General features: G+C 67.3%; 42 protein-coding genes. 27 read left to right on the top strand and 15 right to left on the bottom strand.

The window, feature by feature from the left end; genetic code table 11:
* Positions 1-202: 202 nt before the first annotated feature.
* Both R1L06_RS14980 and R1L06_RS14975 read right to left on the bottom strand, forming a co-directional pair.
* Positions 203-682 carry a tRNA (cytidine(34)-2'-O)-methyltransferase gene (locus tag R1L06_RS14980; RefSeq protein ID WP_005407625.1) on the bottom strand — a complete coding sequence of 160 codons (480 nt, stop codon included), beginning with the start codon at positions 680-682 and terminating at the stop codon, positions 203-205.
* A 69-nt stretch (positions 683-751) separates the two neighbouring features.
* Positions 752-1,228 (bottom strand): XAC0231 family protein, encoded by a 477-nt coding sequence (locus R1L06_RS14975; protein WP_032130143.1) that lies wholly within the window; start codon positions 1,226-1,228, stop codon positions 752-754.
* 415 nt (positions 1,229-1,643) lie between these two features.
* Between R1L06_RS14975 and R1L06_RS14970 the strand changes: the two genes are divergently transcribed.
* The 4 genes from R1L06_RS14970 (at position 1,644) to R1L06_RS14955 (ending at position 7,147) form a co-directional block, all read left to right on the top strand.
* A complete protein-coding gene (locus R1L06_RS14970; RefSeq protein WP_317218100.1) occupies positions 1,644-4,493 on the top strand; it encodes a M16 family metallopeptidase in 2,850 nt (949 codons plus the stop codon).
* A 185-nt stretch (positions 4,494-4,678) separates the two neighbouring features.
* Positions 4,679-4,996: a DUF4156 domain-containing protein gene (locus R1L06_RS14965; protein ID WP_005407628.1), complete on the top strand. Its 318-nt coding sequence runs from the start codon at positions 4,679-4,681 to the stop codon at positions 4,994-4,996.
* A gap of 103 nt (positions 4,997-5,099) precedes the next feature.
* Positions 5,100-6,116 (top strand): 3-oxoacyl-ACP synthase III, encoded by a 1,017-nt coding sequence (locus tag R1L06_RS14960; RefSeq protein ID WP_107431623.1) that lies wholly within the window; start codon positions 5,100-5,102, stop codon positions 6,114-6,116.
* A 140-nt stretch (positions 6,117-6,256) separates the two neighbouring features.
* Positions 6,257-7,147: an alpha/beta fold hydrolase gene (locus R1L06_RS14955; protein ID WP_317218099.1), complete on the top strand. Its 891-nt coding sequence runs from the start codon at positions 6,257-6,259 to the stop codon at positions 7,145-7,147.
* Between the two features lie 113 nt (positions 7,148-7,260).
* On the opposite strand, the gene R1L06_RS14950 is transcribed toward R1L06_RS14955, so the two are convergent.
* Positions 7,261-7,686, bottom strand: coding sequence for a YkgJ family cysteine cluster protein (locus R1L06_RS14950; RefSeq protein ID WP_097048174.1), 426 nt, complete (start codon positions 7,684-7,686; stop codon positions 7,261-7,263).
* Between the two features lie 104 nt (positions 7,687-7,790).
* Here R1L06_RS14950 and oleC point away from each other — a divergent pair, with 104 nt between their 5' ends.
* From oleC to R1L06_RS14935, 3 genes are all read left to right on the top strand, one after another.
* Positions 7,791-9,449 (top strand): olefin beta-lactone synthetase, encoded by a 1,659-nt coding sequence (gene oleC / locus R1L06_RS14945; RefSeq protein ID WP_317218098.1) that lies wholly within the window; start codon positions 7,791-7,793, stop codon positions 9,447-9,449.
* Positions 9,446-10,438 carry a 2-alkyl-3-oxoalkanoate reductase gene (oleD, locus tag R1L06_RS14940; RefSeq protein WP_317218097.1) on the top strand — a complete coding sequence of 331 codons (993 nt, stop codon included), beginning with the start codon at positions 9,446-9,448 and terminating at the stop codon, positions 10,436-10,438. Before oleC ends, oleD begins: the two co-directional genes overlap by 4 nt.
* 82 nt (positions 10,439-10,520) lie before the next feature.
* On the top strand, positions 10,521-10,676 hold the full coding sequence (locus R1L06_RS14935; protein ID WP_004153593.1) for a DUF1328 domain-containing protein: 156 nt from the start codon (positions 10,521-10,523) through the stop codon (positions 10,674-10,676).
* 136 nt (positions 10,677-10,812) lie between these two features.
* Here R1L06_RS14935 and ddlA read toward each other — a convergent pair whose 3' ends face one another.
* A complete protein-coding gene (gene ddlA / locus R1L06_RS14930; protein WP_317218096.1) occupies positions 10,813-11,928 on the bottom strand; it encodes a D-alanine--D-alanine ligase in 1,116 nt (371 codons plus the stop codon).
* A gap of 417 nt (positions 11,929-12,345) precedes the next feature.
* On the opposite strand from ddlA, the gene R1L06_RS14925 reads away from it, so the two are divergent.
* The 4 genes from R1L06_RS14925 to R1L06_RS14910 all read left to right on the top strand — a co-directional run bounded on the left by R1L06_RS14925 (position 12,346) and on the right by R1L06_RS14910 (position 16,102).
* Positions 12,346-12,981, top strand: a complete 636-nt coding sequence (locus R1L06_RS14925) for a ubiquinone biosynthesis accessory factor UbiJ (RefSeq protein WP_049420999.1) — start codon at positions 12,346-12,348, stop codon at positions 12,979-12,981.
* Positions 12,978-14,633, top strand: a complete 1,656-nt coding sequence (gene ubiB / locus R1L06_RS14920) for a ubiquinone biosynthesis regulatory protein kinase UbiB (RefSeq protein ID WP_110710728.1) — start codon at positions 12,978-12,980, stop codon at positions 14,631-14,633. Before R1L06_RS14925 ends, ubiB begins: the two co-directional genes overlap by 4 nt.
* Positions 14,634-14,638: 5 nt before the next feature.
* Complete coding sequence (locus R1L06_RS14915; RefSeq protein ID WP_317218095.1) at positions 14,639-15,217, top strand: O-methyltransferase; 579 nt, start codon at positions 14,639-14,641, stop codon at positions 15,215-15,217.
* A gap of 141 nt (positions 15,218-15,358) precedes the next feature.
* On the top strand, positions 15,359-16,102 hold the full coding sequence (locus tag R1L06_RS14910) for a pseudouridine synthase (RefSeq protein WP_049421002.1): 744 nt from the start codon (positions 15,359-15,361) through the stop codon (positions 16,100-16,102).
* Positions 16,103-16,177: 75 nt separating this feature from the next.
* On the opposite strand, the gene R1L06_RS14905 is transcribed toward R1L06_RS14910, so the two are convergent.
* Positions 16,178-16,705 (bottom strand): DUF2059 domain-containing protein, encoded by a 528-nt coding sequence (locus tag R1L06_RS14905; RefSeq protein WP_125895907.1) that lies wholly within the window; start codon positions 16,703-16,705, stop codon positions 16,178-16,180.
* 134 nt (positions 16,706-16,839) lie between these two features.
* Between R1L06_RS14905 and arfB the strand changes: the two genes are divergently transcribed.
* The 3 genes from arfB to dcp all read left to right on the top strand — a co-directional run bounded on the left by arfB (position 16,840) and on the right by dcp (position 20,146).
* A complete protein-coding gene (arfB, locus tag R1L06_RS14900; RefSeq protein ID WP_032130467.1) occupies positions 16,840-17,271 on the top strand; it encodes an alternative ribosome rescue aminoacyl-tRNA hydrolase ArfB in 432 nt (143 codons plus the stop codon).
* A gap of 46 nt (positions 17,272-17,317) precedes the next feature.
* Positions 17,318-17,878 (top strand): lysophospholipid acyltransferase family protein, encoded by a 561-nt coding sequence (locus R1L06_RS14895; protein WP_223276957.1) that lies wholly within the window; start codon positions 17,318-17,320, stop codon positions 17,876-17,878.
* Positions 17,879-17,989: 111 nt separating this feature from the next.
* Positions 17,990-20,146 carry a peptidyl-dipeptidase Dcp gene (dcp, locus tag R1L06_RS14890; RefSeq protein ID WP_317218094.1) on the top strand — a complete coding sequence of 719 codons (2,157 nt, stop codon included), beginning with the start codon at positions 17,990-17,992 and terminating at the stop codon, positions 20,144-20,146.
* 144 nt (positions 20,147-20,290) lie between these two features.
* Here dcp and R1L06_RS14885 read toward each other — a convergent pair whose 3' ends face one another.
* Positions 20,291-20,737, bottom strand: a complete 447-nt coding sequence (locus R1L06_RS14885) for a 3-dehydroquinate dehydratase (RefSeq protein WP_004153636.1) — start codon at positions 20,735-20,737, stop codon at positions 20,291-20,293.
* 3 nt (positions 20,738-20,740) lie between these two features.
* Positions 20,741-21,142, bottom strand: a complete 402-nt coding sequence (locus R1L06_RS14880; protein ID WP_019661885.1) for a hypothetical protein — start codon at positions 21,140-21,142, stop codon at positions 20,741-20,743.
* Between the two features lie 250 nt (positions 21,143-21,392).
* Between R1L06_RS14880 and lepB the strand changes: the two genes are divergently transcribed.
* Together lepB and R1L06_RS14870 are read left to right on the top strand one after the other, a co-directional pair.
* A complete protein-coding gene (gene lepB, locus R1L06_RS14875; protein WP_317218093.1) occupies positions 21,393-22,019 on the top strand; it encodes a signal peptidase I in 627 nt (208 codons plus the stop codon).
* Positions 22,020-22,142: 123 nt separating this feature from the next.
* Positions 22,143-23,399 (top strand): MFS transporter, encoded by a 1,257-nt coding sequence (locus R1L06_RS14870; protein WP_317218092.1) that lies wholly within the window; start codon positions 22,143-22,145, stop codon positions 23,397-23,399.
* A gap of 83 nt (positions 23,400-23,482) precedes the next feature.
* Here the strand turns inward: R1L06_RS14870 and R1L06_RS14865 are convergent, their stop codons facing one another.
* Positions 23,483-24,391, bottom strand: a complete 909-nt coding sequence (locus R1L06_RS14865) for a LysR family transcriptional regulator (RefSeq protein WP_317218091.1) — start codon at positions 24,389-24,391, stop codon at positions 23,483-23,485.
* Positions 24,392-24,820: 429 nt separating this feature from the next.
* Positions 24,821-25,789 (bottom strand): LysR family transcriptional regulator, encoded by a 969-nt coding sequence (locus R1L06_RS14860; protein ID WP_049421009.1) that lies wholly within the window; start codon positions 25,787-25,789, stop codon positions 24,821-24,823.
* Between the two features lie 109 nt (positions 25,790-25,898).
* Here R1L06_RS14860 and aceB point away from each other — a divergent pair, with 109 nt between their 5' ends.
* From aceB to R1L06_RS14840, 4 genes are all read left to right on the top strand, one after another.
* Entirely contained in the window at positions 25,899-27,536 is a 1,638-nt protein-coding gene (aceB, locus tag R1L06_RS14855) for a malate synthase A (protein ID WP_317218090.1), read from the top strand.
* Between the two features lie 64 nt (positions 27,537-27,600).
* Positions 27,601-28,902, top strand: coding sequence for an isocitrate lyase (gene aceA, locus R1L06_RS14850; protein ID WP_004153647.1), 1,302 nt, complete (start codon positions 27,601-27,603; stop codon positions 28,900-28,902).
* A gap of 420 nt (positions 28,903-29,322) precedes the next feature.
* Positions 29,323-30,363 (top strand): GGDEF domain-containing protein, encoded by a 1,041-nt coding sequence (locus R1L06_RS14845; RefSeq protein ID WP_317218089.1) that lies wholly within the window; start codon positions 29,323-29,325, stop codon positions 30,361-30,363.
* Positions 30,364-30,367: 4 nt separating this feature from the next.
* On the top strand, positions 30,368-32,866 hold the full coding sequence (locus R1L06_RS14840) for a putative peptide modification system cyclase (protein ID WP_317218088.1): 2,499 nt from the start codon (positions 30,368-30,370) through the stop codon (positions 32,864-32,866).
* A 7-nt stretch (positions 32,867-32,873) separates the two neighbouring features.
* Here R1L06_RS14840 and R1L06_RS14835 read toward each other — a convergent pair whose 3' ends face one another.
* Entirely contained in the window at positions 32,874-33,170 is a 297-nt protein-coding gene (locus tag R1L06_RS14835) for an NHLP-related RiPP peptide (protein WP_317218087.1), read from the bottom strand.
* A gap of 138 nt (positions 33,171-33,308) precedes the next feature.
* Between R1L06_RS14835 and R1L06_RS14830 the strand changes: the two genes are divergently transcribed.
* Positions 33,309-34,475, top strand: coding sequence for a putative peptide maturation dehydrogenase (locus tag R1L06_RS14830; RefSeq protein ID WP_317218086.1), 1,167 nt, complete (start codon positions 33,309-33,311; stop codon positions 34,473-34,475).
* A 19-nt stretch (positions 34,476-34,494) separates the two neighbouring features.
* Here the strand turns inward: R1L06_RS14830 and R1L06_RS14825 are convergent, their stop codons facing one another.
* The 3 genes from R1L06_RS14825 to R1L06_RS14815 are packed head-to-tail and all read right to left on the bottom strand — an operon-like array spanning position 34,495 to position 39,303.
* Positions 34,495-36,510, bottom strand: coding sequence for an acetyl/propionyl/methylcrotonyl-CoA carboxylase subunit alpha (locus R1L06_RS14825; RefSeq protein ID WP_373695427.1), 2,016 nt, complete (start codon positions 36,508-36,510; stop codon positions 34,495-34,497).
* A gap of 8 nt (positions 36,511-36,518) precedes the next feature.
* Positions 36,519-38,129: a carboxyl transferase domain-containing protein gene (locus R1L06_RS14820; RefSeq protein ID WP_153674916.1), complete on the bottom strand. Its 1,611-nt coding sequence runs from the start codon at positions 38,127-38,129 to the stop codon at positions 36,519-36,521.
* Between the two features lie 10 nt (positions 38,130-38,139).
* Positions 38,140-39,303 (bottom strand): isovaleryl-CoA dehydrogenase, encoded by a 1,164-nt coding sequence (locus R1L06_RS14815; protein WP_032128216.1) that lies wholly within the window; start codon positions 39,301-39,303, stop codon positions 38,140-38,142.
* 161 nt (positions 39,304-39,464) lie between these two features.
* On the opposite strand from R1L06_RS14815, the gene R1L06_RS14810 reads away from it, so the two are divergent.
* The 3 genes from R1L06_RS14810 (at position 39,465) to R1L06_RS14800 (ending at position 42,412) form a co-directional block, all read left to right on the top strand.
* Complete coding sequence (locus R1L06_RS14810; protein WP_005407661.1) at positions 39,465-40,073, top strand: TetR/AcrR family transcriptional regulator; 609 nt, start codon at positions 39,465-39,467, stop codon at positions 40,071-40,073.
* Between the two features lie 205 nt (positions 40,074-40,278).
* Positions 40,279-40,797 carry a c-type cytochrome gene (locus tag R1L06_RS14805; protein WP_005407662.1) on the top strand — a complete coding sequence of 173 codons (519 nt, stop codon included), beginning with the start codon at positions 40,279-40,281 and terminating at the stop codon, positions 40,795-40,797.
* 172 nt (positions 40,798-40,969) lie between these two features.
* The gene (locus R1L06_RS14800; RefSeq protein WP_317218084.1) at positions 40,970-42,412 is read left to right on the top strand and encodes an ExeM/NucH family extracellular endonuclease; all 1,443 of its coding nucleotides are present in this window, start codon (positions 40,970-40,972) and stop codon (positions 42,410-42,412) included.
* 59 nt (positions 42,413-42,471) lie between these two features.
* Here the strand turns inward: R1L06_RS14800 and R1L06_RS14795 are convergent, their stop codons facing one another.
* Positions 42,472-43,329: an EamA family transporter gene (locus R1L06_RS14795; protein ID WP_032128214.1), complete on the bottom strand. Its 858-nt coding sequence runs from the start codon at positions 43,327-43,329 to the stop codon at positions 42,472-42,474.
* Positions 43,330-43,372: 43 nt separating this feature from the next.
* Between R1L06_RS14795 and R1L06_RS14790 the strand changes: the two genes are divergently transcribed.
* Positions 43,373-44,044 carry an alpha/beta hydrolase gene (locus R1L06_RS14790; RefSeq protein WP_317218083.1) on the top strand — a complete coding sequence of 224 codons (672 nt, stop codon included), beginning with the start codon at positions 43,373-43,375 and terminating at the stop codon, positions 44,042-44,044.
* Positions 44,041-45,141: a cell division protein ZapE gene (gene zapE, locus R1L06_RS14785; RefSeq protein ID WP_317218082.1), complete on the top strand. Its 1,101-nt coding sequence runs from the start codon at positions 44,041-44,043 to the stop codon at positions 45,139-45,141. The genes R1L06_RS14790 and zapE overlap by 4 nt, the downstream gene beginning before the upstream one ends.
* 75 nt (positions 45,142-45,216) lie before the next feature.
* On the opposite strand, the gene R1L06_RS14780 is transcribed toward zapE, so the two are convergent.
* Positions 45,217-46,053 carry a DUF2884 family protein gene (locus tag R1L06_RS14780; protein WP_317218081.1) on the bottom strand — a complete coding sequence of 279 codons (837 nt, stop codon included), beginning with the start codon at positions 46,051-46,053 and terminating at the stop codon, positions 45,217-45,219.
* 553 nt (positions 46,054-46,606) lie between these two features.
* On the opposite strand from R1L06_RS14780, the gene R1L06_RS14775 reads away from it, so the two are divergent.
* Entirely contained in the window at positions 46,607-49,009 is a 2,403-nt protein-coding gene (locus R1L06_RS14775; protein WP_032128210.1) for a ribonucleoside-diphosphate reductase subunit alpha, read from the top strand.
* Positions 49,010-49,064 lie beyond the last annotated feature (55 nt).

Genomic DNA, 49,064 nt, shown 5'->3' with positions numbered 1-49,064 from the left:
CTTCAGCGCGCGACCGGGCATCAGTGCGGACCAAGGTCCGCACCCACCAGAAGCGATCCACAGCCATCAGAGGTTCTCGGCGGCTGCCTGGACCTGCCTGGTGCCAACCTTGGTTGGCACATTCCTTCAGCGCGCGACCGGGCATCAGTGCGGACCAAGGTCCGCACCCACCAGAAGCGGGTCCCCCCCCACCTGAGGCGGTTCACGCGCCGCCGGCAAACCCGTGCTGCCGCCACGCTTCGTACATCACCACCGCAACGGTGTTGGAAAGATTGAGGCTGCGGTTGTCCGGCCGCATCGGCAGGCGCAGGCGGCGGCCATCGGGCAAGGCATCGAGCACGTCCTGCGGCAGGCCGCGGCTTTCCGGGCCGAACAGGAAGGCATCACCATCTTCAAAGGCCACGCTGTCGTAGCGCACGCTGGCCCGGGTACTCAGTGCGAACAAGCGCTTTGGTGCGATCCGCGCCAGCGCGGTGTCCAGGTCGGGGTGGACCTGCAGGCGCGAGTACTCGTGGTAGTCCAGGCCGGCGCGCTTGAGCTGCTTGTCTTCCAGTGCGAAGCCGAGCGGCTCGACCAGGTGCAGCTGCGCGCCGGTGTTGGCGCAGAGCCGGATCACATTGCCCGTGTTGGGCGGGATTTCCGGTTGGAACAGGATCACATGGAACTGGGGCGCGGCATTCATCGGCGCAGTGTACCTGCGACGACCGCCGCCTTTACGGCGCACGCCCTGCGCTGGGCAGGGCGGCACCGGTTACGGGCGCAGCAGGACCTGGGCGGTTTCGGTGGCCAGGGCCTGCAGGTCGGCGGCGCTCGGGCGCACCTGCAGGGCCGGCAGGTTGACGATGACCGAGTTGGCGACGTTGGTGGCGGCAGCAGCCAGGGTGGCGGCGTAGCGCTGGGCTTCCATTTCGGCGGCCAGGGCGACGCGCTGTTCCAGGCTCGGGCGCACTTCCACCGAGGCCAAGGTGGTGATCGGCATCGCGGCAGCAACCGGGGCGGCAACGTAGCCATTGCGCTCGGCCAGCTGGTCTGCGCTCGGGCGCACTTCCACGGTGGCCAGGGTCGGGATGCCGCTGGCCTGTTCCCAGGCCTGCTGGGCCAGCTGGTCGGCGGCCGGGCGGACCTGCACGGTGGCCAGGGTCTGGATGGATTCGGAGGCCTGCACCGACGAAACAACCGCGGTGCCTGCGATCAGGGCGATGGCGATGGCAATGGTCTTGGCGTTCATGACGGGGCCTGTTTAGTGTTGGTGATCAGTGGTGTGGTAGTAAGGTAGTACACCGATTCTGGGCTTGCAAGGAAAATTTTCGGCTTCCTGCATTTGTTCAGTCTTCAGTCAGCTTTTATCTGAAGCCCTTCCTGGCGCAGGAAGTACCAAGCAATCCCCGTGCCAACTTTTAGTTGTTGATTTGCAAGAGTTTTTGTTTGGTCGAGAAGTGTCCGGTAGGCGGACACCTGTCCATTCGATGTGCTGCGGACACTGTCCGGACGGTCCTGGCGGGCGCTTGTGACCGGTCAGGCGGCGCAGATCGGCGCTGCGGATGGGGCACAGGGGCAAACACCCCCAGTGACTGCTGGCCGATTCCTGCCGCTGCGTGCGCAGGCTAGGATCGGGGTTCACCTATGTGACCAAGGATCCGGATATGTCTCTCGCCCTTCGCCCGCGCGCTGCACTGCTGGCCGTCGCCCTCAGCACCGCCCTGGGCACGCTTGTGCCTTCCCATGCGCTGGCGGCCAAGCCGACCGCACCGGCCAAGGTCGATATCCCGTATGAGCAGTTCACCCTGCCCAACGGCCTGCGCGTGATCGTGCATACCGATCGCAAGGCGCCGATCGTCGCCGTCAACGTCTGGTACCACGTGGGCAGCAAGGACGAACCGGCCGGCCGTACCGGCTTCGCGCACCTGTTCGAACACCTGATGTTCCAGGGCAGCGAAAACCACGACGGCGAATTCTTCGAACCGTTCAAGCAGGTCGGTGCCACCAACCAGAACGGCACCACCAATACCGACCGCACCAACTACTTCGAGAACGTGCCCACCACCGCGCTGGACATGGCGCTGTGGATGGAGTCGGACCGCATGGGCCATCTGGTCGGTGCGATCGACCAGGCGGCGCTGGATGAGCAGCGTGGCGTGGTGCAGAACGAGAAGCGCCAGGGCGAGAACCAGCCCTACGGTCAGGCCTGGGACCAGCTCAACAAGGCGCTGTACCCGGTAGGCCACCCGTATCACCACGGCGTGATCGGTTCGATGAACGATCTGAACGCGGCGTCGCTGGATGACGTGAAGACCTGGTTCCGCACCTGGTACGGCCCGAACAATGCGGTGCTGGTGCTGGCCGGCGACATCGACCTGGCCACTGCCAAGGAAAAGGTCGGCAAGTACTTCGGCAGCATCCCGGCCGGCCCGACCATGGCGCAGCCGGCAGTGAACGTGGCCAAGCGCAACGCCGACACGCGCGAGACGATGACCGACAAGGTGCCGCAGGCGCGCATCTACCGCGCCTGGAACGTGCCGCAGGTCGGCACCACCGATGTCGATCAGCTGCAGCTGTTCGCGCAGGTCCTGGGCGGTGCCAAGTCCTCGCGCCTGAGCCAGCGCCTGCAGCACCAGGACAAACTGGTGGACAGCATCGCCTCGGGCCTTTCGACCTCGCAGCTGGGTTCGAACTTCGTGATCATGGCGACGGTCAAGCAGGGCCAGGACCCGGCCAAGGTCGAGAAGATCATCGACGAGGAACTGGACCGCCTGATCAACCATGGCCCCACCGCGGCCGAGCTGGAGCGCGCCAAGACCGGTGCCCGCGCCGGCTTCATCCGCGGCATCGAGCGCATCGGCGGCTTCGGCGGCAAGGCCGACGCACTGGCCGAGTGCGCGGTGTTCACCGGCGACCCGGGCTGCTTCCGCACCTCGCTGGCCAACATCGAGAAGGCCAGTGCCGCTGATCTGAGCCGGCTGGGCGCGCAGTGGCTGGACAAGGGCAGCCACACCCTGGTGATCGCACCGGGTGAGCGTGTGGCGCTGAAGGAAGACCCGAGCCAGGCGCCGAAGCCGTTCAACGTTCCCGCGGTGGACCCCAAGTACAGCACCCTGCCGGAGCAGGTCGACCGCAAGGCCGGCGTGCCGCAGACCCGCGAGTTCCCGCAGCTGAAGTTCCCGGCGCTGCAGCGCGCCACGCTGAAGAACGGCACCCAGGTGATCCTGGCCGAACGCCACGAGATTCCGGTGGTGCAGTTCAGCTACCAGTTCCCGGGCGGCTTCAGCGCCGACCAGGGCCGCAAGCCGGGCACCGCCAACTTCACCATGAGCCTGATGACCGAAGGCGCCGGCAAGCTCGGCTCGCTGGCCTTCGCCGATGCTGCCGATGCGCTGGGCGCCAGCCTGGATGCCTCGGCCGGCCTGGACTCGATGAGCGTGGACCTGTCGGCACTGAAGGAGAACCTGGCACCGTCGCTGGCGCTGTACCGCGACCTGCTGCGCGAGCCGCGCTTCGAGCAGGGTGAGATCGACCGGGTCAAGGCGACCTGGATCGCCGGCATCCAGCAGGAGAAGGTCAACCCGGGTGCGGTGGCGATGCGCGTGCTGCCGCCACTGCTGTATGGCAAGGGCCACCCGTATGCCATTCCGTTCACTGGCAGTGGTGATGAGGCGGCGATCAGCGGCCTGACCCGCGAAGATCTGGTTGATTTCCACCACGACTGGCTGCGCCCGCAGAACGGCACCCTGATCGTGGTCGGTGATACCACGCTGGCGGAAATCGTGCCGCTGCTGGACAAGCAGCTGGGCGACTGGAAGGCTGCCGGCGATGCTCCGCAGGTGAAGGCGGCGACCGACGTCGCATTGCCGAAGGGCCCGCGTGTGTTCCTGATCGACCAGCCGGGCGCGGTGCAGGCCAACCTGTTCGCCGGCCAGGTGGTCGCGCCGTCCAGCGCCACCAGCTCGACCCGCTTCGATATCGCCAACGGCGTGATCGGTGGCGACTTCACCTCGCGCCTGAACATGAACCTGCGTGAGGACAAGCACTGGTCGTACGGTGCGCGCAGCAGCGCGATCAATTCGGTGGGCCAGCGCCCGTGGATGGCCAGCGCGCCGGTGCAGATCGACAAGACCGGCCCGGCGATGGCGGAAATGCGCAAGGAAATCGCCGCGTTCGCCGACGGCAGCAAGCCGGCCACCGCCGCCGAGGTCAACCGCATCCGCAACATCCAGACCCTGAGCCTGCCCGGTGCCTACGAGACCGCCAGCGCGGTGGCGTCGACCATCGGTTCGATCGTGCAGTTCAAGCGCCCGGATGACTACGTGCTGCGCCGCAAGGCCGAGATCGAGGCGATGACACCGGCACAGGTGCAGCAGGCCGCCGCCGAGATCAAGCCGCAGGCGCTGACCTGGGTGGTGGTGGGTGACCTCAAGCAGACCGAAGCGGCCGTGCGCGCGCTGAACCTGGGCGAGGTGACGGTGATCGATGCCGAAGGCAATCCGGTCAAGAAGTAAGGCAATACCCGGCCCGCCATGGGGCGGGCCGGCTCCTCCGGTAGTGCCGGCCGCTGGCCGGCAACTCCGTGACCCGAAGGCGGGGTCAGGCTCCCCTGCGGGGGATCTGACCCCACCCACCCACCGGCTACCCCCGATTCAGGCTGTTCAGGCAGAATCCCCCCATACCCTCCCAGGATCTGCCCATGCGCGTTCTGCTGCTTTCCTCCCTGCTGCTCACCGTCACCGCCTGTACCTGGGTGCCGATCGAACCGGCCGGCAAGGCGACCCGCGTGCTGCCGGCAGGCCCGGTTCCCGCTGGCTGCATCGCCAAGGGCGAGGTGGTGGTGACCGTGAAGAGCAAGGTCGGCTTCTACAACCGCAACCCGCTGCGTGTGCAGGAAGAGCTGGAAACCCTGGCCCGCAACGAGGCGCCGAGCGCCGGTGCCAATGCCGTGCAGGCCGCCGCGGCTCCGGCCGATGGCAGTCAGCGCTTCGCCGCTTTCCAGTGCCCGCCGCGCTGAACGCTTCACCATACGGCCAAGCCTGAATTCGTAAAGATGCGGTGAAGGCCCCGGGGGTTATAGAATAGCGCCCCCTTTTGCCTGAGCCTTGGCGCTAACCTCGATGCTCTTCAAGAATGTCTCGATCGCCGGCCTGGCACACGTTGATGCGCCGCACACGCTGACGACCAAGGAAATCAACGAGCGGCTGCAGCCGACGTTGGATCGCCTCGGTATCCGCACCGACGTGCTCGGCGATATCGCCGGCATCCATGCCCGCCGCCTGTGGGACAACGGCGTGCTTGCGTCCGATGCCGCCACCATGGCCGGCCGCAAGGCGCTGGAAGACGCGGGCATCGATGCAACGCAGGTTGGCCTGCTGGTCAACACCTCGGTCAGCCGCGACTACCTGGAGCCGTCCACGGCCTCCATCGTGTCGGGCAACCTCGGCGTCAGCGACGAGTGCATGACCTTCGACGTCGCCAATGCCTGCCTGGCCTTCATCAACGGCATGGATATCGCGGCGCGCATGATCGAGCGCGGCGACATCGACTACGCGCTGGTGGTGGATGGCGAGACCGCCAACCTGGTGTACGAGAAGACCCTGGAGCGCATGACCGCCCCGGACGTCACCGCCGACGACTTCCGCAACGAGCTGGCCGCCCTGACCACGGGTTCGGGCGCCGCCGCGATGGTGATGGCGCGCTCGGAGCTGGTGCCGGATGCGCCGCGCTACAAGGGCGGCGTGACCCGCTCGGCCACCGAGTGGAACCAGCTGTGCCTGGGCAACCTGGACCGCATGGTCACCGACACCCGCCTGCTGCTGATCGAAGGCATCAAGCTGGCGCAGAAGACCTTCAGTGCCGCCAAGATCGCACTCGGCTGGGCCGTGGAAGAGCTGGACCAGTTCGTGATCCACCAGGTCAGCCAGCCGCACACCGCTGCGTTCATCAAGAACTTCGGCATCGACCCGAAGAAGGTCATGACCATCTTCGGCGAGCACGGCAACATCGGCCCGGCCTCGGTGCCGATCGTGCTGAGCAAGCTCAAGCAGCTGGGCAAGCTGAAGAAGGGCGATCGCATCGCGCTTCTGGGTATTGGCTCGGGCCTGAACTGTTCGATGGCTGAAGTGGTCTGGTAAGCAGCCCGCTGCCCGACCTCCTGTAGAGCCGAGCCATGCTCGGCTCACGCGCGCAGCGCGGCTCTTCCGCAGCGGACCGGAGAGCAGCCGAGCATCGGCTCGGCTCTACACCGCGCCGCGATTCTCCCCAGGTACTCCGCATGCGCGATCTTCCCGGTTACCCCGCCCACCCGCAGCGCTTCGAGGTCCGCCCCGGCCTGTCGATGAACTATCTCGACGAAGGCCCGCGCGATGGCGAAGTGGTGGTGATGGTGCACGGCAACCCGTCGTGGAGCTATTACTGGCGCACGCTGGTGGCCGGCCTGTCGGACACGTACCGCTGCATCGTGCCGGATCACATCGGCATGGGCCTGTCGGACAAGCCCGATGACAGCCGCTACGAGTACACGCTGCAGTCGCGCGTGGACGACCTTGATGCGCTGCTGAAGCACCTGGGCATCACCGGTCCGGTGACCCTGGCCGTTCACGACTGGGGCGGCATGATCGGCTTCGGCTGGGCGCTGTCGCACCACGACCAGGTGAAACGCCTGGTGGTGCTCAACACCGCCGCGTTCCCGATGCCGGCGGCGAAGACGATGCCGTGGCAGATCGCGCTGGGCCGGCACTGGAAGATCGGCGAGTGGATCATCCGCACCTTCAACGCGTTCTCGTCCGGCGCCTCGTGGCTGGGCGTGGAGCGGAAGATGCCGGCCGACGTGCGCCGCGCCTACGTGTCGCCGTACAACAGCTACGCCAACCGCATCAGCACCATCCGTTTCATGCAGGACATCCCGCTGTCGCCGGCCGACAAGGCCTGGTCGCTGCTGGAACGTGCCGGCAAGGCGCTGCCGTCGTTCGCCGACCGACCGGCCTTCCTCGGCTGGGGCCTGCGCGACTTCGTGTTCGACCACCACTTCCTGAAGGGCTTCCAGGCTGCGCTGCCGCAGGCCCAGGTGCATGCCTTCGAGGACGCCGGGCATTACGTGCTGGAAGACAAGCACGAAGTGCTGGTGCCGGAAATCCGCGCGTTCCTGGACAAGAACCCGATCTGAGGTGTGCCGACCAACGGTCGGCACCCACCGGAAGAGGAAATGGGTAGGTGCCGACCGTTGGTCGGCACACCCGAAGGGTTCATGAGGTTGCCGGCCAGCGGCCGGCACTACCCCTACGCCGCGACCGGCGCCTGCGGCGACGGGCTGTTGCCGTTGTCGTCCGGATGGTCGTCGTCGTTGTCGGCCGCGTCGCGCCAGCGCCAATCGGCCAGGGTCAACGGATCCAGGCCGTAGGCGATGCGCGCCTTGTCGCACTGCGGGCTGGCCTTGCCGTACTCCCACGATGCATCCACCTCACGGCACACGCTGGGCCGGTTGGGGTGGATGGTGCAGCGTGAATACACGCCGATCTGTGCATCCAGCGCCACGCAGCGCACCGGTTTGGAATGGGTGCCGCGCATGCACAGGCGGTGCGGGTCCAGCACCTCGGTCAGCTGGTGCGGCACGCCGCCGGGGGTGACCTCGTCTGATTCCATCCAATGGAAGGCCACGCGGTATTGGGTGCAGCAGGCGCCGCAGGTCATGCAGGGATGTTGCATGGGCAAGCCGCCCCGGGCGGCAGTCGGAATCAGGAACGAGGGTGCGGATTTTCCACGAAGTGGGCCGCCGCGCAAGAAATTCCGTAAGCGGCGACAATGAACGGATGAACCGACCCTGCAATATTGCCGCCCGTTTGCCTGAACTGGCGCGTGAACGGCCCCACCAGATCGCCATCCGCTGCCCGGGCCGCCGTGGTGCCGGCAACGGCATGGCCGCCTACGACGTGACCCTGGATTACCGCCAGCTGGACGCCCGCAGCGACGCCATGGCGGCTGGCCTGGCCGGCTATGGGATCGGTCGCGGGGTGCGCACGGTGGTGATGGTGCGGCCGTCACCGGAGTTCTTCCTGCTGATGTTCGCCCTGTTCAAGCTGGGTGCGGTGCCGGTGCTGGTCGACCCGGGCATCGACAAGCGCGCGCTGAAACAGTGCCTGGACGAGGCGCAGCCGCAGGCCTTCATCGGCATTCCGCTGGCGCACGTGGCGCGGCTGGTGCTGCGCTGGGCGCCGTCGGCGGCGCGCCTGGTCACCGTTGGCCGCCGCCTGGGCTGGGGCGGAACCACTCTGGCCGCGCTGGAGCGCGCCGGCGCCAACGGGGGGCCGATGCTGGCCGCCACCGATGGCGAGGACATGGCCGCGATCCTGTTCACCAGTGGCTCCACCGGCGTGCCCAAGGGCGTGGTCTACCGCCACCGCCACTTCGTCGGCCAGATCCAGCTGCTGGGGAGCGCGTTCGGCATGGAAGCGGGCGGCGTGGACCTGCCGACCTTCCCGCCGTTTGCCTTGTTCGACCCGGCGCTGGGCCTGACCTCGGTGATCCCGGACATGGACCCGACGCGGCCGGCGCAGGCCGATCCGGCACGCCTGCACGATGCCATCCAGCGCTTCGGCGTGACCCAGCTGTTCGGCTCGCCAGCATTGATGCGGGTGCTGGCCCGGCACGGCCGGCCGCTGCCGACGGTGACCCGGGTGACCTCGGCCGGTGCGCCGGTGCCGCCGGACGTGGTCGCCACCATCCGCAGCCTGCTGCCCGCCGATGCCCAGTTCTGGACCCCGTATGGCGCCACCGAGTGCCTGCCGGTGGCGGTGGTGGAGGGGCGCGAGCTGGAGCGTACCCGCGCGGCCACCGAGGCCGGCGCCGGTACCTGCGTGGGCAACGTGGTGGAGCCGAACGAGGTGCGCATCATCGCCATCGATGACGCACCGTTGGCCGACTGGTCGCAGGCGCGCGTGCTGGCTACCGGCGAGGTGGGCGAGATCACCGTGGCCGGACCGACCGCTACCGACAGTTACTTCAACCGCCCGCAGGCCACCGCGGCGGCGAAGATCCGCGAGACGCTGGCCGATGGCAGCACCCGCATCGTCCACCGCATGGGTGACGTGGGCTACTTCGATGCGCAGGGCCGCCTGTGGTTCTGCGGCCGCAAGACCCATCGCGTGGAAACCGCACAGGGGCCGTTGTACACCGAACAGGTCGAGCCGGTGTTCAACACCGTGCCCGGCGTTGCGCGCACGGCACTGGTTGGCGTTGGCCCGGCGGGTGCGCAGGTGCCGGTGCTGTGCGTGGAACTGCAGCGTGGCCAGAGCGACAGCCCGGCATTGCGCGAGGCGCTGCGCGCCCAGGCCACCCTGCGATTGCCCGAGGCGAACCTGCAGCACGTACTGATGCATCCCGCGTTCCCCGTCGATATCCGTCACAACGCCAAGATCGGCCGCGAGAAGCTCGCCGTCTGGGCCAGCGCCGAACTGGAGAAGCGCGCATGAAGATCCTGGTCACCGGTGGTGGTGGTTTCCTTGGCCAGGCGCTGTGCCGCGGGCTGGTCGAGCGTGGCCACCAGGTGCTGGCGTTCAACCGCAGCCACTACCCGGAACTGCAGGCCATGGGCGTGGGCCAGATCCGCGGCGATCTGGCCGATGCGCAGGCAGTGCTGCACGCGGTGGCCGGCGTCGACGCGGTGTTCCACAACGGCGCCAAGGCCGGCGCCTGGGGCAGCTATGACAGCTACCACCAAGCCAACGTGGTCGGCACCGACAACGTCATCGCCGCCTGCCGCGCGCACGACATCAACCGGCTGGTCTACACATCCACGCCCAGCGTGACCCACCGCGCCACCCATCCGGTGGAGGGCCTGGGTGCCGACGAAGTGCCGTACGGCGAGGACTTCCAAGCGCCGTATGCGGCGACCAAGGCGATCGCCGAACAGCGCGTGCTGGCCGCCAACGATGCGTCGCTGGCGACGGTGGCGCTGCGCCCGCGCCTGATCTGGGGCCCGGGTGACCAGCAGCTGGTGCCGCGCCTGGCCGAACGTGCGCGGCTGGGCCGCCTGCGGCTGGTCGGCGACGGCAACAACATGGTCGATACCACCTACATCGACAACGCCGCGCTCGCGCATTTCCTCGCCTTTGAAGCGTTGGCACCGGGGGCTGCGTGTGCGGGCAAGGCCTATTTCATCTCCAACGGTGAGCCGCTGCCGATGCACGAGCTGGTCAACAAGCTGCTGGCCGCGGTTGGCGCGCCGACGGTGGACAAGGCGATCAGCTTCAAGACCGCTTATCGCATCGGCGCGGTCTGCGAACGGCTGTGGCCGCTGCTGCGCCTGCGTGGCGAGCCGCCGCTGACCCGCTTCCTGGCCGAGCAGCTGTGCACGCCGCACTGGTACAGCATGGAGCCGGCGCGCCGTGACTTCGGCTACGTGCCGCAGGTCAGCATCGAGGAAGGACTGCGCAGGCTGAAGGCTTCATCTGCCGCATAGGTCGCCATCACTGGTTGCACACCGCCAGATCGGGAGGATGGACCCACGCCATCCAACGGCCCGGACATCTGCGAGGAGCACCATGCTGCATTACGCCGTTATTTTCTTCGTCATCGCCATCATCGCTGCCGTGCTCGGCTTCTCCGGCATCGCCGGTGCCGCCAGCAACATCGCCTGGATCCTGTTCGTTGTGTTCCTGGTACTGGCAGTGATTTCGATGTTCCGCAAGCGCGGCTAGAAGACCGCTGGGTAGTGCCGGCCGCTGGCCGGCACTGTTCTTTCCGGTGGGTGCCGACCGTTGGTCGGCCCCCCACGCCCCTTTGTAGCGTCGAGCCATGCTCGACTGCTTTTCATGAGTCGAGCATGGCTCGACTCTACAGAGAAAGCGAGCGCTCCTGCACGGCGCTGTGCAATCCGCGATCGGCTGCATGGCGCTCCAGCGCCAGTTCGATCAGGCGCGTGATCAGCGTGGTGTAGTCCACACCGCTGGCGCCCCACAGCTTCGGGTACATGCTGATGCGGGTGAAGCCCGGCAGCGTGTTGACCTCGTTGATGACGATCTCGCCGTCTGCGGTGAGGAACACATCCACGCGCGCCATGCCCGCACACTCCAGCGCCTGGTAGGCCCGCAGCGCGATCTGCTGGATACGCGCCTGGGTTGCAGCATCGATATCCGCCGGCACGACCACCTCGGCGCCATCCTCGTTGATGTACTTGGTGTCGTAGGCGTAGAACTCGTCGTGCACCACCACCTCGCCGCACAGGCTGGCCTGCGGTTGTTCGTTGCCCAGCACCGCGCACTCGATCTCACGGCCGACCACCGCCGATTCGACCAGCACCTTGTGGTCATAGCGCAGCGCCAATGCAAGTGCCTCGGCGAAGCCCGCCGCATCCTTGACCTTGCTCACACCCACCGACGAACCCTGGTTGGCCGGCTTCACGAACAACGGCAGGCCGAGCTGCGCGATCACCGCATCGACATCGACGTCAGCGGCCTGGTGACGCCGGATGCACAGCCACGGCGCCACCTGCAGGCCAGCGTCGCGCAACAGGCGCTTGGTCACGTCCTTGTCCATCGCCACCGCCGAGCCCAGCACCGGCGAACCGACGAAGGGCAGGTTGGCCATGCGCAGCAGTCCCTGCAGCGCACCGTCCTCGCCCAGCGGCCCGTGCACGATCGGCAGCACCACATCGATCTGGCCCAGCGCGCTGGCCGCATCGGACGGCTGCAGCTGTGCCTGCTCAGCACCCGGGCGTACCGCCAGCGACGTGCCGGACCGATGCAGCGCGATGCGCGACGGATCATCGGCATTGATCAGGAAGGTATCCGGCTGGCTCAGATGCCACTGGCCCTGCTTGTCGATACCGACCAGCACCGGCTCGAAGCGCTCGCGATCAAGCGCATCGAGGATGTTCTTCGCCGACTGCAGCGAAACTTCGTGCTCGGAGGACTTGCCCCCGAAGATGATGCCGACCCGGGTCCGTGCCATGGTGTTGCGATGTCCTGTGCGTTGCGTGGCCTCATAGCATGAACCTTCATCGGCCCTCCGCGTGAGGCATAGATGAACCAGAAATCCATCCACGCATGGCGTGGATCTAGCGTCCTCCATGGCCCATCAATAGGGGGTCAGAGCCCGTTGCGCAGCAACGGGATCCGACCCCAGTCGTTCCGGCAGATCGCAGGAACCTGTCGAAGGCGGGGTGGGGCCTGTTGCGGGGGCGTGAGCCGCATGGATGCGGCGACCGAGCTTACAGGGACGTACTTGCAGCGGCCCCCGCAACCGGCCCCATCCCGCCTACCCACGGAATGCCCGCTGTTGCTTCGGCTGTTGCCGTTGCTGTTGCATCTGCGGGTGCCGGGCGGCAGCCCGGCCCAAGCCCCCCACCCACGCAGGTAGAATGCGCACATGGCTCTCTCCCTGCTCAAGTCCCTCAAGCCGGTCGCTGGCCGCGCCCTGCAGATCGCCCTGAACCGCGCGCTGGCGCTGGATCCGGATACCCGCCATGCACTGGCCAGCCTCGACGGCCGGCACATCGACCTGACCCTGGAAGCGCCGTCGCTGGCCATGCGCATCAGCGTCGACGGTGATGCACTGCGGGTCGGCCCGGTGGACGCGCAGGAAGCCGACCTGGCCGTGCGCAGCAGCCTGGCCGGCGTGCTGGCGCAGCTGCCGCTGCTGGCCAACGCACGGCGCGGCGACAACAACGGCAAGGGTCGCGTGCGCGTGGCCGGTGATGCCGAACTGGCGCGTCGCCTGCAGCAGCTCGCCAAGGGCTTCGACCCGGACTGGCAGCAGCCGTTCGTCAGCGTGTTTGGCGAAGTGCTGGGCGTGCAGGTGGCCAACACCCTGCGCAGCGCCCTGCAGCATGCGCGCCAGGGCGCGATCGACCTGGCCCACAGCGCCGCCGAGTTCATCACCGAGGAATCGCGCGACGTGGTGCCGCGTGCCGAGCTGGATGCCTTCCACGACGATGTGGACGTGCTGCGCGACGACGTCGAACGCCTCGGTGCACGCGTGCAGCGTCTGCGGGGTGCCGCATGAAGGCCGTGCTGCGTGCCAGCCGCATCGGCCGGGTGATCCTGCGTTACCGCCTCGACGACCTGTTGCAGGGCACTCCTGCCGAGCGCTGGCTGCGCCTGGCCAAGCCGTTCGTGCCGCGCGCCTCGGCCGACATCGCCGCTCAGTCGCGCGGTGCACGCCTGCGTCTGGCGCTGCAGGATCTGGGCCCGATCTTCGTCAAGTTCGGCCAGATCCTGTCCACCCGCCGCGACCTGGTGCCGCCGGATGTGGCCAATGAACTGACCCTGCTGCAGGACCGGGTCAAGCCGTTCGATGGTGAGACCGCGCGTCGCATCGTCGAGGAAGCGCTGGGCCTGCCGGTCAGCGAGGCCTTCGCCAGCTTCGATACCGAACCGCTGGCCTCGGCCTCGATCGCGCAGGTGCACGCAGCCACGCTGGCCGATGGCCGCCAGGTGGTGGTCAAGGTGCTGCGCCCGGGCATCGAGAAGCAGATCGACGCCGATATCGCGTTGCTCAATTCGCTGGCTGCCCTGGTCGAGCGCACCCACCCGCGCGCCGACAAGATCCGCCCGCGCGAAGTGGTGGCCGAAGTCGAGAACACCCTGGCTGCCGAGCTGGACCTGCAGCGCGAAGGCGCCAATGCCAGCGTGCTGCGCCGCTTCTGGGAAAACAGCGACGATCTGTACGTGCCGGAAGTGATCTGGAGCCACACCGCCGAGCGGGCACTGACCCTGGAACGCGTGTGGGGCATCCCGTCCGATGACATCGCCGCACTGGACAAGGCCGGCATCGACCGCAAGGCGCTGGCCGCCAAGGGCGTGCGGGTGTTCTACACCCAGGTGTTCCGCGACAACTTCTTCCACGCCGATGCGCACGCCGGCAACATCTGGGTCGACACCGATCCGGCGCGCCGCGCCAACCCGCGTTTCATCGCGCTGGACTTCGGCATCATGGGCCAGCTCTCGCAGGAAGATCAGTACTACCTGGCCGAGAACTTCATGGCCATCTTCAACCGCGATTACCGCCGCATCGCCGAACTGCACGTGCAGGCGCGCTGGATGCCGGACAACGTGCGTATCGATGACCTCGAGGCCGCCGTGCGTTCGGTGTGCGAGCCGTACTTCACCCGGCCGCTGTCGCAGATCTCGCTGGCCGAAGTGCTGATGAAGCTGTTCCGCGTGGCCCAGCGTTACCAGCTGACCCTGCAGCCGCAGCTGATCCTGCTGCAGAAGACCCTGCTGAACATCGAAGGCGTCGGCCGCCAGCTCGACCCGCAGATCGACATCTGGGCGGTGGCCAAGCCGGTGCTGGCGAAGATCCTGCGCGAGCGTTACAGCCCGCGCCGGGTGGTACGCGAGATCGGCAAGCGCCTGCCGGAAATCATGACCCATGCGCCGGACATGCCGCGCCTGGTGCACGCCTGGCTGACCCAGCAGGTGGAAGGCCGCCACGAACTGTCGATGCGTTCGCGCGACCTGGCCGCACTGGATGCCAGCGTGCAGCGCCTGCAGAAGCATGCGGTCGGCGCGATCACCGGTGTCGGCCTGCTGGCCATCGCTGCACTGATGTATGTGCTGCAGCCGCCGGGCTGGTACTGGGGCGACGTGCCGGCGTGGAGCTGGCTGTCCGGTGCGGTCGGCGCAGTGGCGCTGCTGCGCGCGTGGTGGAAGTAGGCCCCATGCTGCAGGCACTCAAGGACGAACTGATCCGCTTCGGCGCCGACAACGACGCACGCGAAAGCGAGCGCGGCCGACGCATGCTCAACATCACGCCCGACACCGGTGAATTCCTGTCGGTGCTGGTGCGCTTCGGCAACGCTCGCCGGGTGCTGGAAATCGGTACGTCCAACGGCTATTCCACGCTGTGGCTGGCCGAGGCAACCGCCGCCATCGACGGCCACGTGACCACGCTGGAATACGCCGAGGACAAGGTGGCGATGGCGCGTGATACCTTCGCGCGCAGTGGTCTGGCCGATCGCATCACGCTGGTCCACGACGATGCCGGGCTCTGGCTGGCGCAGGCCGCCGATGCCTGCATCGACCTGCTGTTCCTCGATTCGGACCGCGGGCAGTACGCCGGCTGGTGGCCGCAGTTGCGTCGCGTGCTGCGCGCGGGTGGCCTGCTGGTGGTGGACAACGCCACCTCGCATGCGGAAGAGATGCAACCGCTGCGCGTGCTGCTGGACGCTGATCCGGACTTCAGCACCAGCCTGGTGCCGGTGGGCAATGGCGAGCTGTTGGCCGTGCGCAGCGCCTGACCGCTCTACAGGTAGGTGCCAATCTTGGTTGGCACGCTGTTGCCGGCCGCTGGTCGGCAACCGCAGCCATCCGACTGCCCGGAGACAGCCGGCCAGCGGCCGGCTCTACCCCATTCAATGCCCAGCCCCGATAATCCTGCCGTGAGCACCGAACCCGATACCCTCGCCGCGGTCGAGACCGACACCGCGCCCCTGCAGCTGCTGCACCTGGATGAGCGCCTGGCCGTGGTCAACAAGCCTGCCGGGCTGATGGTCCACGACAGCAAGCTGGCCCGTGGCGAAGACGACTTCCTGGCCGACCGCCTGCGCGAGCAGCTGGGCCGCCCGATCTTCCTCGTGCATCGTCTGGACCGGGCCACCAGTGGCTGCCTGCTGCTGGCCTTCGACCGCGATACCGCCAGTGCGCTGGGCAAGGCCCTGATGGGCGGCGAAGTGCTGAAGGACTACCTGACGGTCTGCCGGGGCTGGCCGGCCGAGCTCGCCTGGCAGGTCGATCATGATCTGGACGGCGGCCCGGGCAAGCCGGTGAAAAAGCCGGCGATCACCGACTTCCAGCGCCTGGCCACCGGCGAGCTGTCGGTGCCGGTCGGTGAATTCACCAGCTCGCGCTACGCACTGCTGCGCTGCCAGCCGCAGACCGGACGCTTCCGGCAGATCCGCCGGCACCTCAAGCACCTCTCGCATCACATGATCGGCGACACCAGCCACGGCGATGGCCGCCACAACCGCATCTTCCGCATGCAGGGCGTGCACCGCATGCTGCTGCACGCCGAGCGCCTGCGCTTCCCGCATCCGGACGGTGGCACGGTGGACGTGCGTGCGCCGTTGGACGGCGGGTTCCAGAAGGCGCTGGACCTGTTCGGCTGGCAGGTGGATACGGATTGACGGTAGTGCCGGCCACTGGCCGGCATCTGCGTGATTCCAGATGTAATGGGGAGCCGGCCAGCGGCCGGCACTACCTCATTTCTTTTCCGGCTCGTTGACGATCGCTTCCAGATCCTTCTGCAGGTCCGCAAACAGTGGCTGCATGCGCGCCTGGATCGCGACCATCACGTTCTGCATCAGCGCCGGGGTCTTGTCCAGCAGGCTCTGGCCGGCCGCGCTCTCGTAGAACTCGGCCATCGCCAGCACGTCTTCCTTGCTGAAGGTCTTTTTGTACAGGTCCACGTACATCGGCCGAAGCTGCTGCCACGACAGGGCCTGGCGCAGGGTCTGGCTGGTCCGCGCCTGGATCCGCTTCAGCTGTTCCTGCTGCTGGGCATTGAGCTGGCGCTGTGCGGCCACCTGCTGGAACTGCTGCTGCTGCATCGCCTCGATCTGCGGCAGCATGGTGTCGATCATGCTCTGCGCGCGTGAGGCCGACAGCAGGCGGTTGATGTCGCCATCGGTCGGCGGCGCGGCCAGGGCCGGAACGCTGGCCACGGCCAGCGCCAGCAGCAGGGCGGCGCGGCGCAGCAGGGACGGCAGGGCGGGTACGGTGCGGGTCATGCGGGGCTTCCTGCAGTACATGGGACGGCCAGCATACCCGCAGCCAAGGCGAAGGCGGCGTGTTCGGTACCTGATCGGCGGCATACGGGGCGCGATGCCGCACTCCGGTGCGTGGCTGCCGCTACAATGCGCGGATGGGCAGTGGACCGGTCACCATCAGCGCGCAGCTTGAAATCCCCGACGGCGAGATCGTCGAGCGGTTCGTGCGTGCCAGTGGCGCCGGTGGCCAGAACGTCAACAAGGTCTCCACCGCGGTGGAACTGCGTTTCGATGTGGCCAACTCGCCCTCGTTGCCCGAACCGTTGCGCGCGCGCCTGCTGGCGCGGCGTGACCGGCGCATGACCGGCGAAGGCGTGCTGGTCATCGACGCGCAACGTTTCCGGACCCAGGATCGCAATCGCGAGGATGCGCGCGATCGGCTGGCGGCCTTCATCCAGGCCGGGCTGAGCGTGCCCAAGCCGCGCAAGGCCACCAAGCCGACCCTCGGGTCGAAACTGCGTCGTCTGGACGCCAAACGCGGGCGCGCGCAGATCAAGCGCGGGCGCTCATCACGTGACTGGGAGTGATTGCTTGAACAACCCGACTTCGTTGCTGCCGGCCGTGCCGCCGCAGATGCCGCAGGTCAAACCCAACGCCTTCCTGCGCTGGCTGGCGCGCTGCACCCTGCGCATGGGCGGCTGGAAGGTGACCGGTACCCTGCCTGACATCCCCAGGCTGGTCTTCATCATCGCCCCGCATTCGTCCAACTGGGACGGCCTGTGGGGCATGGCCGCGAAGATCGCGCTGGGCATGAAGGTGAAGGTGCTGGGCAAGGCATCGCTGTTCTGGTGGCCGCTCGGCCCGCTGCTGCACAAGCTGGGCGTGATCCCGCTCGATCGCAGCTCGCCGCAGGGCACGGTGGGCCAGGCGGTGGATCTGCTGCGCAACAACGAGAAGATGTGGTTCGCCATCACGCCCGAGGGCACCCGCAAGGCCGTGAAGGACTGGAAGGCCGGCTTCCTGAAGATCGCGCGGATGGCCGACGTGCCGATCCTGGCCGCGTATTTCCACTACCCGGAGAAGACCATCGGCATCGGCCCGCTGTTCACGCCTACCGGCGATGACGCCGCCGACATGGCCGCCATCCGCGAGTTCTACCGGCCCTGGATCGGCAAGACCCGCGGTACGGTCTGAGCCAGCCGCAGGCCGCCGCATAGACGCCACGTCCGGCACATGCCGGGCGAGCGCGACAGGAGTAGGGTGGAGGGCTGGTATCCCATACCGTCTGCCCAAGGAGCGTTTTACATGTCGCGTACCGTAGTCCTGGCCGCCGCCATCAGCCTGGCGCTGGCGGCCTGTTCCGGCAAGGAGTCCACCCCCGTGTCCGATGCCCAGAAAGCCCCGGCCCAGCAGCCGGCCGAAGCCTCCACCAATCCGCTGCTGAGCGCCAGCACGCTGCCGTTCCAAGCGCCGCAGTTCGACAAGATCAAGGACAGCGACTACCTGCCGGCGTTCGAGGAAGGCATGCGCCAGCACCTGGCCGACGTGCGCAAGATCGCTGACAGCAGCGAGCCGGCCACCTTCGACAACACCATCGTGGCGATGGAGCGCAGCGGCGAGACGCTGAACCGCGTGTCGCGCATCTTCTTCGGCCTGGTCCAGGCCGATACCAACGATGCGCGCCAGAAGATCCAGGAAGACGTGGCGCCGAAGCTGGCCGCGCACCAGGACGAGATCAATCTCGATCCGAAGCTGTTCGCGCGTGTGAAGTCGCTGTACGACCAGCGTGACACGCTGGAGCTGGACCCGGTGCAGAAGCGCCTGGTCGAGCACTACTACGATGGCCTGGTGCGCGCCGGTGCGCAGCTGTCCGACGCCGACAAGGCGAGCCTGCGCAAGCTCAACGTGGAAGAAACCACCCTTTCCACCCAGTTCCACACCCGCCTGGTGGCTGCCACCGCTGCCGCTGCCGTCGTCGTCGACGACAAGGCCAAGCTGGCCGGCCTGGACGAGGACGCGATCAACAACGCGGCGGCTGCTGCCAAGGAGCGCAAGCTGGATGGCAAGTTCCTGCTGCCGCTGCAGAACACCACCCAGCAGCCGGTACTCGGCTCGCTGAGCGACCGCGACCAGCGTGCCGCCGTGCTGAAGGCCTCGGAAACCCGCGCCGAGCGCGGCGATGCCAACGACACCCGGCAGACCGTGCAGCGACTGGCCCAGCTGCGTGCGCAGAAGGCCAAGCTGCTCGGCTTCGACACCTTCGCCGACTACCAGCTGGGCGACCAGATGGCCAAGACCCCGGCCGCCGCGCTCAAGCTGCTGACCGACACCGTGCCGGCCGCCACCGCCAAGGCCCGCGCCGAAGCCGGCGAGATCCAGAAGGTGATCGACGCGCAGAAGGGTGGGTTCCAGGTTGCCGCTTCGGACTGGGACTTCTACGCCGAGCAGGTGCGCAAGGCCAAGTACGATCTGGACGAATCGCAGGTCAAGCCGTACTTCGAACTGGACAACGTGCTGCAGAACGGCGTCTTCTACGCCGCCACCCAGCTGTACGGCATCACCTTCAAGCCGCGCACCGACATTCCGACCTACAACCCGGACATGAAGGTGTACGAAGTGTTCGACAAGGACGGCACCTCGCTGGCCCTGTTCTACACCGACTACTTCAAGCGTGACAGCAAGTCCGGCGGCGCCTGGATGGACGTGTTCGTCGAACAGGATGGTCTGACCGGTGCCAAGCCGGTGGTCTACAACGTCTGCAACTTCACCAAGCCGGCCGCCGGCCAGCCTGCGCTGATCAGCTTCGACGACGTCACCACCATGTTCCATGAGTTCGGCCATGCGCTGCACGGCATGTTCTCGAACGTGAAGTACCCGTCGATCGCCGGTACCGCCACCTCACGTGACTTCGTCGAGTTCCCGTCGCAGTTCAACGAGCACTGGGCGCTGGATCCGAAGGTGTTCGCCAACTACGCCAAGCACTACAAGACCGGCGAGGCGATGCCGCAGGAACTGGTCGACAAGATCCTCAAGGCACGCAGCTTCAACCAGGGCTACGCGACCACCGAGTACCTGTCGGCCGCACTGCTCGACCTGGCCTGGCACACGCAGAAGGCCGATGCGCCGCTGCAGGATGTCGGCGCCTTTGAGGCCAGCGCGCTGAAGAAGTTCAAGATCGACCTGCCGCAGGTGCCGCCGCGCTACCGCACCACCTACTTCGATCACATCTGGGGTGGCGGTTACTCGGCCGGTTACTACGCCTACTTCTGGGCCGAAGTGCTGGACCATGACGCCTACCAGTGGTTCACCGAACACGGTGGCCTGACCGCGGCCAACGGCCAGGAGTTCCGCGACAAGATCCTCTCGCGCGGCAACAGCGTGGAGCTGTCGACCCTGTACCGCGATTTCCGCGGCAAGGACCCGTCGGTGGAACCGCTGCTGAAGTTCCGCGGGCTGAAATAAGAAAACGAAAACGGCGGGGGTAACCCCGCCGTTTTTCTTTCTGTAGCGTCGAGCCATGCTCGACGTTCTTCTGTAGAGCCGAGCCATGCTCGGCTGCCTTTCGATGAAAAACCAGTCGAGCATGGCTCGACTCTACAAACAACGTTACGTCCCCACGTGCACCCGGTTCGCCTGCTCGGCCAGGCCCAGGTGATCCAGCGCGATATCCAGCGCCAGCACATAGCTCTGCGCGCCGTAACCAGCGGCGATGCCCAGGCGCTGGCCGACACCGGCCGGCAGGCACGGCTCGGCCACTGCACCGTCGTCATGCACTTCCACATAGGCGTTGTGCAGGTAGGGCAGCAGGCGCTGCAGGCGCAGGCTGTTGGCACATGCACCCGGGTCAAGCAGGGTCACCTCGCCGCGGCTGTGGTCGGCCACGCGCAGGGCGTCCAGCAGTTCCTGTTCCGAACCACAGGCACGGATCGCCACGCTGGTACCGGCGTCGATCGCGCGATGCACCAGTGACTTCAGGACCGGTGCCGGCAGCGGCATCGCGGTGCGGATCAGGGCACCGGCCGCTTCCGGGCCACGGATGATGAAGATCGACATGGCTCAGCCCTCCTGTGCCAGACGGCGGCCGACAATGGCCAGCGACAATGGATACCCCGCCTGCTGGCTGCGCTGGTCCACCACCACCGCGGCGGGGCCATGCTGCAGGCGCAGGCGTGCATCCAGGCCGGGCTCGCTGGGGGCCTGCAGCTCGATGTACTGCGCCGGCAGCCGTTCCAGCGCCGCCTGCAGCGCGCCACCTTCGGCCTGCCATTGCGCCTCGTCGGCGGCGCCGACATCCAGCAGTACCCAGTCGGCCGAGCGCGCCTGCGGCTGGCACAGGCACTGGCGTACCTCGGACAGGCTGGCGCAGTCGCTGCACAGCACGCGATGGCCGGCCAGCTGCGCCGGCAGCTGCGGGCGCGGCGCCGACGAAGATGCGTGGCGGATCACCAGGAGGGTCATACAACACCTTGCGGAATGCGCCCTGCGGCGCGGTGGGCACACGATGCGCGTGGTAGCCGTAAAGCTGCGATGCCCGCTGCCGGGGCGCAGCGTAAAACCTGCGTAACCCGTGCATCGGTAGCGCCGGGCCATGCCCGGCGGATTGCCGGAACCACCGCGCTGCGCGCTCGCAGGGCATGGCCCGGCACTACCGGGAACCTCCTGCGCCCGGATGTGGTCTGATGGCGCTACCACTTGCTCGGAGCCTGTCATGGATGCTGTTGCCCGCCCCCCGTTTTCCGAACGCGCGCTGGTCTGGCTGAAGAAGGAGGCGCTGCCGTTGCTGGTGATGCTTGGCCTGCTCGCCGCCGCCCGCGATACCCTCGCCAACCACTACGTGGTGCCCAGCGGCTCGATGCAGCCGACCCTGCAGCCCGGCGACCGGGTGGTGGTGGACATGCGCGCCTATGGCCTGCGCCTGCCGTTCACCGGCAAGGAACTGATGGCGACCGGCACCCCGCAGCGCGGCGAAGTGGCGGTGTTCGATTCACCGGCCGACGGCACCCGCCTGATCAAGCGCGTGGCTGCAGTGGCCCGTGATCACGTGCAGCTGCGCGAAGGCCATCTGAGCATCAACGGCCAGCCGCTGCAGATCGCCGACCTGCAGGACGTGGAAGCCTTCGGCGACCGCCATGCCAGCCTCGACCTGGACATGGGCGGCGGCCCGGACATCGCTGACCTGGTGGTGCCGGACGGCAAGGTACTGGTGCTGGGTGACCACCGTGGCAACAGCTTCGACGGCCGCTTCTTCGGTTTCGTCGACGCCGACAAAGTCTATGGCCGCGCGGTGGCGGTGTACTACCGCCGTGGCGATGGCTTCGAATGGCAGCGCCTGTAAGCTGAATTAATACTTTTGGTATATCAATCCTGACCTATCAGGTTATGGATCGACTGGATGGACGGGCCTAGTCTGAGGCCCGTTCCCTCCCACGCCCGGCCGCCCCACCGGCCCATCGATCCCATGACTGGCGAAACCGTGGTGGCCGTCGAAGGCCGCCCCTCCACTGTCGATTCCATCGCTGAGACCCGCATCCAGCAGGGCACACCGGCCTTCCGCCGCACCGCGCTGGCGCTGTTCCTGGCCGGTTTCTCCACCTTCGGCCTGCTTTACACGGTGCAGCCACTGCTGCCGGAGTTCAGCCGTCATTTCGGCGTGTCCGCCGCCGGCAGCGCGATGTCGCTGTCGTTGACCACCGGCACGCTGGCGGTGGCGATGCTGCTGGCCGGCCTGCTGTCCGATGCGGTCGGCCGTCGCCCGTTGATGATCGTCGCGCTGCTGGCCTCGGCCACGCTGTCGCTGTGCACGGCACTGGTGGATGACTGGACCACGCTGCTGGTACTGCGCACCCTGCTCGGCCTGGCGTTGAGCGGCGTGCCGGCAGTGGCGATGACCTACCTGGTCGAGGAAATGGACAGCCGCGCGCTGGGCCTGGCGATGGGCCTGTACATCGGCGGCAACGCCATCGGCGGCATGAGCGGGCGCCTGCTGGCCGGCATCATCGCCGACCACTGGGGCTGGCGCTGGGGCATCGGCGTCGTCTCAATCATCGCCATTGCCAGTACCGTCCTGCTCTGGCTGCAGCTGCCGCCGTCGCGCCACTTCCACCCGCGCCGCGATGGCCTGCGCCAATTGCCGTCGCGCTGGCGCACGCTGTTCGCCGACCCGGGCCTGCCGTGGCTGTTCGCTACCTCGTTCGTGCTGATGGGCGTGTTCGTCACCCTCTACAACTACCTGGGCTACCACCTGCTGGCGCCGCCGTACCACCTCAGCCAGACCGTGGTCGGGCTGATCTTCAGCGTGTATCTGGTGGGTACCTTCAGTTCGGCGTGGATGGGCCAGCAGGCCACGCGCTACGGTCGCGGCCGCATCCTGTCGATCTCGTTCGCACTGATTGGTGCCGGCATCGCGCTGTTGGCGATGCCGTGGCTGAGCACGATGGCACTCGGTATCGCGCTGGTGACGTTCGGCTTCTTCGGCGGTCACTCCGTGGCCAGCAGCTGGGTCGGCAGCCGCGCCGGCGCGATGCGCGCCGAAGCCTCGGCGCTGTATCTGTTTGCCTACTATCTGGGTTCCAGCGTGCTCGGTGCTGTCGGCGGCCTGGCCTATGCAGCGTGGGATTGGCTGGGTGTGTGCCTGTTCGCCGCCGTGCTGACCCTGATCGGCGGTGGCATTGTCTGGGCGCTGCAGCAGCGCGCCCAGCAGCCGCTGACGGCGTGATCCTGCTCTGGTAGATGCCGACCTTGGTCGGCGCTGTGGCCGTGGGCCAACCAAGGTTGGCCACTACCGGGTGGGTTGCACCCTCACCCCTCCGCGAACGCCTCGCGCAGCAGCCCAGCAAAATTGCGGATCAGCGGCGTGACACCCTCGCGATGCCACGCCAGCTGCACTTCCGAATGCGCACCGGCATCGGCCAGTGCCACGAAGCGCGCGCCTTCCACGCGGATGTGGTCGCACGACGACGGCAGGATCGCTGCGCCCAGGCCTGCGGCGGCCAGACTGATCAGCGTCGACGCCTCACCGGCCTCCTGCACGATACGCGGGGTGAAGCCCGCCGCCGCACACAACGCGATCATGTGGTCATGGATGCCCGCACCGGCACTGCGGCGGAATGCTACGAACGGCTCCTGCGCGAAGTCGCGCAGCGACAGCGTGCCCTGTTTCGACAGCCTGCGCAGGGCAGGGTGATCGGCATGCACGATCAACGCCAGCGGATCGACGAACAGGCTGTGGGCCACCAGTTCCGGCGGCAACGCGCGCTTGCGGATGATGCCCACGTCCAGGCTGCCATCGAGCAGTGCATCGATCTGCTGCAGGGTGTTCATCTCGCTCAGCTGCAGCCGCACCTGCGGATAACGCTGGCGGTACTGCAGGATTGAACGCGGAATCTGCGGTGACAGTGGCGTCGCCCGGGTCAGGCCGATACGCAGTTCGCCCTGCTCGCCGCGCTGTGCACGCTGCACCTCGTCCACCGCCATTTCCACCTGCTGCACGATGGCGCGTGTACGTTCCTGCAGCAGCTCACCGGCAGGCGTCAGCTGTACACGACGATGGCTGCGCACGAACAGCCGCGCACCGATCAGGTCCTCCAGCTGGCGGATCTGCTGGCTGAGCGGCGGCTGCGACATACCCAGCCGCTCCGCCGCCTGTCCGAAGTGCAGCGTATCGGCAACGGCGAGGAAATAGCGCAGATGGCGGAGTTCGATGGACATGGGTCCAGTCTAGCCAGACCGGCACCGGGCTTGTCGCCTTCTTCGATCACTTTTCCGCCAGTCGAGCATGGCTCGACTCTACAAAATCCGGTTTCGATCATTTGCAGCGGGGGTCAGAGCCCGTTGCGCAGCAACGGGATCCGACCCCGACAGATCGCGGGAATCTGTCAGAGGCGGGACGGTGTGGGTGGGCAGGACCGTTGGCGCCATGGATGGCGCCATCGAGCCCCCATGGGTGAGGGCGCTTTGCTTGCGAAGCACTGCTTCGCAAGCGCCCGAACGCACAGCCGCCAGCGGCTGGGCCGGACCGCGGAGCGGGGTTTACGGCGTGTCCTGCCCACCCACGCCGCCCCGCCATCCCACGGATAGCCCGCTGTTGCCGTTGCTTCGGCTTCGGCAGGTGCAGGGCGCAGCCCTGCCGAATACCCCTCACCGCTCGGAATGCCCGCTCTGGTCGTAATCGCGCGGGCTGAACAACTCCGGCTGGATCAGCTCGATGAACGCCCGCGCCTGCGCCGACAACGCCTTGCCGCGGCGCACGATCACCCCGTAACTGCGTTCCGGGAACCAGCGCTTCATCGACCGCGCCGCCAGCCGCTCGCGGTCGGCCTCGTTCAGGCACAGCGCCGGCACGATGGAAATGCCCATGCCCATCGCCACGTACTGCTTGATCACCTCCCAGCCACCCACTTCCAATGCCACGGTGTAGGCGATGCGGTGGCGCTGGAATACCTGGTCGACCAGGCGGTAGGTGATCTGCCGCTTCGGTGGCAGCACCAGCGGAAAACGCGCGATGTCGGCCAGTTCCAGCTCGCCACCGCTGGCCAGCGGATGGTCGTGCGGCGCGATCAGCACCTGCTCGAAACGGTAGGCCGGTGCGTAGCTGAGATCGGCCGGCACATCAGTCATCGAGCCGATCGCCAGGTCGGCGGCATCCTCGCGCAGCAGGTCGGTGCCATCGGCACTGATCGCGTTGTGCAGGGTCAGGCGCACGTCCGGATGATGCAGGCGGAAGCGTTCGACGATCTTCGGCAGCAGGTACAGGATGGTTGAACTGTTGGCGGCGATGTTCAGCTCGCCCGCATCCAGCCCGCGCACCTTGTCGCGGAAACGCGCCTCCAGCCCGTCCAGGTTCTCCACCAGCGGCTGTGCCATCTCGTAGAGCAGCTGGCCCTCGCGGCTGGGCACCAAGCGGCGCCCGCTGCGCTCGAACAACGGCACCCCCAGCTCTCGCTCCAAGGCCTGCAACTGCAGGCTGATGGCCGGCTGGCTGACGAAAAGAGCCTCAGCCGCCCGTGAGACCGAGCCCAGGCGCACGGTCTGGCAGAACGCGCGCAGCGGCTTCAACCGGTCGGATTTGTAGGAAAAACGCGGACTTGGCGGGGGGCGTGTGCTCATCGTGTCACAAGTATTAGCACAACTTATGTAGAGCATTGCAAAAACTGTTTTGCCAAATACTCGGTGCCGACGGCACCGTGGAGGCGTTCCCCACCGCTGGAGTCGCCCCATGTCCGCCGTCGCTTCCGCTGTTCCCACCCCCGCCAGCAAGGCCACCCCCGGTATCGCCCTGGCGACCCGCGTGGCCGGCCAGGACACCCTGCTGCCGGCGCCGCTGCTGGCCCTGCTGGTGTCGCTGCACCGCGCGGTGGAACCGGGCCGGCAGGCACGGCTGCAGGCCCGTCGGGAGCGTCAGGCGTTCTTCGACCAGGGCGGCCTGCCGGATTTCCGCGAAGACACCACCGCGATCCGCAGCGGCGACTGGCGTGTTGCCCCGCTGCCGGCGGCGCTGCAGGACCGCCGTGTCGAGATCACCGGCCCGACCGACCCGAAGATGGTCATCAACGCGCTGAACTCCGGCGCCAAGGTGTTCATGGCCGACTTCGAGGATTCGACCTCGCCGACCTGGCGCAACCTGCTGGCCGGGCAGCAGTCGCTGGCGGCGGCGGTGCGCGGTGATCTGGAATTCACTGCGCCGGCCGCCAATGGCAAGCCGGGCAAGCACTACCGCCTGCGCCCCTACGACGAACAGGCGGTGCTGATCGTGCGCCCGCGTGGCTGGCACCTGGACGAGAAGCATGTGGCCATCGATGGCCAGCCGCTGGCCGGCGGCCTGTTCGATGCGGCCGTGTTCGCCTTCCACAACGCCCGCACGCTGCAGGCCAAGGACCGCGGCCCGTACTTCTACCTGCCCAAGCTGCAGAGCATGGAAGAGGCGGCGCTGTGGGAGACCGCGCTGTCGCACATCGAGGGCATGCTCGGCCTGCCGCACGGCCAGATCAAGGTGACCGTGCTGATTGAAACCTTGCCGGCAGTGTTCGAGATGGACGAGATCCTGCACGCGCTGCGTGACCGCATCGTCGGCCTGAACTGCGGGCGCTGGGATTACATCTTCTCGTACCTGAAGACCTTCCGCCGCCACGCCGACCGCGTGCTGCCCGAACGCGGCCAGGTGACCATGACCCAGCCGTTCCTGAAGGCGTATTCGGAACTGCTGATCCAGACCTGCCACCGCCGCGGTGCGCATGCGATGGGCGGCATGGCCGCGCAGATCCCGATCAACAACGATGCCGCTGCCAACGAGCAGGCGATGGCCCGTGTGCGCGCTGACAAGCTGCGCGAGGTCACTGCCGGCCACGACGGTACCTGGGTCGCGCACCCGGCGCTGATTCCGGTGGCGATGGCGATCTTCGACGAACACATGCCCGGCCCGAACCAGCACAGCGTGCTGCGCCAGGATGTACGCGTCGGGCGCGACGAACTGATCGCGCGGCCGACGGGCACCATCACCCGTGCCGGCTTTGAGGGCAACGTGGAAGTCTGTGTGCGCTACCTGGCCGCGTGGCTGGATGGCAACGGCTGCGTGCCGATCCATCACCTGATGGAGGACGCGGCCACCGCCGAGATCAGCCGCAGCCAGCTGTGGCAGTGGCTGCATACGCCGGGACAGCAGCTGGACGATGGCACTGCGATCGATCTGGCGCTGCTGGATTCCACCCTGTCGCAGCTGCCGGCGCGGCTGGGCGATACCACCGCGCTGCCCGGTGGTGCACGCATCGGCGAGGCCATCACCCTGCTCGGCGAACTGAGCCGCAGCGACGAACTGACCGATTTCCTGACCCTGCCGGCCTACGCGCGCATCGACTGATCGCCGCCCGCGTTTCCTGCCGTTTCCCTCCCCGCTGCATGCACGAACCGAACTGGAGAAAGACATGAGCAAGCTGCCCACTGCCGAACAGATCCAGCACGACTGGGATACCAACCCGCGTTGGGAAGGCATCCAGCGCAATTACAGCGCCGCCGACGTGGTGCGCCTGCGCGGCACCGTCCACATCGAGCACTCGCTGGCCCGCCTGGGTGCAGAGAAGCTGTGGGCATCGCTGCACGAGCGCGAGTTCGTCAACGCGCTGGGTGCACTGACCGGCAACCAGGCCATGCAGCAGGTCAAGGCCGGGCTGAAGGCGATCTACCTGTCCGGCTGGCAGGTGGCGGCCGACGCCAACCTGGCCGGGCAGATGTACCCGGACCAGTCGTTGTACCCGGCCGATTCGGTGCCGGCGGTAGTCAAGCGCATCAACAACACGCTGCTGCGCGCCGACCAGCTGCACCACGCCGAAGGCAAGGACGACATCGATTTCCTGCAGCCGATCGTGGCCGATGCCGAAGCCGGCTTCGGCGGCGTGCTCAACGCGTTCGAGCTGATGAAGGCAATGATCGAGGCCGGTGCCGCTGGCGTGCATTTCGAAGACCAGCTGGCCTCGGTGAAGAAGTGTGGCCACATGGGCGGCAAGGTGCTGGTGCCGACCCGCGAGGCGATCGAGAAGCTCAACGCTGCGCGCCTGGCCGCCGACGTGCTGGGCGTGCCGACCCTGCTGGTGGCGCGTACCGATGCCGAGGCCGCGGATCTGCTGACCAGCGACATCGATGGCAACGACAAGCCATTCGCCACCGGCGAGCGCACCGTGGAAGGCTTCTACAAGACCCGCAACGGCCTGGACCAGGCGATCAGCCGTGGCCTGGCCTATGCGCCCTACGCCGACCTGGTGTGGTGCGAGACCGGCAAGCCGGACCTGGAGTTTGCACGCAAGTTCGCCGAGGCGATCCATGCGAAGTTCCCGGGCAAGCTGCTGGCCTACAACTGCTCGCCCAGCTTCAACTGGAAGAAGAACCTGGACGACGCCACCATCGCCAAGTTCCAGCGCGAGCTGGGCAGCTACGGCTACAAGTTCCAGTTCATCACCCTGGCCGGCTTCCATGCATTGAACTACGGCATGTTCAATCTGGCCCACGGCTACGCGCGCCGCCAGATGAGCGCGTTCGTCGAGTTGCAGGAAGCCGAGTTCGAGGCGGCCGAGCGCGGCTTCACTGCGGTCAAGCATCAGCGTGAGGTTGGCACCGGCTACTTCGATGCGGTGACCCAGGCGATCCAGCAGGGCCAGTCGTCGACCACCGCATTGACCGGTTCGACCGAGGAAGAGCAGTTCCACGGCGGGCGCAGCGAACGCGCGGCGTGATGCGGTAGTGCCGGCCGCTGGCCGGCAACCACGTGATCCTTCGGGCACCACAGGGAAGCCGGCCAGCGGCCGGCGCTACCGAAGCTTCGGAATCCGATCAGGGTGGCCAGGGAAGGGCCAGACAACGCCGGCCGGTCGGGGGACCTGCCGGCGTTGTTGTATCGATGCAAGGGAGCAGCGCGCAGCCAGCGTCAATCAGGCGCACCCCCGCGTGCCGGCAACTTGGCCGAAACCCTGTGAAACCCGGCATCGGATTGATCCAGCAGGAGTTTTGTCCGGACACCCGTGACCAGAACGGGCCACCACCGATCTTCACATCAATCAAGATCGGCAGACGGGTCAAAATGAGATAGGGCGCACACTTTAAAGCGGTGCTATGCTCCGCGGCTCACCAGGGGACGCTGGCGGCGGGTGCAGGGAATGACCGGCAGGGGTGCGGCCGAGAACAGTGATGTGACGTCAGGTATTGCCCGGGTGGCGATGGCCGAGATCGTGCACGCGCTGCTGTCCGCTGCCGAGGTCGCATTGTTCGCCAGATATGCCCGTCCATGCAAGCTTCATGCCGGACAGTGGTTGTTCCAGCGTGGCCATCGCGGCGAACGGATGTATGTGATCCTCCAAGGCCAGATAGAACTGGACTTCGGCGAGGACCTGGTGATCAAGACGCTCGGCCAGCATGAGTTCTTCGGTGAGCTTGGCCTGCTGGTCGGCGATCACCTGCGCAGCGCCAGTGCACGCGCGCTGGCCGACTGTGAAGTACTGGAGCTGGGCCCGGCCGACTTCCATCGCCTGGTGGAATCCGATCCCGGCCTGGTCGCCTACTTCCTGCGCCGTACGATCATGCGCGTGCTGACCAACGAGCAGGCGCTGATCAGCCAGCTGCGTCGGCGCAACCACGATCTGGAAACCGCGCTGGACAACCTGTACATCACCACCCACCAGTTGACCCACACCCGTGAACTGGTACGTACCGATGAACTGACCGGGCTGCACAACCGTCGTGGCCTCACCCTGTACCTGCAGGAATGCCGCGCCGATGGCGAAGGGTTGCCGCAGGCACTGCTGCTGATCGACTGCGACCGCTTCAAGCAGATCAATGATCGCCACGGCCACCAGGCCGGCGACCGTGTACTGCAGAGCATGGGCAACATCCTGCGCTCGATGGCCGGCGAACAGGACCTGGCCTGCCGCCTCGGCGGCGATGAGTTCTGCCTGATCCTGCGCCGTGGCAACCATGAGATCGTGCAGCACGCGGCCGAGTTCATCCTCAGCGCGGTGCATGGCCTGCTCGAACGCAGTCATGGCACGCCGCACGTCAGCCTGGTCAGCATCGGTGCCAGCCTGCTGGCGCCGGAGGCGGGCTGGAGCGAGTGGTACGCCAACGCGGACCGCGCGCTGTACCAGGCCAAGCGCGATGGTGGCAACTGCCTGCGCTGGGTGGATGCTCCGGACGGCCCATAGGGAGATGCAGGCGATGAATGGCGACAACGGAACGTCAGCCCCGCATAGCCCCCAGCTACGCGCCCTGCTGTTCACCGATCTGTGTGATTCGCTGCAGCTGGTCGAGCGGATCGGCGACGTCGCGGCCGCGAGCCTGTTCCAGGAACACGACCGCCTGGTGCTGGTGTTGCAGCACCGCTGGAATGGCCAGCTGATCGATCGCTCCGACGGTCTGTTCATGCTGTTCGAGCGCGCCATCGATGCGCTCGGTTTCGCGCTGGACTACCAGTGCGAACTGCACACGCTGGGCCAGCAGCGTTCGATTGAACTGCGTGCGCGTGCCGGCCTGCATGTGGGTGACGTACTGACCTGGGACAACAGTCCCGAAGCGGTGCGCGCCGGCGCCAAGTCGATGGAAGTGGAAGGGCTGGCCAAGCCGATGGCGGCGCGCCTGATGATGCTGGCACGGCCTGGCCAGATCCTGTTGTCGGCCGTGGCCGAATCACTGACCCGCCGCGCAACCGATGCGTTGGGCGAGCGCGGCGCGCGCCTGCTGTGGAAGTCGCACGGGCGCTGGCGCTTCAAGGGCGTGCCGGTGGTGCAGGAAGTGATCGAAGTAGGCGAGATCGGCTCGGCGCCGCTGCGCATGCCACGTGCCAATGCCAAGGCGCGCCGCGACCTGCCGCTGTGGCGGCAGCCGTTGGTGCTGGCCGCTGAAGGTCTGGTACTGACGGTGGCGGTGCTGGGCGGCTGGCTGCTGCTGCGGCCGGAGCCGGCGATCGCGTTCGCCGAACGCGACTGGGTGGTGCTCGGGGATGTCGACAATCTCACCGGTGATCCGATCTTCGACGATTCGATGCGGCACGCGATCCGCATCGCGCTGGAGCAGTCGCGCTACGTGAATGTGCTGTCCGAGGGCAAGATCCGCGAAAGCCTGGAAATGGCGCGGCTCTCGGGCGATACCCGGCTCAACCGGGATACTGCCGTCGATGTCGCTGTGCGTGAAGGTGCGCGAGCGGTGCTGCTGCCGACGGTGCGGCAGAAGATCGGTGGCTACGAGCTCGCCATCGACGTCGCAGCACCGGGCAGCGGCCAGGTGATCCAGACGTTCACCGCCACCGCGGATCGATCCGATCAGATGGTGTTCGCGGTGGACGACGTGGTCGGACGCCTGCGACGTGGCCTGGGCGAATCGGTGGCGAGCCTGGAACAGTCGTTGCCTCTGCCGCGGGCATCGACCCAGGACCTGCGCGCACTGCGTGCGTTTGCCCTGGCCGAAAGCGCGCTGGGCCAGCGTCGCTTCGAAGAAGCACGCAACCTCTACCAGGCGGCGATCGATATCGATCCCGGTTTCGCCCTGGCCTACATGGGCGTGGCCAAGCTGCTGGCCCGCACTGCGCAGGTTGCGGACGCGCGTGACGCGCTGGAGCACGCGCTGGCCCAGCAGCAGCGCTTGCCCGCGCGTGAGCGCCTGTACCTGAAGGGCTGGCAGGCCGAACTGGAACCCGGTGGCTGGCCGCTGGAACAGTGGCGTGCACTGGCCAAGATCTATCCGGATTCGTTTGCGGGGCTGTCCAATACCTCCTGGGGGCTGCTGCAGGACAATCGCTTCGCCGAGGCCGAGCCCTATGCGCGCGCCGCGACGGTGCCTCAGGACCCGTTGCGGCTGTATCCGATGATCCATCTGGCGCGGGCACAGTTGGGCCTCGGCCTGCCGCAGCAGGCAATGCGCACCTTGCACCAGGCACAGATGCTGCGCGGCAATGACGAGGCCGACGACCTGGATGTGGACGTGCTGGTTGCGCAGGGCCTGGACGCACAGGCACAGCAGCTGTTGATGCGGTTGCCGCGGGGGGATGACCTGCAACAGCGCATGCGCCTGCGGGCAATCCTGCTGGTGGCTGCGGAGCAGCGTGATTGCAGCAGCCTGCATGCCGCGATCGCTGCGGATGGCCCGGCACCGGATCTGATCGACTACCAGATCCATCAACGGCTGCAACACGCCACCGTGACCACGTTGTGCACGGCCGGCGATGCGAAGGAGCTTGAATCCATCGCCGCCATGCTGCGACCGCTGCTGCGGAAGAACGACGACTCCGCCTTGGGTAGCCGCAGTCTGCAGTTGCTGGCCCTGACCTATCTGGCCCAGCGCCAGGGCCAGCACGCGCTGGCCGCAGAGTGGCTGCGTGACCACGGCGAACTGCTGGAGCGGCAGCGCAGCCCTGTGGTGGGCAAGTGGCGCCGGGTTGTGCTGGCGATGGCCGAACTGGCGCAACAGCGTCCACAAGCGGCACGCCATCTGCTCGAGCCCACCTTTGATGGCAGCGAACCGGTGCAGGCCCATGTTGTGCTGCTGCAGGCATTGCGTGCCGAGCAGGACACTGCCGGCGTGCGCCGCGAGCAGGCCTGGCTGGCCCGGCACCACGGTCAGGCCATTGCCGAGGTGGCGTCCATGCAGGTCTGGCAGCCCCTGAATGTGCACGACATCACCACGGAGGCGACGTCGGTGCGAGTGCCGCGCTGATGCGGACTCAGGCGTTGACGCGCTCGTCGATCCGGTCGGCTTCGAAGCAGAACACCACCGTCATCGACGCGGTCGAGGCACTCAGGTATGCATGCAGCGAATCGCGGGTGCGGCGCAGCTCCTCGACCGAAGCCAGGGTGCCGATCTTCATGCAGTCGTTCTCGCCAACGGCACCGTCCAGGCCGATCGAGGCCAGGGCCCCGCCCGGCGATGCGGCGAAGTGGTTGCGGAAGTCGTCGTTGCCGATGAGGTGGTCCAGCAGGGTGCTGGCGTCTTCGGCGGAAAGGCGGGGATGGGTGCTCATGGGGATCGTCCGTAGGTTGAGTTTCTCGTATCGGCCGCGACAGCCTGCCATTGAGGGCGGTGGCGTGCATGTCGCTAAAGTTGGCCGCGTCGCGGTCGTTGCTGCTATGCCGGTTGTGCGGCAGAAGGAAGGAAACCCATGCGCCTGCGCCGCTGCGCCAGCCTGATGTTCGAGCCCCGCGAGTCGGTCACCCTGGACCTGCGCGCGATGCTGGCAGGCCAGGCCGAGATGGACAGCCAGATCAGCTGGGTGGCCCTGGCCGCCCATCTGGACCAGCCGCTGCCGGTGGACGCCGAGGAGCGCCAGCTGCTGGGCGAGCTCAGCGCGCACCGCTGGAGCGAACCGCCGGCCGGCACCTCTCCGGCGATGCTGGCGCGCCTGGTCGAGCAGGGGCTGGTGCTGACCGACCCGCCGGATGAGGTCGGGCACCAGATGCGTGATGAGGCATTGCGACGCAGCCAGTGGTGGCCGTTGGCCGCACTGGCCCATCGCCATGCGCGCTGGCAGGCGGTGGACAGCGTGGAGCACATGCGTCGCCAGGGTCTGGATACCGCTGCCGGCCTGCGCCAGCGGCTGGGGCCGCCACCACCGGTGGTGCAGGCCCTGCAGGGCGACTACCAGCCGTTGCCGCGCAGCGAAGAGGCGGCGTTCGACGCGCTGCTGGCGCAGCGCACGACCTGCCGCAATTTCGACCCGCAGCGCGCGCTGCCATTGCCGCTGCTGGCCCAGGTGCTGCAGCGCACGCTGATGGCCCACGCGGTGCAGAAGGTCGAGCGTGATACCGAGTTCCTGAAGAAGAACGTGCCCTCCGGTGGCGGCCTGCATCCCACCGAAGGTTTCCTGCTGGTGCAGAACGTGGAAGGACTGGCACCGGGCCTGTACCACTACCACCCGGTGCAGCACGCCGTGCTGCCGCTGCCCTCGCCGCCGCCTGATGCATTGCCCGCGCTGGCACGGCGGATGCTGTCCGGTCAGGAGTGGTTCGCCGATGCACCGGCGCTGCTGGTGCTGGCACCGCGGTACGACCGCTGCTTCTGGAAGTACCGCAACCACGCCAAGGCGTATCGTGCGGTGACGCTGGATGTCGGCCACATCTCGCAGCTGCTGTACCTGTGCGCGACCGAGCGTGGCCTGGCGGCATTCGTCACCGCAGCCATCAACGATGCCGATGTCGATCGTGCCTTCGGTTTCGACGGCATCGGGCAGAGCGCAATGGCCATCTGCGGCCTGGGCTGGCGCAGTGCCACGCTGGACACCGCCGAATTCGATCCTGCTGGCCGGGTGGTGGTGGGCGACGACCGCTGAGCGGTCGCCGCCGCGGCGTTCACGCCGCCTCGAAGTCCACCAGCACCGCACCATCACCCACCTGGTCGCCGGCCTTGGCGCGGTAACCCTTCACCGTGCCGTCTGCCGGTGCCTGCAGGGTGTGCTCCATCTTCATCGCTTCCAGCACCACCAGCGGCGTGCCGCGCTTGACCTCGGTACCGGCCGCGACCAGTGTCGCGACGATCCTGCCCGGCATCGGCGCCAGCAGGCTGCCGGCATCGGCCACGGCGTGGTCCGATTCGCCCACCGGATCGTGCAGGGTGAAGCGGTGCTGGCCATCGGCGCCGAACAGATACAGCTGGTCGCCTTCGCGCAGCAGCTGCGGTGACCAGCGGCGCTCGCCCAGCTGCACGGTCAGATGCTGCGCATCGGCCGTGCCAAGCACCTGCACCGGCGCGGCGTCATCGCGCTGCACGCGCCAACCATCGGCCTGCGCCCACACCTTCAGTGTTTGCTTGCGTTCGCCCTGCTGCAGCGGCAGCACGCGCGGTGCCGATGCGCCGAGGCGCCAGCCGTCCTGGGCCTGCCACGGCGAATGCGGATCGCGCGCGTCGGTGCTGGCGCCGCCCGTGCTTGCAACCGCAGCCACCGCAGCCAGCTGCCACAGGGCATCATCCGTGTCGCCCACTGCACTCAATGCCGCCTGTTCGCGTTCGATCAGCGCGGTGTCCAGCTTGGCGTGCGCGAACGAATCGGTGTTCACCAGGCGGCGCAGGAAGCCGGCATTGGTGGTCACGCCCACCACCTGGCAGTCCGCCAGCGCCTGGCTCATGCGGCGCAGTGCGGCCTCGCGGTCCACGTCCCAGACGATCAGCTTGGCGATCATCGGGTCGTAGTACGGGGTGATGCTGTCGCCTTCCTCCACGCCGGTATCCACGCGCACATGGGCCGACGGGGTCGGCAGGCGCAGGCGGCGCAGGGTGCCGGTGGAGGGCAGGAAGCCCCGGTCGGCATCTTCGGCATACAGGCGCGCTTCGATGGCGTGGCCGTGGATCGCCAGCTGTTCCTGGCGCAGCGGCAGCGGCTGGCCCGAGGCCACGCGCAGCTGCCACTCCACCAGGTCGGTGCCGGTGATGTACTCGGTCACCGGGTGCTCGACCTGCAGGCGGGTGTTCATTTCCATGAAGTAGAAATCGCCGTCCGGGCCGGCGATGAACTCCACCGTGCCGGCACCGACGTAGCCCACCGCGCGCGCGGCATCGACTGCCGCCTTGCCCATTGCAGCACGACGTTCTGCGCTCATGCCCGGCGCCGGCGCCTCTTCCAGCACCTTCTGGTGGCGGCGCTGCACCGAGCAGTCGCGCTCGAACATATAGACCGCCTCACCGTGGCTGTCGCCGAACACCTGGATCTCGATATGGCGCGGGCGCTCGACGTACTTCTCGACCAGCACGTGGTCGTTGCCGAACGCCGAGGCCGCCTCGCGCTGGCAGCTGGCCAGCGCATCGGCGAAGTCCTCGCTGCGTTCGACCTTGCGCATGCCCTTGCCACCGCCACCGGCGCTGGCCTTGATCAGCACCGGGTAGCCGATGCCATCGGCCTGCGCGCGCAGGAAGTCCGGCGCCTGCTGGTCGCCGTGGTAGCCCGGCGTCAGCGGTACACCGGCCTTGGCCATCAGCGCCTTGGCCGCGCTCTTGTCGCCCATAGCGCGGATGGCGCTGGCCGGCGGCCCGATGAAGGTGATGCCGGCCGCCGCGCAGGCATCGGCGAAGTCGGCGTTCTCGGACAGGAAGCCGTAGCCGGGATGGATCGCCTGTGCACCGCTGCGGCGTGCGGCGTCCAGCAGCACGTCGCCGCGCAGGTAGCTTTCGCGCGCGGCGGCCGGGCCGATGTGGATGGCCTCGTCGGCCAGGCGCACGTGGCGCGCGTTGCGGTCGGCATCGGAATACACCGCCACGGTGGCGATGCCGAGGCGGCGGCAGGTGGCGATGACGCGGCAGGCGATTTCGCCGCGGTTGGCGATCAGGACTTTGGTGAACATGGCAACGTGCTTCATAGGAGCTTGCTCGGTCATGGCACGGGTTACATGCGGAACACGCCGAAGCGCGTCTGCTGCGGGGCGGCGTTGAGGCTGGCCGACAGCGCCAGGGCGAGCACGCGGCGGGTGTCGACCGGATCGATCACACCGTCGTCCCAGAGGCGCGCGCTGGCGTAGTACGGATGGCCCTGCTGTTCGAACTGGTCGCGGATCGGCGCCTTGAACGCATCTTCTTCCGCCGCCGGCCACTGGCCGCCCTTGGCTTCGATACCATCGCGCTTGACCGTGGCCAGCACGCTGGCGGCCTGCTCGCCGCCCATCACGCCGATGCGCGCGTTCGGCCACATCCACAGGAAGTTCGGCGAGTACGCACGGCCGCACATGCCGTAGTTGCCGGCACCGAACGAACCGCCGATGACCACGGTGAACTTGGGCACCTTGGCGCAGGCCACAGCCATCACCAGCTTGGCGCCGTCCTTGGCGATACCGCCCTGTTCGTACTTGCGGCCGACCATGAAACCGGTGATGTTCTGCAGGAACACCAGCGGGATGTTGCGTTGGGTACACAGTTCGATGAAGTGCGCACCCTTCAGTGCCGACTCCGAGAACAGGATGCCGTTGTTGGCGATGATGCCGATCGGGTAACCGTTCAGATGCGCAAAGCCAGTGACCAGCGTGGCGCCGTAGCGTGGCTTGAACTCATCGAAGCGCGAGCCATCGACCAGGCGCGCGATGACCTCGCGCACGTCGTAGGGCTTGCGCGTGTCGGCCGGGATCACCCCGTACAGATCGTGTGCCGGCAACAGTGGTTCCTCGTTGGCCTGCACCGCCATCGCCGGCTCCGGCTTGCGCCAGTTCAACTGCGCGATGATCGCGCGCACCCGTGCCAGCGCCTGCAGGTCGTTGTCGGCCATGTGGTCGGCAACGCCGGAAATGCGCGTGTGCACGTCGGCACCGCCCAGTTCCTCGGCCGTCACCACTTCACCGGTGGCTGCCTTCACCAGCGGCGGGCCGCCGAGGAAGATGGTGCCCTGTTCGCGCACGATCACCGTCTCGTCGCTCATCGCCGGCACATAGGCACCACCAGCGGTGCAGCTGCCCATCACGCAGGCGATCTGAGGGATGCCCTGCGCCGACAGGTTGGCCTGGTTGTAGAAGATGCGGCCGAAATGATCGCGGTCCGGGAACACCTCATCCTGCAGCGGCAGGAAGGCGCCACCGGAATCGACCAGGTAGATGCACGGCAGGTGGTTCTGCTCGGCAATCTCCTGCGCGCGCAGGTGCTTCTTCACCGTCATCGGGTAGTAGGTACCGCCCTTGACCGTGGCATCGTTGGCCACGATCACGCATTCCACGCCGCTCACGCGACCGATGCCGGCCACCACGCCTGCAGCGGGCACGGCATCGTCGTACATGCCATGCGCGGCCAGCGGCGCGATTTCCAGGAAGGCGCTGCCGGGATCGAGCAGGGCGTCGATGCGGTCGCGCACCAGCAGCTTGCCGCGTGCGGTGTGCTTGGCGCGCGCGGCTTCGCTGCCGCCCAGCGCGGTGCGGGCGAGGGTGGCATGCAGGTCGTCGACCACGGCCTGCATGGCGGCGCGGTTGCTTTCAAACGTTTCGCTGCCCGGTTGCAGCTGGCTGTTCAGGACGGTCATCGCGTTGGCCTTACAGGGTGCGCTGGAACAGTTCGCGGCCGATCAGCATGCGGCGGATCTCCGAGGTGCCGGCGCCGATTTCATACAGCTTGGCGTCGCGCCACAAACGGCCGGTCGGGTACTCGTTGATGTAGCCGTTGCCACCGAGGATCTGGATCGCCTGGCCGGTCAGCCAGGTGGCCTTCTCGGCGGCGTACAGAATGGCACCGGCGGCATCCTGGCGGGTGGTTCGGCCCTGGTCGCAGGCGCGCGCGACGGCATAGACGTAGGCGCGGCACGCGCCCAGCCCCACGTACATGTCGGCAATCTTGGCCTGGATCAGCTGGAAGCTGCCGATCGGTTCGCCGAACTGGTGGCGCTCGTGCACATAGGGCATGACCACGTCCATGGCCGCGGCCATCAGGCCCAGCGGGCCACCGGACAGCACCACGCGCTCGTAATCCAGGCCGGACATCAACACGCGCACGCCACCACCGACCTGGCCCAGCACGTTTTCTTCGGGAATCTCGCAGTCCTGGAACACCAGCTCGCAGGTGGGCGAGGAGCGCATGCCCAGCTTGTCCAGCTTCTGCGCGGTGGAGAAGCCCTCCATGCCCTTCTCGACCAGGAACGCGGTGATGCCCTTGGCACCCGCTTCCATGTCGGTCTTGGCATAGACCACCAGCACGTCGGCGTCCGGGCCGTTGGTGATCCACATCTTGTTGCCGTTGAGCACGTAGCGGTCACCGCGCTTGTCGGCGCGCAGCTTCATCGACACCACGTCCGAACCGGCACCCGGCTCGCTCATCGCCAGCGCGCCGACCAGGCTGCCGTTGCACAGGCCGGGCAGGAAGCGCTGCTTCTGTTCTTCGTTGCCGTTCTTGCGTAGCTGGTTCACGCACAGGTTGGAGTGCGCGCCATAGGACAGGCCGATGCCGCCGGAGGCACGCGAGATTTCTTCCATCGCCACCACATGGGCCAGGTAACCCATGCCGGTGCCGCCGTATTCTTCTTCCACGGTGAGGCCGAGCAGGCCCTGTTCGCCCAGCTTCGGCCACAGGGCCAGCGGGAACTGGTTGCTGGCATCGGCCTCGGCGGCCAGCGGTGCGACCTCGGCGGCGGCAAAATGGGCCACGCTCTGGCGCAGCAGGTCGATGTCTTCGCCAAGATCGAAGTTCAGGGATGGCACGTGCATTGTGGTGGCTCCACGACGGGATGGCAGGAAATGGACGCACCCGGCGGGGGAGCGGGCGGCGGTCTGCAGGACCGCTGCCCGCACGGGCGATTGGACCCCAGCGTAGCGGGGTTCGGGTAAGAAGTGAATACAAATTCAAAAATTGAAACTAGAATCAAAACATGGCCTACAAACGCTCTGCACTGATGGAAGAACGCCTGGCCGGGGCCCGTGAACGGATCCTGCTGGCCACCCGTGAGCTGGTCGCCACCGGCGGCTGGCGCAATGCCCCGGTGACCGCCGTGGCGACCCAGGCGGGGGTGTCCACCGGCCTGATCTACCGCCACTTCCCGTCCAAGGCCGAGCTGTTCGTGGAGGTGCTCAACGCCGCGGTGGCCCACGAGGTCGCGATCATGGAGCGCATCGCCAGCGGCCCGGAGGTGGCCAGCGAGCGCTTGCGGTTGGCGATCACCGCCTTCGTCCGCCGCGCCCTGGCCGGGCCGGGGCTGGCGCATGCCTTCATCGTCGAACCGGTCGACCCGGACGTGGAAGCCGAGCGCATGCGTGGTCGTCGTGCCTTCGGCGACGTGTTCCTGCGGCTGGTGGAGGAGGGCGTGGCCGCCGGTGAGCTGCCGGCGCAGGACGCGCATGTGGCCGCCGCCTGCCTGGTCGGCGCCTTCACCGAGGCGATGGTCGGCCCGACCGCGCCCAGCCGCGAAGCACACCGCGACGAAGACGCACTGGTGGATGCGATCTGCAGCTTCTGCCTGCGCGCGATCGGCGCCCGGTAATCCGGTAGAGCCGGCCGCTGGCCGGCTTCTGCACGATCCATCCGGCGGGCTGGCGATGCCGGGCAGCGGCCGGCACTACCGGGTCCGAATGCTGCGCCGCACCAGCAGTGACGCCTGTTGTCGCACGCAAAGCGCGTTCTATACTCGGTCCATCACGCAGTCGCTCAGCCGTGGTCCAACGACTATCAGCCAGGGGTAACGAAGAGTGCGGAATTACGATCTGGAGTTCCTGAAACGCTTCTCCATGGTGATCGCGCTGCTGGCGACCATCACCCTCGGCCTCATCCTCCTTGCCGCTTACATCCACACCCGGATTCCGCCCGAGGTGTCGCCGACCGCGGCCAAGCGCACCGAACAGCGCATCTCGCCCACCGGCGCGGTCTATGCCGGCAGCACCGGCGCCGCCGCGCAGGCTGCGGCCAAGGCCGCCGCGCTGGCCAAGGCCGCCTCGCAGGTGGCCTACGGCGGCACCAAGGACGGCAAGGTCATCTTCGACAACCTGTGCACCGCCTGCCACACCACCGGCGTGGGCATGGCGCCGACGCTGGACCATTCGCACTGGGACAAGCGCATCGCACAGGGCAAGGACACTCTCTACAAGCACGCCATCGAGGGCTATACCGGTCCGGATGGCGGCATCATGCCGCCCAAGGGCGGCAACCCGGCGCTGACCGAGGAACAGATCCACGCCACCGTGGACTGGATGCTGGGCAACCTGAAGTAACCGGTAGTGCCGGCCGCTGGCCGGCAACCACGCATGGCACGAAGGTCATGAGGTTGCTGGCCAGCGGCCGGCACGCCCCAGGCTTTGCCCACCAAGGTCAAAACCCTGCCCGCAGGCGGGGTTTCGCATTTCAGGGTTAGTCTGTGCGCCTCTTCCATGGAGTCGCCCGTCGATGCGCCGCCGTTCCCTCGCCCTTGCCCTGTCCTTGCTGCTGCCGGCCGGCGCCTTTGCCCAGGCCCAGCCGCAGGCCGCACCGGTCGCGTCGCCGTCCGCCGCGCGCAGCAGCGCCACCGTGGTGCTGACCGCCGCGCCGGCCGACTGGCGCGCGCTGGATGGCCAGCGCGTGCGCATCGCCGTACCGCTCACCTTGGCCGGTACCGATGGCCTGGAACGCTTCGGCCAGCTCACCGTGGCCTTCGATGGCCGCCTCTGGCAGCCGACTGAAGTGGCCGCGCCGGGTACTGCCGGCTACGAGCAGGTGATGGCCGACAACCAGCGCCGCCGCCTGCTGCTGGACGACAGCATCGATGCCCGCGATCCGGCCAGCGTGGCCTACCTGCCGGGCAACCCGGTGCTGCGCACCGGCATGCAGCTGCGCAATGTGGAAGGTGTCGTGCACGTGGATGCACAGGGCCGTCCGCGCCTGCAGGTCGAGGGTGCACTCACGTTGCCCGAGCTGAAGCGTCCGGCGGTGCCGACGGTGCCGGGCAGCCTGCATATCGCTGCATTCAACCTGGAGAACTTCTTCAATGGCGATGGCCAGGGCGGTGGCTTCCCGACCCTGCGCGGCGCGCGCACGCTGGAAGAGCACAAGGCGCAGGTCGGCAAGCTGGTGGCCACGGTCAACGCGCTCGGTGCCGACATCGCCGCGTTGATGGAACTGGAAAACGATGGCTATGGCCCGCAGTCGGCCATCGCCGAACTGGTCAGCGCCCTCAACGCCGGTCTTGCCGCCGACAAGCAGTGGGCCTTCGTCGATGCCGGCGAGGGGCCGGGCAGCAACCCGATCCGGGTTGGCATCATCTATCGCAGGAGCGCGTTCAAGCCGCTGGGCAAGCCGTTGACCAGAACCGACGGTCCTTTCGCCGAACACAGCCGCGCACCGCTGGCGCAGGCCTTCCAGGGCAAGGGCGCACCGTTCATGGTGGTCGCCAACCATTTCAAGTCCAAGGGCTGCCGTGATGCCAGCGGCGGCGATGCCGACCGCAACGATGGCCAGGGTTGCTGGAATGCCACCCGGGTGGAATCGGCAAAGCAGTTGAACCAGTGGGTGCAGGCCGAAGCTGGCCGCCTGAAGGTGAAGGACGTGGTGCTGCTGGGCGATTTCAACGCCTACGCGATGGAAGACCCGATCCGCACCCTGCATGACCTGGGCTGGCAGGACGCATTCAAGGTCGCCCAGGTCGAGCATCCTTACAGCTACGTCTACAACGGCTATACCGGCCGCCTCGACCATGCGCTGCTGAGCCCGGGCATGGCCCAGCGCCTGCGCGGTGCCGCCGAGTGGCACAGCAATGCCGACGAACAGGACGCCAGCGGCTACCAGGGCCGCAACGTGCAGGGCCCGTGGCGCAGTTCCGATCACGATCCGCTGCTGCTGGGCTTCGATAAATAACGCCCAGCGCCGGGTCGGATCCCATTCCAACGAAATGGGCTCTGACCCCGAGGCCGGGCTCAGCCCCAGGCGATCAATCCAATCGCCAGCACCGCCAGCGCCAGCCCGGCGCGGTTCCACTTCGTGGTGGCCTCGCCGAAGGCGAACACGCCCACCAGCGCGCCCAGCACCACCACGCCGATGTTCATGCCGGCGAACACGGTGGCCGGGCTCTCCGGCATGGACTGATGCGCGTGCACATAGAAAAGAATGTTGCCGCCGTTGAGCAGGCCCAGCAGCGCGCCCGCACCGAGGTTGCGCCAGGCCAACCGGCTGCGGCCACTGGCGTGCCGCCACAGCTGAAGTGCCAGCATCAGCACGAAGGCCACGCTGAAGCTGGCCAGCACCGCCGCCATCGACGGCGTGCCGGACAGCGCCACCTGCTTGAGCAGCACGTCGACCACCGCGAACCCGGCCCAGACGCCCAGCAGCCAGCCCCAGCCGCCGGGTGAGGACGCCACCGCCGGGCCGCGCGGGCGCAGGCTGATCGCCACCATCGCCAGCAGGCCCAGGCCGAGACCGGCGAGCTTCCACGGCGTCGCAGTCTGGCCGAAGAACAGGAAGGCGGCGGCCAAAGACAGCAGCAACGACAAGCGCTGCGCCACGTCGCTGCGGACGATGCCGGCCACCGCCACCGCGCGGCCCAGCACCAGGAAGATCGATGGCAGCACCACCGCCAGTGCCAGCAGCGACAGCCACGGGGCATGTGGCGCGCGCAGTGCGTCCAGCGGCGGCTGCAGCACCACGGCGGTGAGCGTTGCCGCCACCAGATAGTTCCAGGTGACCATCTGCGAAACATCCAGCTGGCGGCGTCCGGCCACCTTCAACAACACCGAAACCAGCACGCTGCAGATCACGGCCAAGGACAGGTAGAGCATGGGGCGGGCACAGGGCAGGGGCAGGGGACGGTATCATGGTGCCATGCACAAGCCTTCGTTCCCCGTCGCCCCCGGCGAAACCGCCTGCCTCGAACTGGCCGGCCCGGCCGGCCCGCTGGAAGTGGTCGTCGACCTGCCCAAGGCCGATGTGCCGGCGCAGCCGATCGTGGCCATCATCTGCCATCCGCTGTCCACCGAAGGCGGCACCCTGCACAACAAGGTGGTCACCATGACCGCCACCACCCTGCGCGAGCTTGGCATCGCCACGGTACGCTTCAACTTCCGCAGCGTCGGCGCGTCGGCCGGTGAGTTCGACCACGGCGTGGGCGAGCAGGATGACCTGAAGACCGTCGCCGCCTGGGTGCAGAGCCAGCGCCCCGACGACCGTCTGTGGCTGGCCGGTTTCAGCTTCGGCTCGTTCGTATCGCTGAAGGCGGCTGCCGCGCTGCAGCCGGAAGCGCTGATCTCGATCGCGCCGCCGGCCGGTCGCTGGGATTTCGATGGCATCGCGCCGCCGGTCCGCTGGCTGGTGATCCAGGGCGAGCAGGATGAGATCGTCGATCCGCAGGCGGTCTATCAGTGGCTGGACACGCTGGACGTCCCGCATGAGCTGGTGCGCATGCCCGAGACCAGCCACTTCTTCCACCGCAAGCTGATCGACCTGCGCGGCGCGCTGACCCACGGCGTGAAGCACTGGCTGGGCGCGGCGGCATGAGTGCAACCGAGCTGACCCCGTCGCAGCGGTACGCGGAAGGGGTTGCCCGTGGCGACTGGCAGAACGACCCGGCCCAGCACGCAGCGCTGGCCGAACTGGACCGCATCCACCTGGGCCTGGTCGACAGCGCCGAAGACGGCTGGCTGGACCGCCTGTCCTCGTTCTGGAAGAAGCCCGAGCCGGTGAAGGGTCTGTACTTCTGGGGCGGCGTCGGCCGTGGCAAGACCTTCCTGGTCGACCTGTTCTACGACGGCCTGCCGATCAAACAGAAGTACCGCACCCACTTCCATCGCTTCATGCGCAGCGTCCACGAGCGCCTGCGCGAGCACCAGGGGCAGAGCGACCCGCTGGCGAAGATCGCCCAGGAATGGCGCAGCAACCTGCGGGTGCTGGTGCTGGACGAATTCTTCGTCACCGACATCGGCGACGCGATGCTGCTGGCACGGCTGCTGGAGCGCCTGTTCGCCGAAGGCGTGACCCTGGTCACCACCTCCAACACGGCGGTGGAGAACCTGTACCTCAACGGCCTGCAGCGCGAGAGCTTCCTGCCGGCCATCGGCCTGCTGCAGCGCTTCTGCGTGGAGCTGTACGCCGACGGCACCGAGGATTACCGGATGCGCGCGCTGACCCGCTCGCCGGTGTACCGCGCACCGTTGGCCGCCGACAGTGATGAGTGGCTGGCCACGCGCTGGAACGAACTGAGCGGCGGCCAGCCGGCCAAGCCCGGCAACATCGAGATCGAAGGCCGTAAGATCCCGGTGCGCGGCCGTGGCAAGAGCATTGCCTGGTTCGATTTCGCCGCGTTGTGCGAAGGCCCGCGTGGCCCGTCGGATTACATCGAGATCGCGCACGAGTTCAACACCGTGCTGCTGGGCGGCATCCCCGCCTTCGACCGTTTGAACGAAGATGCCGCGCGCCGCTTCGTCAACCTGATCGACGAACTGTACGACCGCCACGTCAACCTGGTCTGCACCGCCAGTACCTCGCCGATCGAGCTGTACACCGGCCAGCGCCTGCAGGGCGCGTTCGAGCGCACCGCCTCGCGCCTGATCGAGATGCAGAGCGCCGAGTACCTGGGTACCCCGCACCGGGCGTGAGGGAGCCACCCAGGTAAATGCGTTGCCGGCCAGAGTTCCGGTAGTGCGGGCCGCTGGCCGGCATCCGCCGCGCGGTTACCGGGTCGGCGCCACCGCATTCCCACGCGGCCGCTCATCCGGCCCGGCCGACACATGCAGGCCCGAGCCATCGCCGTGCTCCACCCGTACGCTCTCGCCGCGCTCCAGCAGCCGCAGTGGCTGGCCTTGGTAGCGCACTTCCAGCGCGTCGTGGGCGTCTGCCAGCGACTGCACCAGCGGGCACAGCGCCTGCGCGCGGGCCTCGATGCGCTCGGCGCGGCCTTCCAGCTGCTGTTCCATCTGCGCGTCCAGGCGGTCGGCGCGTTCCTCCATCGCGTCGCTGCGGCCGGTGAACACCTGCCACAGCACGCTGCGGGCGATGGACGCGGACAGCGACTCGGCCATGTCCTGCACCTTGGCCTCGAAGCCCGGCCCGAACACCGCATGTTCCCAGTAGCCCTTGCCCAGCGTGCCGCCGATCCAGTCATCGGCCTGCCGGCGCAGGCGCCGGACCTTGCGGCTGTTGGCGGTGCCGGTGAGGCTCTCATAGACCCCGTCGAGCACCTCGAAGCTCAACCCGCTCACTTCATGGGCCAGCGCGGTGGCCGCCGGCATCAGCTGCCGCGCCCCGGCCTCCATCTGCCGCAGGCGGGCGGCGTCGGCCTCGCTGACCGGCACGACCGTGTCGTCCAGGCTCAGCACGCCATCGTGGAACACCACCTCGTGCGGTGCCTGCGGGCCATGCCGCAGCCAGATGCCACCGCTGTCCACCAGCACGTCATAGTCGGTGTGGATACCGCACTGGTCCGCGCGCAGCTTCGGGGTGTCAGCGGCAATTGCAGGTACGGTGACCACAGCAGCCAGCAGGGCCAAGGCGGGTGCTGACAGGCGCATGGTGGAATCCTTTCCGGTCATTGCAGGACCCCAGCATCCCGCGTTCGGCAGGCGCCGTCACCCGCCGAAAGTCACTGCGCGATGGCGATTCGTCCGGCCATACCGGCTTTCCCACCGGCTGCCCACCAGCTATCCACAGGGTTGTCCCTAGCCAGTTTCATCACTGTCATGTGAAGCTGTCATTGTTCCGTTTTCGCGGTGCGTTGTACCACCGCGATGACGCCTTTCGGGCTTGACTGCGCAGCCCGTTCCGGCAGGTCTGAAGCGTCTGATCCGGGCGCCGATGGCACGATCCTTGCGGCGCAAGGGATTGCCGAATTTCACTACATTTGGCGTTGACGGACCCCATTACCCCCACTATCTTGTGGCCGTCGGTCGCAGCAACCCCAATTCCAGGGGGTGCCCAGGGTACCCATCCGCGATCGTCAACGGCAGTGGCAGGCGCAGGGTCTCATCCCCTGCGACGCCGTCCTGCCATCCTGGGCTGTCATGTCCCGGGCTGCGTCACCCGATGCATCGAGCACCCACCAATCACGCCAAGAGGACACACGCCGTGACCACCGAATCCAGCGCCACCATCGAGAAGGAAAGCGAATTCCTGTTGACGTCGCCGCCGACGGCCAACGCGATGAGTGTGACCAAGCGCAATGGCACGACCGAACTGGTGGACCTGAACAAGATCGTGCGCGCGGTGCAGCGTTCCTCCGAAGGCCTGCACGCCGTCGATCCGATGCGCGTGGCCACCCGCACCATTTCCGGCCTGTACAACGGCGCCACCACCCGCGAGCTGGACGAACTGTCCATCCGCACCGCCGCCCTGCTGATCGGTGAAGAGCCCGAGTACGGCCGCCTCGCTGCGCGCCTGCTGGCCAACTACATCGCCAAGGAAGTCTCGGGCCAGGAAATCTACGCCTTCTCGCAGTCGGTCAGCCGTGGCCATGAAGTCGGCCTGATCAACGACCGCCTGCTGAACTTCGTGCAGACCAACGCGCGCAAGCTCAACGATGCCATCGACATCTCGCTGGACCTGAACTTCGATTACTTCGGCCTGCGTACCCTGTACGACCGTTACCTGCTGCGCCATCCGCACACCCGCAAGGTGATCGAGACCCCGCAGCAGTTCTTCCTGCGCATTGCCAGCGCGCTGAGCGAGGATGTATCCGAGACCCTGGCGCTGTACAAGCGCATGGGCAACCTGGACTACCTGCCGTCCAGCCCGACCCTGTTCAATTCCGGCACCACCCACGAGCAGCTGTCCTCGTGCTTCCTGCTGGATTCGCCGCAGGACTCGCTGGAGTCGATCTATTCCAAGTACGGCGACATCGCCCAGCTGTCGAAGTTCTCCGGCGGCATCGGCGTCAGCTATACCCGCGTGCGTTCGCGTGGTTCGCTGATCAAGTCGACCAACGGCCACTCCAACGGCATCGTGCCGTGGCTGAAGACCATGGATTCGTCCGTGGCCGCGGTGAACCAGGGCGGCAAGCGCAAGGGCGCAGCCTGCGTCTACCTGGAAACCTGGCACGCCGACGTCGAGGACTTCCTCGAGCTGCGTGACAACACCGGTGACGAAGCCCGCCGTGCGCACAACCTGAACCTGGCCAACTGGGTGCCGGACCTGTTCATGAAGCGCGTCGAGGCCGACCAGGAATGGTCGCTGTTCGATCCGCGCGTCGTGCCGGAGTTCACCGACCTGTTCGGCGAAGCCTTCGAGCAGGCCTACCTGCAGGCCGAAGCGCAGGGCAAGGCCAACCGCACCATCTCCGCGCGCAAGCTGTACGCCCGCATGATGCGTACGCTGGCCGAGACCGGCAACGGCTGGATGACCTTCAAGGACAAGTGCAACCGCGCCAGCAACCAGACCCTGCGTCCGGGCAACGTGATCCACCTGTCCAACCTGTGCACGGAAATCCTGGAAGTCACTTCCAACGATGAAACCGCAGTGTGCAACCTGGGTTCGATCAACCTGGGCAACCACTTCGACGAGCACAACGAGTTCGACTTCGAGAAGCTGGCCGAGACCGTGCGCCTGGCCGTGCGCCAGCTCGACCGCGTCATCGACCTGAACTTCTACCCGATCGAAACCGCCCGCCGCGCCAACCTGCGCTGGCGTCCGGTCGGCCTGGGCTGCATGGGCCTGCAGGACGTGTTCTTCCGCAAGCGCCTGCCGTTCGACAGCGCCGAAGCCCGCGCTCTGTCGAAGAAGATCGCCGAAGCGATCTACTTCCACGCGCTGGAAACCTCCTGCGAGCTGGCCCAGGAACGCGGCAAGCACCCGTCGTTCAACGACACCCGCGCCGCCGGTGGCGAACTGCAGTTCGACGCCTGGAACGTGGTGCCGGAAGACACCGCGCGCTGGGATGCCCTGCGTGCCCGCATCAAGGAGCATGGCCTGCGCAACTCGCTGATGATCGCGATCGCGCCGACCGCGACCATCGCCTCGATCGCCGGCTGCTACGAGTGCGTCGAGCCGCAGGTGTCCAACCTGTTCAAGCGCGAGACCCTGTCCGGTGACTTCCTGCAGGTCAACCGCTACCTGGTGAACGAGCTGAAGAAGCTGGGCCTGTGGACCGCCGACATGCGCGACGCCATCAAGCTGGCCGAAGGCTCCATCGCCGGCGTGGCACAGATTCCGGAAACGCTGCGCGAGGTCTACCGCACCGCGTGGGAACTGCCGATGCGTTCGCTGATCGACATGGCCGCCGAGCGTGGCGCCTTCATCGACCAGTCGGCCTCGCTCAACCTGTTCATGGAAAGCCCGAACATCGGCGCGATGTCTTCCATGTACATGTACGCCTGGAAGCAGGGCATCAAGACCACCTACTACCTGCGTTCGCGCCCGGCCACCAAGATCGCCAAGACCACGGTGAGCAGCGCAGCCCCGGCCAAGGTGTTCAGCCCGGACGAAGCCATCGCCTGCTCGCTGGAAAACCCGGAAGCCTGCGAGGCCTGCCAATAAAAGCGGCCGTGGGGGGGGGGGGGGGGGGGGGGGGGGGGGGGGGGGGGGGGGGGGG

Source organism: Stenotrophomonas mexicanensis (assembly GCF_032911605.1).
GTDB lineage: Bacteria > Pseudomonadota > Gammaproteobacteria > Xanthomonadales > Xanthomonadaceae > Stenotrophomonas > Stenotrophomonas maltophilia_A.
Note: the sequence above shows the minus strand (reverse complement) of the source record. Positions and strands in the feature narration are given on the sequence as shown.

What these genes read in the sequence shown, in the direction of transcription:
- R1L06_RS14980 (WP_005407625.1), bottom strand. Translation starts at nt 682, where the DNA reads ATGAATGCCGCGCCCCAGTTCCATGTGATCCTGTTCCAACCGGAAATC.
- R1L06_RS14975 (WP_032130143.1), bottom strand. Translation starts at nt 1,228, where the DNA reads ATGAACGCCAAGACCATTGCCATCGCCATCGCCCTGATCGCAGGCACC.
- R1L06_RS14970 (WP_317218100.1), top strand. Translation starts at nt 1,644, where the DNA reads ATGTCTCTCGCCCTTCGCCCGCGCGCTGCACTGCTGGCCGTCGCCCTC.
- R1L06_RS14965 (WP_005407628.1), top strand. Translation starts at nt 4,679, where the DNA reads ATGCGCGTTCTGCTGCTTTCCTCCCTGCTGCTCACCGTCACCGCCTGT.
- R1L06_RS14960 (WP_107431623.1), top strand. Translation starts at nt 5,100, where the DNA reads ATGCTCTTCAAGAATGTCTCGATCGCCGGCCTGGCACACGTTGATGCG.
- R1L06_RS14955 (WP_317218099.1), top strand. Translation starts at nt 6,257, where the DNA reads ATGCGCGATCTTCCCGGTTACCCCGCCCACCCGCAGCGCTTCGAGGTC.
- R1L06_RS14950 (WP_097048174.1), bottom strand. Translation starts at nt 7,686, where the DNA reads ATGCAACATCCCTGCATGACCTGCGGCGCCTGCTGCACCCAATACCGC.
- oleC (WP_317218098.1), top strand. Translation starts at nt 7,791, where the DNA reads ATGAACCGACCCTGCAATATTGCCGCCCGTTTGCCTGAACTGGCGCGT.
- oleD (WP_317218097.1), top strand. Translation starts at nt 9,446, where the DNA reads ATGAAGATCCTGGTCACCGGTGGTGGTGGTTTCCTTGGCCAGGCGCTG.
- R1L06_RS14935 (WP_004153593.1), top strand. Translation starts at nt 10,521, where the DNA reads ATGCTGCATTACGCCGTTATTTTCTTCGTCATCGCCATCATCGCTGCC.
- ddlA (WP_317218096.1), bottom strand. Translation starts at nt 11,928, where the DNA reads ATGGCACGGACCCGGGTCGGCATCATCTTCGGGGGCAAGTCCTCCGAG.
- R1L06_RS14925 (WP_049420999.1), top strand. Translation starts at nt 12,346, where the DNA reads ATGGCTCTCTCCCTGCTCAAGTCCCTCAAGCCGGTCGCTGGCCGCGCC.
- ubiB (WP_110710728.1), top strand. Translation starts at nt 12,978, where the DNA reads ATGAAGGCCGTGCTGCGTGCCAGCCGCATCGGCCGGGTGATCCTGCGT.
- R1L06_RS14915 (WP_317218095.1), top strand. Translation starts at nt 14,639, where the DNA reads ATGCTGCAGGCACTCAAGGACGAACTGATCCGCTTCGGCGCCGACAAC.
- R1L06_RS14905 (WP_125895907.1), bottom strand. Translation starts at nt 16,705, where the DNA reads ATGACCCGCACCGTACCCGCCCTGCCGTCCCTGCTGCGCCGCGCCGCC.
- arfB (WP_032130467.1), top strand. Translation starts at nt 16,840, where the DNA reads ATGGGCAGTGGACCGGTCACCATCAGCGCGCAGCTTGAAATCCCCGAC.
- R1L06_RS14895 (WP_223276957.1), top strand. Translation starts at nt 17,318, where the DNA reads ATGCCGCAGGTCAAACCCAACGCCTTCCTGCGCTGGCTGGCGCGCTGC.
- dcp (WP_317218094.1), top strand. Translation starts at nt 17,990, where the DNA reads ATGTCGCGTACCGTAGTCCTGGCCGCCGCCATCAGCCTGGCGCTGGCG.
- R1L06_RS14885 (WP_004153636.1), bottom strand. Translation starts at nt 20,737, where the DNA reads ATGTCGATCTTCATCATCCGTGGCCCGGAAGCGGCCGGTGCCCTGATC.
- R1L06_RS14880 (WP_019661885.1), bottom strand. Translation starts at nt 21,142, where the DNA reads ATGACCCTCCTGGTGATCCGCCACGCATCTTCGTCGGCGCCGCGCCCG.
- lepB (WP_317218093.1), top strand. Translation starts at nt 21,393, where the DNA reads ATGGATGCTGTTGCCCGCCCCCCGTTTTCCGAACGCGCGCTGGTCTGG.
- R1L06_RS14870 (WP_317218092.1), top strand. Translation starts at nt 22,143, where the DNA reads ATGACTGGCGAAACCGTGGTGGCCGTCGAAGGCCGCCCCTCCACTGTC.
- R1L06_RS14865 (WP_317218091.1), bottom strand. Translation starts at nt 24,391, where the DNA reads ATGTCCATCGAACTCCGCCATCTGCGCTATTTCCTCGCCGTTGCCGAT.
- R1L06_RS14860 (WP_049421009.1), bottom strand. Translation starts at nt 25,789, where the DNA reads ATGAGCACACGCCCCCCGCCAAGTCCGCGTTTTTCCTACAAATCCGAC.
- aceB (WP_317218090.1), top strand. Translation starts at nt 25,899, where the DNA reads ATGTCCGCCGTCGCTTCCGCTGTTCCCACCCCCGCCAGCAAGGCCACC.
- aceA (WP_004153647.1), top strand. Translation starts at nt 27,601, where the DNA reads ATGAGCAAGCTGCCCACTGCCGAACAGATCCAGCACGACTGGGATACC.
- R1L06_RS14845 (WP_317218089.1), top strand. Translation starts at nt 29,323, where the DNA reads ATGACCGGCAGGGGTGCGGCCGAGAACAGTGATGTGACGTCAGGTATT.
- R1L06_RS14840 (WP_317218088.1), top strand. Translation starts at nt 30,368, where the DNA reads ATGCAGGCGATGAATGGCGACAACGGAACGTCAGCCCCGCATAGCCCC.
- R1L06_RS14835 (WP_317218087.1), bottom strand. Translation starts at nt 33,170, where the DNA reads ATGAGCACCCATCCCCGCCTTTCCGCCGAAGACGCCAGCACCCTGCTG.
- R1L06_RS14830 (WP_317218086.1), top strand. Translation starts at nt 33,309, where the DNA reads ATGCGCCTGCGCCGCTGCGCCAGCCTGATGTTCGAGCCCCGCGAGTCG.
- R1L06_RS14825 (WP_373695427.1), bottom strand. Translation starts at nt 36,510, where the DNA reads ATGACCGAGCAAGCTCCTATGAAGCACGTTGCCATGTTCACCAAAGTC.
- R1L06_RS14820 (WP_153674916.1), bottom strand. Translation starts at nt 38,129, where the DNA reads ATGACCGTCCTGAACAGCCAGCTGCAACCGGGCAGCGAAACGTTTGAA.
- R1L06_RS14815 (WP_032128216.1), bottom strand. Translation starts at nt 39,303, where the DNA reads ATGCACGTGCCATCCCTGAACTTCGATCTTGGCGAAGACATCGACCTG.
- R1L06_RS14810 (WP_005407661.1), top strand. Translation starts at nt 39,465, where the DNA reads ATGGCCTACAAACGCTCTGCACTGATGGAAGAACGCCTGGCCGGGGCC.
- R1L06_RS14800 (WP_317218084.1), top strand. Translation starts at nt 40,970, where the DNA reads ATGCGCCGCCGTTCCCTCGCCCTTGCCCTGTCCTTGCTGCTGCCGGCC.
- R1L06_RS14795 (WP_032128214.1), bottom strand. Translation starts at nt 43,329, where the DNA reads ATGCTCTACCTGTCCTTGGCCGTGATCTGCAGCGTGCTGGTTTCGGTG.
- R1L06_RS14790 (WP_317218083.1), top strand. Translation starts at nt 43,373, where the DNA reads ATGCACAAGCCTTCGTTCCCCGTCGCCCCCGGCGAAACCGCCTGCCTC.
- zapE (WP_317218082.1), top strand. Translation starts at nt 44,041, where the DNA reads ATGAGTGCAACCGAGCTGACCCCGTCGCAGCGGTACGCGGAAGGGGTT.
- R1L06_RS14780 (WP_317218081.1), bottom strand. Translation starts at nt 46,053, where the DNA reads ATGCGCCTGTCAGCACCCGCCTTGGCCCTGCTGGCTGCTGTGGTCACC.